This is a genomic window from Microbacterium sp. NPDC079356 (genome assembly GCF_049545465.1).
GTDB classification, from domain to species: Bacteria; Actinomycetota; Actinomycetes; order Actinomycetales; family Microbacteriaceae; genus Microbacterium; species Microbacterium gawkjiense.
In genome coordinates this window covers 337,012-393,802 of record NZ_JBMWDN010000003.1, presented here as the reverse complement: position 1 = coordinate 393,802, position 56,791 = coordinate 337,012, and the positions used below count along the sequence as shown (strand labels likewise).

Below are 56,791 nucleotides of genomic sequence, written 5' to 3'. Positions count from 1 at the left end.
ACACAGCCGTATGCGCAGTTCGTCCTGGCCATCTCGACCCTCATCGTCGTGCTGATCCTCGGGACGATCGACAGCGCCCGCATCACCCCGCTGCTGCTCGCCGGCTTCGGCGTCATCGTCCTGAGTACGGCGGCCATGACCGCCGTCTGGCTCGTCCAGCCGACCAAGCACACGGAGTGGCTGGCGGCCATCCCGCTCGTGCAGATCCTCGCGTGCCTTCCCCTGCGGGACGCCGGTGTGGAGGTCCTGCCCGCGGCGGGCCTGCTGGTGATCTTCCCGCTCGGCTGGCTCGCCTTCGCCTTCCCGCCCGCCACCGTCGTGGCCGGGGTGCTGCTGACCGCTCTCGGACCGCTCATCCAGATCATCCGTACCGGCGGATTCCGCGATGCCGCCGACGTCGTCTCGGTCGTCGCCCTGCCCATTATCGCGGGGCTCATCGCGGGAACCATCGCCCTCATTGCCCGGGACCTCGGGCGGATGCGGGCGCACACCGAGGCCGTGTCGGACGAACTCGATCACGCGCTGCGGCTGTCGGGCCGCGACACCGCCATGCTGCGCGCCACGCTCGACGCGACCGACAACGCCGTCGCCGTCTTCGGACCGGATGGACGCCCGATCCTGCTCAACGCCGTCGCCGCCGAAATCAGCGGCCGATCCGGGATAGATGAGATCGACCGGGACGGATTCCTCTCGGTCATCTGGCGCGCGGACAGCTCGATGCCCGCCGAGGCCACCTCGGCCGACTTCGTCGAGCGCGTGCGCTCGGGGGACTTCGCCGCGCCGCGCACGGTCGAGTTCGGCGGCGACCCGCGGCGCGTGCTGCAGGTCATCGTGCGTCCCGTCGTCGCCGGCGGCGAGGAGGTCGGGATCGTGATCGTCGGTCAGGACGTCACCGAGCTCGTGGGTGCCGTCGAAGTCCGCGATCGGTTCCTCAGCACCGTCGGTCACGAATTCCGCACGCCCCTCACGGTGATCCTCGGTCACACCGACATCGCCCTCATGAACGAGTCGGCCGAGACCGAACGGTGGGAAGCCGTCGAGCGGTCAGCGGAGCGCCTGCTGCGGCTCGTCGAGCGCCTCATCGCGGCCGGACAGTCGACACGCGACGTCGAAGCGCGCTCGGGAGCCTCCCACGTCGGTCCCGTCGTCAAACACGCGATCTCGGAGGTCGCGGCCCGCGCGCGGGACCGCCGCATCCACATCCAGATGGGCGCGATGCCCGACCGGGCCGCCCGCATCGCCGTCCGCGATCTCGCGTCGATCCTGGAGGAGCTCCTCCGCAACGCCGTCGAGTTCACCCCCGCGGGAGGCGGCGACGTCGTGGTCTCGGCCTACGAGGAGGGACGCGAGATCGTCGTCACCATCGCGGACCAGGGTGTCGGGATGACCGAGCAGGAGCGCACGCACGCCTTCGACCGGTTCTACCGGGCTCCGTACGCACACGATGCCGCCATTCCCGGCACCGGCATCGGGCTCTCCAACGCCGCGTCGCTCGCCGAGGCCTACGGGGCAACCGTGGCGCTCGAGTCGCACGCCCCGCGCGGCACGGTCGCCGTCCTGCGGCTCCCTTCCTGAGCACGCGGATCGCCCGCAACGACGAAGGCCGCCCGGTTTCCCGGACGGCCTTCGTCGTGTGAGGCGGGGGTCAGTCGTTGCCCCGCAGGATGGCGATGATGCGGAGGATCTCGACGTAGAGCCAGACGACCGTGACCATGATGCCGAAGGCGCCGATCCAGCCGAACTCGCGGGGAGCGCCGTTGCGGGCACCCTGCTGCACGAGGTCGAAGTCCTGGACGAGCGAGTACGACGCCATGAGGACGACCAGCAGGCCGATGATGAGGCCGAGCGGGATGCCGAAGACCTCCTGGCTGTAGAGGCCGAAGGTGCCCTGGGTGACGCCCGTCCACATGAGGACCAGGTTGACGAGGCCGAACACCAGGTAGCTGACCATCGCGATCATGAAGATCTTGTTGGCCTTCTTGCTGACACGGACCTTGCCGCTCGCGAAGAGGGCGAGGGTCACGCCGACCACCACGAGGGTCGCGATGGTCGCCTGCAGGACGACGCCCGGCCAGATGAACTCGAAGTACGCCGAGATTCCACCGACGAACAGACCCTCAGCCGCCGCGTACGCCCAGACCAGAGCCGGGCGGACCTTCTTGCGGGACGTGAAGCTGATGACGAGCGCGAGGACGAAGCCCACGAGCGCGCCGATGATCCAGGGCATGATCGTCAGGTCGGCCGGCTCCACCTGCGTAGGCATGAGCGACCCGCCGAGGGTCCAGAACCAGCCCACGAGTGCGGTCACGAGCAGGATGCCGAACAGGCCCGCCGTCTTGACGACGGTGTCCTCGACCGTCATCCGGCCGGTGTTGGCGGAGGATGCGGTGGGGGCCGCGTACATGCCCTCGAGCTGAGCGCTCGCGGCGAGGTCGGCGGCCTGGTGCGAGGCGGCCGAGTAGTTCGTCGGGGCGGCAGGGGGAGTCAGGCCGGGACGGCGCTGATCCTCCTGGAACACCGGATTGTTGAAGGCGAAATTGCCGGACGCTGCCATTGTGTGTCTCACTCCAAAAGTCGACTCACAGCGCTGTGCTGTCGATCCAGCGTATCGGACCGTGTTTCCGCGGGTGCGGGCCCCCGCTGTGAGAGGACTATGAGGCCCCTCTGGCCGCGCTCCTGCGGCGGGTCGCGTCACCCGAGCTGGGTAACCTGACCGCATGTCCGTGAACCGCCCGCTCGTCATCGGTCACCGCGGCGCGCCGGGGTACCTGCCCGAGCATTCGCGCACCTCCTATGACCTCGCTCTCGCCTCCGGGGTGGACGCCGTCGAACCGGACGTCGTCTTCACCGCGGACCGCATCGCCGTGGTCCGGCACGAGAACGAGATCGGGTCGACGACCGACGTGGCCGACCATCCCGAGTTCGCGTCCCGCCGGACGACGAAGGTCGTCGACGGCGCAGACCTGACCGGATGGTTCACCGAGGACTTCACGTGGGACGAGCTGGCCACGCTGCGGTGCCGGGAACGGCTGCCGCACCTTCGGCCGGGGAGCGCGGCGAGCGACCGCGGTCAGCCGATCCTGCGGCTGCGCGAGCTCCTCGACCTCGTGGCTGCCGCCCCGGCGGGAGCCGGCGTCGTGCTGGAGGTGAAGCACGCGACGTACTTCGGATCGATCGGGTACGACGTCGCGGGGCTGCTCGCCGACGAACTGCGCAGCGCCGGATGGGATGTCGGGGCGCGGCCGCTGGTGATCGAATCGTTCGAGCAGCGGATCCTGCAGGAGCTGCGGGGTCGCGGCATCCGTGCCCGCTACGTCTACCTGCTCGAGGCGGAGGGGTCCGCGTGGGACCTCCGGGCGGCGGACGGCGACGACGCGGTCACCTACGCCGACCAGCTCACCCCGGAGGGACTCGACCGGCTCGCAGGGGAGGTGGATGGGATCAGTCTCGACAAGCGGATCGTGCTCGAGCATCCGTCCGTCGTGGCGGACGCGCACGGTCGCGGGCTCGAGGTCTACGTGTGGACGTGCCGACCGGAGAACGCGTTCCTCGACCCGCTCTTCCGCGGACCCGGCGACGACGCGACGTTCGGCGACTGGGAGGGGGAGTGGCGCCGGATCGCGGAGACGGGCGTCGACGGCGTCTTCGTCGACCACCCCGACCTCGGCGTCGCCTTCTTCGCCCGCCCGGGACGCTCAGGTGACGCGCGGTAGAATGGATGCCGGTGCGCCGGCACCCCGTGTAACTACCTGATCCGTGGAGAGTCAAGGCGGCACGACGCCTCAGCTGCACGGAGGTCATGACACATGCCCCTCACCGACTCGACACCGGTGCGCGCCCCCGAACGCGACAGCCCCCTCCGGACGCTCGCTGCGTCCGTGGGTATCGGATACTTCGCCATCGCACTGATCGCGCGACTGCCGTACGCGATGATCGTCGTCGGCGTCCTCACGATGGTGGTCGACGCCCGGGGATCGCTCGCCGTCGGCGGGCTCACCTCGGCGATGGTCGGCCTCGGCACCATCGCGACCGGCCCCCTCATCGGTGCGGCCGCCGACCGCTGGGGTCAGCGACCGGTGCTGCTGCTCGCGACGCTCGTCCAGAGCGCCGTCCTGGTGACCCTCGTCGCCGTCGCCTACGGCGACACCCCGGACGGTGTGCTCCTGGCCGTCTCGGTGCTCGCCGGGGCGACCGCCCCGCAGGTCTCGCCGATGTCCCGCGCCCGACTGGTCGGTTCCATCGGCCGGATGCGGCTCGACCGCGTCGCCCGCGGCCGACTCCAGGAGTCGACGATGGGGTACGAGTCGGCCGTCGATGAGATCGTCTTCGTCTTCGGGCCGGTCCTCGTCGGCGTCGTCGCGATCGCGGCGAGCCCCGCCGCCCCGGTTCTCGCCGCCGCCGCCCTCACCGTCGTCTTCGTCACCGCGTTCGCGCTGCACCCGACCGCTCGCACCGCGGGCCACGCGGAGCAGGGTGCGGCGCGTGAGCCGGCGCGGGCCGTGCTGCGCCCCGGCATCCTCGTCGCCGCCGCCGGCACCTTCGCGACCGGACTGTTCTTCGGAGCGATGCTGACTTCGCTCACCGCCTTCGCGGACGAGGGCGGGTTCCCCGAGCAGACCGGCATCCTCTACGGGATCATGGGCATCGGCTCGGCGATCCTCGCGCTCGGGGTGGGCCTGTTGCCGCGACGCTTCGCGTTGCCGTGGCGCTGGATCGGCTTCACCGCCGTCCTGCTGATCGGTGCGGTTCTCGCCGCCGGGGCAACGGGGGCGATCTCGATGGGGTGGGCTCTCGCGCTCGCCGGCTGCGGCATCGGCCCGACGCTCGCGACGATCTACGCGCTCGCCGCCGCTCGTTCGCCGCGCGGACGCGAGGCGACGGTCATGGCCGTGCTCGGTTCGGCGGTCGTCGTCGGACAGGCCTTCGCGAGCATGGTGGTCGGCGCGCTGGCCGAGTCCGCCGGGGCCGCGGTGGCCCTGTGGGCACCCGTCGTCGCGGTCGCGCTGCTGCTGACCTTCGGCCTGCTCAATCTGCGTGTGCGTCCGCGCGTTCCCCAGGAGGACACCTCCGCCCCCTAGGGTGAGCGGTATGACTGATGCCGGCATCGTCGCCCAGGGGGTGCGACGATCCTTCGGGAACGTCCACGCCGTCCGCGACGTCACCTTCCAGGCGCCCGAGGGCGCGGTCACGGGCCTCGTGGGCCCGAACGGCGCGGGCAAGACGACGCTGCTGCTGATGCTCGCTTCGCTCCTGGCCCCCGACGCCGGCACCATCCGGATCGCCGGGATCGATCCCGTAACCGACCCCGCGGCGGCGCGCGCGAAGCTCGGGTGGATGCCGGACAGCCTGGGCGCGTGGCCCTCGCTCTCGGCCCGCGAGACGATCGCCGTCACCGGCCGGCTCTCCGGCCTCGACCGGACGGCCGCCGCGGCACGCGCCGCGGAACTCCTCACCACCGTCGGCCTCGAGTCTCTCGGGGATGCTCCGGCCCGGGTGCTCTCCCGCGGCCAGAAGCAGCGCCTCGGCCTCGCGCGCGCCCTCGTCCACGACCCGCGGGTGCTCCTGCTCGACGAGCCCGCCTCGGGTCTCGACCCGCAGGCGCGCATCGACCTGCGCCTGCTGCTGCGCTCGCTCGCGGCGGAGGGACGCACGGTGCTGGTCTCCAGCCACATCCTCTCCGAGCTCGAGGAGGTCGTCGACGACGCCGTCTTCATGACGCAGGGCGAGACCGTGAGCTCCGAGCGCGTCGCCGAGGCGGCCGGACGTGCACGGACGTGGCGGATCCGCCTCGCGGATCGGGATGCCGCGACCGCCGCCTTGCCGGTGGCCCAGGCCCTCGGGCTCGACGTCGCGACCCTCCCCGTCGACCGACGCGACCTGCTCGTGAGCTTCGCCGGCGACGTGGCCGCGGCGCAGGGACTCGCCGCGCTCGTCGCGGCCGGCCTGCCGGTCGCGGAGTTCTCCGCGGCCAGCGGCATGCTGGAACACACCTTCCTCGACCTCGAAGGAGGTGCGCGATGAACCTCTCGCGACTGTGGACCATCGCCCGCCTCGACCTGACCCAGCGCATCCGCACGGTGTCCTGGTACGTGCTGCTCGGTGTCTTCGCGCTCGTCCTCGTCGGGACGACCGCGCTCGCCTTCCTCTCCTTCTCGGGCCAGGAGGACTCCGGACCCGGCGTCTACTCGGTCGTCGTCTTCGTCACGCTGCTGCTGGTCGTGCTCGTCTCGCCGACCCTCAGCGGCAACTCCATCAACGGCGACCGGGATGCCGCGACCCTCGCCCCGTTGCAGGTCACCCAGGCGACGACCCGCGAGATCGTGCTCGGCAAGTTCCTCGCCGCGTGGCTGACGGGGCTCGCGTTCGCCGTGGTCGCCGTGCCGTTCCTCGTCATCGCCACCTTCGGCGGGGGCATCAACCCGCTCGCCGTCGTGGTCTCGGCCGTCGTGCTGGTCGTCGAAGCGGGTGTCGTCGCGGCGCTCGGGACGGCGTTCAGCGGCATCCTCGCCCGTCCGCTGTTCTCCGTCGCGACAACCTACCTCGTCGTGGCGGCCCTCACCGTCGGGACGGTCATCGCGTTCGGCTTGCTCGGGTCGAGCGTCCGCACCGAGCGCGTGGACCGGTACCAGTCGGCGCAGTACGACGAGACCGGCGCGCCCGTGTGCGCGGACGGCTCGTCGAACTGCCCGAACGATCCGGAGCAGTGGGTCTGCGGCGACTGGGAGAGCACCACCTCCGAGGTGCCGCGGTTCGACTACTTCTGGTGGATCCTGGCGGCGAACCCCTTCGTGATCCTCGCCGACGCGACACCGTCGAGCTTCAACGAGTACGGGAACCCCGACGACCTGTTCGGATGGACGAAGTACTCCGTCCGGCAGTCGCAGATCGCCCCCGAGCCGGTCAGCTCGTACAGCGACTGCGTCGTGCAGGACAGCGGCCCGACACCGGAGGAGATCATCGCGTCGACGGTGCCGAGTTGGTTCGTCGGCCTCGGCGTGCAGGTGATCGCGGCGGGCCTCCTGCTGTGGTGGGCGGGTGTGCGCACTCGCACGCCGGCGCGTCGTCTTCCGCCGGGGACCCGCATCGCGTGACGCCCGCCGGGTGAGGATCCTCTCATCTGCGCATCTTCCTCTTGGGGAACGGTCAGGGGATGCATAGCCTCCTATCAGCCTCGGCCGCGGCATCCGATCGGATCCCGCCCAAGCCAGCCGAGCGCTCTTCCCAGAAGGAAAGGCGGTCCCCCCCTTGCACCGACGCATCCTGGCGGTTGCGGGCGTCCTCGCGCTCTCACTGCCCACCACCGCGGCCCTCGCCGCGACACCGGACGACGACCCCACCGCGCGGTTCGACCGCAGCACGTCGACCGGCGCCCTCGACAGCGACATCTTGGCGGCCGCGATCGACCCCGATCGGCAGGTGTCGGTCGTCATCGAGATGGAGGGCGAGCCCGTCGCCGTCGTCGAGGCCGAGGAAGGCCGCTCGCTGAGCAAGACCGAGCGGACCGACGTGAAGAAGGACCTGAAGGCCGCGCAGGACGCCATCCGCGGCGACATCACCCAGCGCGGCGGCAAGATCCGCGCGCAGATGCAGTCCGCCTACAACGGCATCCAGGCCACCGTGCCCGCCGCCGAGCTCGACGACGTCGCCGCGCTCCCCGGTGTCGTCGCGGTCCACCCCGTGGTGACGCACGAACTCGACAACGCCGTCTCCGTGCCGTTCCTCGGTGTCCCCTCGGTCTGGCAGAGCACCGGGTACACCGGTGAGGACGTCAAGGTCGCGATCATCGACACCGGCATCGACTACACCCACGCCGGCTTCGGCGGCCCGGGCACGGTCGAGGCCTACGAGAAGGCGGCGGCCGCCTCGGATGCGCCCGCCGACCCGAAGCTCTTCGGGCCGAGCGCCCCGCGCGTCAAGGGCGGCATCGACCTCGTCGGTGACGACTACGACGCCGGCGGCACCGGCGACGCCCTGATCCCGAGGCCCGACAACAACCCCCTCGACTGCGAGGGCCACGGCTCCCACGTCGCCGGCACGACCGGCGGATCGGGCGTCACCACCGACGGCAAGACCTACACCGGTCCGTACGACGAGACGACGCCGTCCGTCGACTTCCGGGTCGGACCGGGTGTCGCGCCCGAGGTCGACCTGTACGCCGTCCGTGTGTTCGGCTGCGACGGCTCGACCGACGTCACCATCCAGGCCATCGACTGGGCCGTCGACAACGGCATGGACGTCATCAACATGTCGCTCGGCTCGTCCTTCGGCCGCGGCGACGACCCGAGCGCCGTCGCCGCCGCGAACGCGGCCGGCGCGGGCGTGGTCGTCGTGGCGTCGGCCGGCAACTCCGGACCGAGCCCGTACCTCACCGGTTCGCCGGGCAGCGGTGACGGCGTCATCGCGGTGTCGGCCGTCGACAGCACGGCATCCTTCCCCGGCGCCACCCTCACGGTCGGCGGCAAGAAGGTCCAGGCGATCAACGCGAACGGTGCCGCGCTCGACGACGTCGGGCAGCTGACGGTCGTGCGACTGACCGACGACCCCGCGACCGCCGCCAACGAGGCGCTCGGGTGCGCGGCATCCGACTACACCCGTGCCGGGATCACACAGGGCGGCGGCCAGATCGCCGTCGTCGAACGCGGCACGTGCGCCCGCGCGGCCAAGCCGATCTTCGGGCAGCAGGCCGGAGCCGAGGCGGTCGTCATGGTGAACTCCACGAACGACCTGCCCCCGTACGAGGGCGTCATCACGGAGAACCCCGACGACGGCACACCGTACGAGGTCACGATCCCGTTCTTCGGCGTCCGCTCGTCCGACGGTGCGGCCTTCACCTCGGGGGCGGTCGTGACCGTCCAGGCAGCGCAGATCGCGAACCCCGTGTTCCGCGATTACGCCTCGTTCAGCTCGTCCGGTCCGCGCAGCGGCGACAGCTCGATCAGCCCCGACGTCGCGGCGCCGGGCGTCTCGATCTCGTCGGTCGCCGTCGGCACGGGCGGCGACGCGTCGGTGCTCTCGGGCACCTCGATGGCCGCCCCGCACGTCGCCGGCGTCGCCGCGCTGACGGTGCAGGCGCACCCGACGTGGGACACCGAGCGGATCTCGGCGGCGATCGTCTCGACCGCCGACCCGGACGGCGTCGCGCGGATCAACCCGACCCGCGGCGGCGTCGGCCTCGTCGACACCGCGCAGGCGGTGCGGACGACGGTGACCGCCACGGGCGACAGCTTCCGCACGGACAGCGGTCGTGTGCGCGAGGCGGCGTTGAGCTTCGGCTTCGACGAGTCGAGTTCGACGCTCGGTGGGACGAAGAAGGTCACCGTCCGCAACGACGGCAAGAAGAGCGTGACCTTCACGGTCTCGACGCAGGCCTCGCCCCAGTCGGTGAAGGCCAAGGTCACGACGAGCACCAAGAAGGTGACGGTGAAGCCGGGTCGCACGGAGAGCGTCCGGGTGACGGTGTCCGCTCCGGCGTCCTCGGTGCCGGGCTCGCTGAGCGCGGACGACCAGTTCTCGTTCGCCGAGATCTCGGGTGATGTCGTGTTCACCGCGCCGGGGTCGACCCTGCGCGTGCCCTACCTGCTCGTCCCGCGGTCGAACAGCGACGTGACGGTGAAGGGCTCGCTCAGCTCGCGCGGCCGGGTGGCCGACGCCGACCACGTCCTCGACCTGCGCAACCGCAAGGGTGCGCTGGATGCGGCAGCGGACGTCTACACCTGGGGTCTGACGGACAAGAAGGATGCCCCGAAGGCGATCTCCGACACGGGTTATGACCTGCGCGCCGCGGGTGTGCAGTCGTTCGCGACCGCGAGCGGTGACCAGCTGGCCGTCTTCGCCGTGAACACGTACTCGCGGTGGTCGAACGCCGCGAGCAACGAGTTCGACGTCGTCATCGACACGAACCGTGACGGCACGCCCGACTGGGTCGTGTTCTCGTACGACTCCGGGGCCGTGCGCAGCGGTTCGGTCGACGGTGTCGCCGAGGTGTTCGTGCAGAACGTGAAGACGGGTGCGCTCACCCCGAGCGGATTCCTCGCGCAGGCGCCGACCGACAGCAGCACGATCCTGCTGCCGGTGAACCTCACCGACCTGAAGATCACCGGGCCGTTCGACTACACCGTGCAGTCGTTCAGCCTCACGACCGATGGCAGCGACGCGTTCGCGGCGACGGCGACGTACCACCCGGGCGATCCCGCGATCACCAACGGGCAGTACGAGGTCGTGCCGAAGGGCGGCCGGGCCTCGGTGACCGTCCGCACGGACGCCTCCGCCTACGCGGCGCAGAAGCCGCTCGGCGCGATGGTGGTCGTCGTCGACAACGAGTCGGGCGCGGACGAGGCGCTGCTCGTCCCGGTGAAGTAAGGCCGGATTCACGAGAGGGGCGGTGCGTCAGCGGACGCGCCGCCCCTTTCGGCATCCGTCGTCAGCGCTCGCAGAGGCGGGGCTCGTCACCCGACCCGAAGCGGTAGTCGAACGTGCGGCCGTCCGCCCGCACGACGACGCGATATCCGTCGACGATCGCCTGCGTGTAGGACATGCCGGGGGAGGGGCACCCGAGCGAGCCGTCCGAGAACTCGACCCGCTCCGCCGACACGAGGACGGGCTCGCCGCCCACTCCGCGCGCGGCGAGATCGGCGACGATCGCCTCCCACTTCGCCGGCGGGAGGTCGGCCGGCGACCCGGTCGGGCCGAGCGGGGCGGGGCTCGCCGTCCGGAACGGCGGTCGTGCGGAGGGGCTGGTGTCGCTCGTGTCGCCGGGGGAGGGCATCGAGGTTCCTTCCGTCGCGCAGGCGGCCAGGGTGAGCGCCGACAGCAGGATCGCTGCGGCGAGGGCGGCGCGTGGTGCGGGCATGATTCTCCTCCCGGCGAGGTTACGCCGGGATCCGGCCCGGAGACAGTGCCGGCCGCATAGCCTGAAGCCATGATCAGCGCTCCGGCACGTACCGCCCTCGAGGTCGCCGACTGGCGTCGTCGCGTCTTCGCCCTGTACGCGGAGGTGCGGGCGGCCGGCGATCCGCGACGTGCGCACGACCGGTGGCGGGCGGAGCGCGACGACCTGTTCGCGCGGCATCCCGCCAGCCCCCTCCTCCCCGAGGACCGCGACGGCTTCGCGGGGCTGCCCGTCGCGCCGTACGACCCGGCCTGGCGGTTCGAGGTCCCGCTGCGCGAGGCGGAACCCGGCGGATTCGAGTTCCCGACCGGCACCGACGGCGTCGTCCCGTTCGAACGCATCGCAGTCGTCGACCTGCCGGAGGTCGGCAGTCTCGACGTCTGGCGGTTGACGACCTACGGCGGCGGGGTCTTCATCCCGCTTCGTGACGGCCTCGCCAGCGTCGCCGGGGGGACGTACGGCGGCGGACGCTATCTGATCGACACGATCAAGGGTGCGGACCTCGGGACGGATGCCGCGGTCGGCACGATCGTGCTCGACCTGAACTTCGCCTACAACCCGTCGTGCGCGTACGACCCGGCCTGGGCGTGCCCGCTCGCGCAGCCGGGCAATGTGCTCGCCCGGGAGGTCCCGGTCGGCGAGCGGTACGCCGCGTCCTGAGCATCTCCGGGCGCCGGCTGTCTCGTGACGCTCGATCCGGGGCAACGTGCCCGTCACCGAGGTCGGATTCGGGGCCGCGCAGCTGGGGAACCTCCATCGCGCGACGACGGACGACGAATCGACCTCTGCGGTCCACGCCGCGCGTGCCGCCGGCATCACCTACTTCGACACGGCCCCGCATTACGGCCTGGGTCTGTCCGAACGTCGCTTGGGGCGGGCGCTGGCGGGGACCCCGCGCGAGGAGATCATCATCTCCACCAAGGTCGGTCGCCTGCTCGTCGACAGTCCCGACACCGCCGACCTTCAGGACGGCGAGGGATTCGTCGTTCCGGCATCCGTCCGCCGGGAGTGGGATTTCTCGGCGGACGGCGTGAAGCGGTCCATCGAGGACAGCCTGACCCGTCTGGGCACGGACCGGATCGACATCGTCTACCTCCACGATCCCGACGACCACGAGGAGCAGGCGACACGCGAGGCGCTGCCTGCCCTCCTCGATCTGCGCGCACAGGGTGTGATCCGTGCCGTCGGCGCCGGGATGAATCAGTCGGCGATGCCGGCTCGGTTCATCGAGGCGCACGACCTCGACGTCGTGATGCTCGCGGGTCGGCTGACGCTCCTGGACCAGACGGGATCGACGGATCTGATGCCGCTTGCGGCCCGACGAGGGGTGGCCGTCGTGGCCGCCGGGGTCTACAACTCGGGGCTGCTCAGCTCGACGGAGATCAGCCCCGACGCCCACTTCGACTACGCGCCGGCGTCGAGCGAAATGCTCGCCCGCGCTCGCCGGCTCGCCGCGATCTGCCGCTCGCACGGCGTCGACCTCCCGTCTGCCGCCGTGCAGTATTCCCTTCGGCATCCGGCGGTCGTCTCCGCGGTGATCGGGATGCGTACTGCGGCGCACGTCGAGAGCAGCATCGACCGGCGCACGACGGACATTCCCGATGAATTGTGGGTCGAACTCGACGCCGAAGGACTCGCTCCGGATCTGACGAAGGGGAACTGACAGAGGCTGTCCGGTCGAGGCCCAGGTCGGTCGACCTCGCGCTTCGATCGATCAGACCTCCGACGCGACGGCGGGAGTCGAACCCGCTGCACATCCGGTATGACCCGGTGCCCGGGACCACCCGGACCGTCGCGATGACCTCACGCTAACCCGAGGCTCCGACCTCGGGCCGGGTCATGACCCGGGATGACGTCCGGTGTCTCCGTGTGACGCGGTTCATCCTTTCGCGCCCTTGCCTTTGGCGTCGTCGTTCTTGCCGTTCTTGTCCTTGACCTTCGCGTTCTCCTGACCCTTGCCGACCTTCGGGTTCTTCCCGTGGACGGCGGCCTTGTCCGCGGCGCGTTCCTTCGCCTTCTCGTTCGCCCTGTCCTGCGCCCGCTGGCTCGGTTCGTCACCGGCGTCTTGAGTGTTCGCGGGAGCAACTCCCGATGCGGGCTGTGCGGGCGCGACCGGCCCGGTCGGGGTATCCGTCGTCGACGCCTGGTCGTCGGGCTGATCGACCGTGACGACGGCGGAGTCGCTGTCGTCGTCCGCGACGAGCTCGGCGGGGGCCGGTGTCGTCGGCTCGGTCAGCGTCTGCTCGGGCGCGGGCGCCTCACCCGGCGCGCCGCCGGCCCAGAGAGCGCCGACGAGGATGTGGACGGCGACGAAGGCGGTCGCCGCCCCGGTGAGGAGCCAGACGCGCATCCGCCGCGTGCGACGTGCCGGTCGCGAGGCGCGGCGGGTGCGGGGGACGTGATCCTGCAGGGCGGTCGGCGCGGACGCCGCGCCGACGACCGCGGGTGCCGCAGCCATCGCGTCGAACGCCTGCGTGTCCTCGTCGAGGGTGACGGTGGCGGGCCGCGCCGGGCGGACGACGTCGCGCGGGAGTGAGCGGGCGCGGCAGGCCACCTGCGCCGCGGTCGGCCTGTCGGCGGGCTCGCGCGCGATCATCGACGCGATCAGCTCCGACCATTCGGGGCCGAGCCACACCGGGATCTCGGGGGTCTCGACGAGGCGAGCCATGACACGACCGATCCCGGATGCCTCGGGGAAGGCCCGGTCGCCCGTGATCGTCTCGAGCAGCAGCAGACCGAGAGCGTAGACGTCGGCGGGGGGACCGGCGGGTTCGCCGCGGACCTGCTCGGGGGCGAGGTAGGCGGCCGTTCCGATGACCGTGCCGGGGCTCGTGTGTCGTGTGCTGTCGGCGAGGTAGGCGACACCGAAGTCGGCGAGCTTCGGCCAGAATCTGCGCCCCGGCGCCGTCGAGGCGGCGAGCAGCACGTTCGACGGCTTGACGTCGCGGTGGACGATGCCCGCACGGTGGACCGTGTCGAGACCCGACGCGAGTTCCGCGGCGATGCCGGCGGTCTCGGAGGCATCCAGGGGGCCGTCCTGCAGCGCGACGGCAAGCGACGTGCCCTCGACGAACTCCATCACGAGGTACTCGGGCTGACCCGGGACGACCTTCGCGTCGAAGAGCGTGACGAGTGACGGGTGGTTCAGGGACGCGAGCAGGGACATCTCGGTGCGCGCACGCGGCGGGATCGCGGGATGCTCCGCCTCGGTGCGCATGATCTTGATCGCAACGGTGCGACCCAGGACCACGTCTTCAGCGCGGTACACCCGCGCCATGCCGCCCTGACCGACGCAGCGCCCGAGGACGTAGCGCCCATCGAGCATCCCCGAGGTGATCGGTTCGGCGGGCAGTTCGGTCACGGCCACTCCTGCGGGTGTTCCGGGCTGCGGCGGGCCCGTCGGTACGTCGCCTGCGGCGCGACATCCCGACGGTATGACCTCTACGGATTCAGGTCTGGCGGCTTGACTCCGGGCTCGATCAGTGCATGCACCGCACGCCGACGGCTACGACGCCGCCGCCGTGGACGCAAGGGGGCCGCGGGGGTGGCGTGTGCGCGGCTACGGTTCCAGCATGGCCCCTTCGCTTCCTCGACGCACCGCGGCGCAGGTCGCGCTCGGCGTGCGTCGGGCCGGAGGCGACGTGTTCACGCCGCGACGACTGATCCTCGCGCTGAAGACCGCCGTCGCTGCTGCGGTGGCGTGGTTCTTCGCGCCCCTCGTCCCGTTCGCCGACGCGGACTACTCCTACTACGCGCCCCTCGGTGTGCTCGTCAGCATGTACCCGACCGTGGCGGACTCCGCCCGCGCGGGCGTCCAGTCGCTCGTCGGCCTGGCCTGCGGCATCGCGGTCGGGTTCGGAGGCCTCGCGATCGTCGCCTCGGGCGCTCCGGGGATCGTCGCCGTCGGTGCGGTGGTGCTGGTCGGCGTGGCGGTTGGCGGCATCCGTGCCCTCGGTGTCGGCCGGGACTGGGTGGCGCTGGCCGGGCTCTTCGTCCTCCTGCTCAGCAAGAACGATCCCGACGGCTTCTCGTCCTCGTACCTCGCCACGATGGCCTTCGGGGTGCTCGTGGGGGTCGTCGCGAACTACGTGCTCGTGCCGCCGCTGTACCTGCAGTCGGCGCGCGACCGGTTGTCCGAGCTGCGCGCCGCCGTCGCCACCGCGCTCGACCGTGCGGCGGACTCCGTGGCCCAGGGGCGGCCCGACGCCGGGGTGCTGCGCGAGGACGGCGAGGCGCTCGCCGAACTGTCGATCGCGGTGTCCGCCGACGTCGACGAGGCGTCCCGGTCCGAGCGCGCCAACATCCGCGCCCGCGGTGTCGGCGGTGTGCACGACGAGAACGCGCAGCGGTGGTGGGGTCTCGAGCGCGCGACGTATCTCGCCCGCGACCTGCTCGACGTCCTGGCGCAGCACGAACGGCTCGACGAGCGGCACGGTGATCCGCAGGCGCTCGCCACGGCGATGAGGTCCGTCGCGGACCTGCTCGCGACGCCGCCGGGGGACGCCGAGACGGGGGCGCGGACGGATGCCGCGTGGCGCGACATCGACACCTACGGCGCGTCGCTGCCCGCCCCCGACGAGGCCACCGACACGCACGACCAACCGGGGCTCTGGCTGGCGGCGACGCTGGGACGGATGACCGACATCTCGAGACGGGTCTCGGACGCCCTGCCCTGACCCAGGTTGCGACGCACGGGAGACTCATATGAGAGTGGGGGGATGACGACGGTGGACGTGGATGCGGCGGCGCGCGAAGCGGCGAGGCAGCGCGCGCTCGAGCAGCTCGACATCCTCGATCACCCGACGGACGAGCGTGTCGACCGCGTCACACGGCTCGCCCGCGAGATCTTCGGTGTGCCGATGGTGAGCGTCACGCTGCTGGACGACGACCGGCAGTGGCGACTCTCCGAGCAGGGGTTCGATGGGGAACGCGAGGCCCCGCGCGAGGGCTCCTTCTGCGGCGCGACGGTCGAGCGGGGATCGATGCTCGTCGTCGAGGACGCGGCATCCGACGGGCAGTTCCGAAGCAATCCCTTCGTCGTCGGCGATCCGCACCTGCGCTTCTACGCGGGCCAGCCCCTCGAGGCGCCGGGCGGCGAACACATCGGCACCCTCTGCATCCTGGACACGAAACCCCGGACGCTCACGGAACCCCAGCGCGAGCTCCTGCGCGAGATGGCGCTCTGGGTGCAGTCGGAGATCGCGCGGGAGCACGAGTTCGACCGTGCCGGCGAAGTGCAGCGCGCGCTCCTGCCGAAGCGTGCGCCCGAGGTGGCCGGCTTCACTCTCGCCGCCGACGCGATCGCCTCCGGCTCCGTCATGGGCGATCTCTACGACTGGTACCTGCACGAGGGACGGCTGCGGCTGACCCTCGCCGACGTGATGGGCAAGGGGATCGGCGCCGGACTCATCGCCGCAGGTGTGCGCGCCTCGCTGCGCACCGCCCGTGATCGTCCGTTGATCGCCGCCGTCGAAGACCTCGATCGCCAGGTCTCGGACGACCTCGCCGATCTGCACATGTTCGTCACCGCCGTCGTCGCCGACGTCGATGGCGCGACGGGCGACGTCGAGCTCGTCGACGCCGGGCACTCCCTCTCGTTCGTGGTCCGGGCCGATGACACGTGGCATCCCGTGCGTTCGACCGGTCTGCCGCTCGGGATGGGGATCGAGGATGCCCGCACGTCCGCGCGCCTGCGGTTGGAGCCGGGCGACGCCCTGCTGTGCTGCAGCGACGGCGTCCTCGACATCCTCGACGTCGACGACCCCTTCGGTCAGGTGCTGCGCGCACTCCGCCAGTGGGGTCCGGCGGGTGCGGTCGCCGAGGGTATCGCGCTCGCACGCGAGCGGAAGGCCCCCGACGACGTCACCCTCATGGTCGTCCGGCGGGACGCATGAGCGGGCGTTTCCTCGCCATCCGCGTGCTGGCACTGCTGTCGGTGCTCCTGGGGCTCAACTACGTGCTCTGGCGATGGCTCGCGTCGGTCAACTGGGACGCCTGGTGGATCGCCGTGCCGCTGGTGGTCGCGGAGACGTACAGCCTCGTCGACACGATCCTGTTCGCGGCGACGATGTGGCGGGCGAAGGAGCGTCCCCGTCCCACGTCGCCACCGCAGGGGACGGTCGACGTCTTCATCACGACCTATAACGAGCCGATCGAGATGGTGATGGCGACAGCCCTCGCAGCGAAGCGCATCACCTACCCGCACCACACCTGGATCCTCGACGACGGCGCGCGAGACGATCTGGCGCAGGCAGCCCGCGAGGCCGGCATCGGCTATCTCACCCGGTCGGCCGACTGGGCGGACAAACCGCGCCACGCCAAAGCCGGCAATCTGAACAACGCCCTCCTGCAGACCGACGGCGAGTTCCTGTTGATCCTGGATGCCGACCAGGTGCCCGACCCGCTCATCCTCGAGAACACGCTCGGCTACTTCGCCGACGACCCGCAGGTCGCGCTCGTGCAGACGCCGCAGTGGTTCGTCAACGTCGCCGAGGCGGACCCCCTCGGGAGTCAGGCGCCGCTGTTCTACGGTCCGATCCAGCAGGGCAAGGACGGCTGGAACGCAGCCTTCTTCTGCGGGTCCAACGCGATCCTCCGTCGCGACGCGCTCATGCAGCTCGGCATCGTCGGGTACGTGCGCGACCTCGAGGACTCGGTCGTCACTGCGCTGAAGGCGTCCCAGCGGATGCTGCGACGCGCGGCATCCGATCGCTCCCTGACGCCGGAGATCACCGCTGAGGTCCGGCGGCTCGGCGAGGCGGTGCAGCGGGCCCGGGCGGAGCTGGCCCTCGGCGGTCCGATCGCGGAGGTGACCGCAGCCGTCCACGCGGAGGTGCAGGCAGCATCGCGGCGCCTCGTCGACGCCGACATGGCGGCCATCCGCGCGGACGTCGCCGAACTCGCGGCGCTCGCGGTTCAGCGCGATGCCGAGCTCGACGCGTTCGTCGTGGACGAGAGCGCCCTCGAGTCGCTGTCGGTGCGGGAGATGTCGCCCCTTGCCACGATCGCCGCCGTCGACGCCCTCGTCGAAGCCGTGCGCGTCGATCGCCCCGGCGAGGCGCAGCCCATCCAACCCCTCGCGACCATCTCGGTGACCGAGGACATGGCCACGGCGATGCAGCTGCACGCGCTCGGCTGGAAGAGCGTCTACCACCACGAGATCCTCGCCCACGGTCTCGCCCCTGAAGACCTGCGCACGATGCTGAAGCAGCGGCTGCGGTGGGCGCAGGGCACCATGCAGGTCCTGCTGCGCGACAACCCACTGCGCAAGAAGGGTCTCTCGGTCGGGCAGCGGCTCATGTATTTCGGCACGATGTGGAGCTACCTCAGCGGGTTCGCCGCGGTCATCTACCTCGCCGCCCCGATCATCTACCTGCTCCTCGGCGTCCTGCCGGTGACCGCGTGGTCCGTCGACTTCTTCGCCCGGTTCCTGCCGTACTTCATCGTCAACCAGATCCTCTTCGTGGTCGTCGCCAAGGGGATCAAGACGTGGCGCGGTCAGCAGTACTCGCTCGCGTTGTTCCCCGTGTGGATCGCCGCGTGCGTCACGGCGTTCGCGAATGTGGTGCTCGGGAAGTCCCTCGATTTCGTCGTGACGCGCAAGGACGGTCGCGCGGCCGGCGGACCGCCCTGGCGCGAGATCTGGCCGCAACTGACGGCGATGGTCCTGCTCGCCATCGCGACCATCGTGGGGATCGGCCGCGTCATCGCGGGCACCGCCGACGGTACCGGCACCCTCGTCAACACCGTCTGGGTCGGATACGACCTCGTCGTCCTCAGCGTGCTCATCCAAGCCGCTCGGTATCAGGGGTTCCAGCCGCCCGTCGCTGCGGCGGAACCCACCGCATCCATCGAACAGAAGGAGCCTCCGTGGACATCACCGTGACACCCGCCGACGGGTACGCCGTCGTCGCGGTCGAGGGACGACTCACCGCGCCCGGTGTGGCCCGCTTCCGGGCCGCCGTCGACGACGCGATCGCGGCCCGCTCGGCGCGGGTCGTCGTCGACCTCTCCCGCACGGAGTTCATCGACTCCTCCGGCATCGGGGCCCTGATCGGTGGCCTGAAGGCGGCTCGGCTCGCCGACGGCGACCTCCGGATCGCGGACGTCCCCGAAGCCGTGGCCCGCGTCCTGACACTGACGAACCTCGACCGGGTCCTTCGGGCATACCCGAAGGCGGAAGCCGCGTTCGATGGGCAGTGATCCGGTCGTCCGAGAGGTCACCGGCCCGGCCGAGCTGGCGCTGGTCGATGCGGTCCACGACGCCCTGGACCAGATCTGGCGGGACGCCCCCGGTGTCACGGACGAGGACCGGATGCTGTTCGCCCTCGCCGTGAGCGAGGTCGCGACGAACGTCGTCGAACATGCCGCGGGTGACGAGCGTCCGACCGTGTCGATCCGGCTGTCGGCCGACGACACCGAGCTGGTCGCCGTCATGTCCGACGACGCCGATCCCGCCCTGATCCGGCTCGATCAGGTGACCATGCCCGGCGCGGATGCCGAATCGGGACGGGGCCTGGCGCTCGCGCTCGCCGCCCTCGACGAACTGCGTCACGAGACCGACGACGGCAACGTCTGGATCCTGCGCAGGGAGCGACGCCCGTCGGCGTGAGCCGCGGCTCGATGTCGGTGGGCGAACGTAGACTCGTGGGGACATGAGCGACTCCATCAAGCCCGTGATCGTCGGCGCCGGAGCGTCCCGCCCCGCCGGCGATTCCCGCCCCGACGAGGACCTGCTGGCAGGGCTCAACCCGCCGCAGCGCGAGGCCGTCATCCACCGCGGTCCGGCGCTGCTGATCATCGCCGGCGCCGGCTCGGGTAAGACGAGCGTTTTGACTCGGCGCATCGCGTCGCTGCTGCGCACGCGCGAGGCGTACCCCAGCCAGATCCTCGCCATCACCTTCACGAACAAGGCTGCGGGCGAGATGCGCGAGCGCGTGCGGCAGCTCGTCGGCGAGAGCGCCCAGGGCATGTGGATCTCGACGTTCCACTCCGCCTGCGTGCGCATCCTGCGCCGCGAGGCCGACCAGTTCGGCTTCACGAAGAGCTTCACGATCTACGACGCGGGCGACTCCCGCGCCCTCATCAAGCGCCTCGTGAAAGAGCACGAGGGCGACTCGTTCGGCTTCACCCCCGCGGCCGTCCAGGGCCGCATCTCCAAGCTCAAGAACGAGTTGGCGGATGCCGAGTCCTACGCGCGCCAGGCGAACATGAGCGACCCCGCCGAGCGCGTCTTCGTCGACATCTTCGCCGACTACCAGCGGTCGCTGCAGAAGGCGAACGCGTTCGACTTCGACGACCTGATCGCGCAGACCGTCTACCTGTTCCGCGCGTTCCCGCACGTCGCCGACGTCTACCGCAAGAGGTTCCGGCACATCCTCGTCGACGAGTACCAGGACACCAACCACGCCCAGTACGCGCTCATCCACGAGCTGACCCGGCCCGTCGTCGGCAAGGCCGGTGACGCCTTCTCCAGCGGCGGCATGATGATCTTCGAGCCCGACGAGGCCCCTGAGGTCGAGGGAGCGTCGCTCACCGTCGTCGGTGACTCCGACCAGTCGATCTACGCCTTCCGCGGGGCGGACATCCGCAACATCAGCGAGTTCGAGCGCGACTTCCCCGGCGCGAAGGTCGTGCTCCTCGAGCAGAACTACCGCTCGACGCAGAACATCCTGTCGGCCGCCAACGCCGTCATCGGCCACAACTTCGACCGCAAGGACAAGAAGCTGTGGACCGACGTCGGCGACGGCGACCCGATCATCGGCTTCACCGGCTACTCGCAGCACGACGAGGCGCAGTTCGTGGCCGACGAGATCGAAGCGCTGCACCGCAAGGGCGTCGATTACGCGCAGATGGCGGTGTTCTACCGCACCAACTCGCAGTCCCGTGCGCTCGAGGAGATCTTCATCCGCTCGGCCGTCCCGTACAAGATCATGGGCGGCACGAAGTTCTACGAGCGCGCCGAAATAAAGGACGCGCTGGCCTACCTCGTCTCGGTCGCGAACCCCGCCGACGAGATGGCGGTGCGCCGCATCCTCAACAAGCCCCGCCGCGGCATCGGCGACGTCACCGAGACCGCGATCGCCCGCTATGCGGCATCCGAGGGGATCACTTTCCGCGACGCGCTCGCGAACTCCTCCGCACTCGGCGTCGGCGCGAAGGTGCAGAAGGCGATCGCCGACCTCGACGCGGTCCTCGCCGAGGCATCCGAAATCATGCTGCCGAGCTCGGGCGAGATCGCGCCGTCGACGTCGGTGACCGAGGGGCTCCACGTCCTGCTGAACAAGTCCGGCTACTACGACGCCCTGCGCATGTCGAAGGACCCGCAGGACGAGGCCCGCGTCGAGAACCTCGACGAGCTCGTCGCGGTCACGCGCGAGTTCGCCCGCAACAACCCCGACGGCACGCTGCTCGACTTCCTCACCGAGGTGACGCTGGTGTCGGATGCCGACGACCTCGACGACGCCAGTGGTTCGGTCTCGCTCATGACGATGCACACCGCGAAGGGCCTCGAGTTCGACGCCGTGTTCGTCACCGGTGTCGAGGAGGACCTCATCCCGCACCGCATCTCGGCGGGGGAGCCCGGCGGACCGCAGGAGGAGCGGCGTTTGTTCTACGTCGCCCTCACCCGCGCCCGCAAGCGTCTGCACCTCTCGTTGGCGATGACCCGCGCGCAGTTCGGCGAGGTGTCTGCGGCGATGCCGAGCCGCTTCCTGCAGGAGATCCCGCACGAGCTCATCGACTGGCGGCAATCGCCGGGCGACGTGAACTCGCGCGGCGGGACGCAGTCACGGGCGCTCAACGGGCGGTCGGGCGGATCCCGCTTCGGCGGCTCCAACCGCTACGGCGACGACCTCGTGCCGCTGCCGCCCCGTGAGAAGTCCGACGCGCTCGCGAAGTTCGCCAATCGCATCCCGGCGAAGATCCGCGACAATGGCGACATGGAGCTGGCGGCGGGCGACCGCATCCGTCACGACGATTTCGGCGAGGGCAAGGTCGACATGGTCACCGGCGAAGGCGCGAAGCGCGTCGCGCACGTGCGCTTCGACACCGCGGGTCCGAAGAAGCTGCTGATCAAGGTCGCGCCCATCACCAAGCTGTGAGGAACGTCCGGCCACCCGCATCCCGCGTACCCTGAAGCAATGGCCCTGTTCTCCCGCCGCCCGAAGAAGGACTCCGACCCGAAGGGCGAGGTCCCCGTCGACGCGCAGGCCGACGTCGACGAGGTGCAGCAGGACGTCAACGCCGCCGTCGCGGCCGAACAGGCCGATGACGCGGATGCCGAGCCGGTGCCCCACGTGCCGATCTCGGTCTCGACCTACGGCAAGCCCGTCCCGCGCCCGGCCCCCGAGCCGGAGCGTCTGCCGAAGACCCCCGAGACCGCGCCCGCCCCGAGCGAGAGCCGTCCCGGGATGCCCGACAACACCCTGCTCAGCACGGTGCTGCAGGAAGTCCCCGAAGAGGTCGACAACGCCGCGATCCTCGCCGTCATGCGCCAGGCGCTGCAGGGCACCCTGTACCTGCGCATCCTCGGCGACGCTCGCGCCCAGGCCGCTGCCGGTGAGCCGCTGCGCCTCGCGATCTCGATCGTGAACGACAAGAAGTTCCTGCTCGCCTACACGGGGGCGGCCGCGCTGCAGGCGGGGCTCGGTGACCAGGCCCAGAGCACGTCGATCCTGGCTCAGCCTTCTCAGCGTGTGCTCCGCAACGTCATCGACGCCGGGTACGACGGCATCGTCTTCGACCACGCCGGCCCCGGCCGCCGCATCGTCCTGCCGACGGGCCTCATCCAGCGCAGCCTCGACCAGGCCGACCCCGAGTTCACGATCAAGAATCTCCTCGCCGGCCCGCGTACCGACGAGACCGCCCGCGCCGTCGTCGACGCGCTCGTCGCGCGCGGCGCCTGGATCGCGGCAGGCCCGCGAGCCGACGGTCAGGGGATGGGCGTCGCGGAGGCCCGCTCGGCCGAGGGCGGCCGCTACCTGCAGGTCTTCTCGCACCCGCTCGAGGTGCTGACCCTGCGTCGCGAGGACCAGCCCATGCCGCTCACGGCCGCCCAGCTGGGCGCCGCGCTCAAGAGCGAATCGGGCCTCGACGGATTCCTCATCGACCCCGCCGGCCCGTGGATCCGCATCGAGCGCGCCGAGCTGGACGCGCTCATCACGATCGCCGACGCGGCGGAAGCCGTCGACGCCGCTGCCGACACCGACGGCGACAAGGCCTGAGCAAGCCCCTGTCCCGACCCCGAGTCCGCCCCTAGGGTGGGGCGCATGGCGTCGGAGCGGATCACCCTGCAGTTGCCCGGAGGCAGGGAGCTCTCGCTCTCGAGCCCCAACCGGGTCGTCTTCCCCGAGGCGGGGATCACGAAGCACGAACTCGCCGAGTACCTCCTCACCGTCGAGGTCCCGTTCCTGCGCGCGAACGGGCACCGCCCGGTGTCGCTCGAACGGTTCCCCGACACGGTCGACGGCGACAGCTTCTTCTCGAAGAACCCGCCGAAGGGGACTCCGGACTACGTCGACCAGGTGATGTGCACCTACAACAGCGGACGCCGGCACCCGCAGGTGGTACTCGGAGAGATCGCCGCGGCCGTCTGGGCCGTGCAGATGAACACCGTCGTCTTCCACCCGTGGGCCTCCCTCGCGTCCGACACCGACAAACCGGTCGAACTGCGCATCGATCTCGACCCGCAACCCGGGACGGATTTCGCGGATGCCGCCGCCGTCGCACCCGTGCTGCGCGAGGTGCTGCGCGAGGCCGGGCTCGAGCCCTGGCTGAAGACGAGCGGCAATCGCGGACTCCACGTCTTCTGTCCCATCGAGCCGACGCACGAGTTCCTCGACGTCCGCCACGCCGTGATCGCCGCCGGTCGCGAGCTGGAACGGCGGATGCCGGACCGGGTCACGACGAACTGGTGGAAGGAGGAGCGCGGCGAGCGCATCTTCGTCGACTTCAACCAGGCCAACCGCGACCGCACGATGGCCGGCGCCTACAGTCCGCGCGCGCTGCCGGGCGCGACGGTCGCGACCCCGATCACGTGGGATGAGCTCGCCGACGGCGTCGACCCGACCGCGTTCACCGTGCGGACCGTGCCCGAGAGGCTGGCGGACAGCGGGGACCCCTGGGAGGGGTTGCAGGACTCGCCCGGACGCATCGACACGCTGCTCGAGTGGTGGCAGCGCGATCTCGAGGCGGGCCTGGGCGAGCTGCCGTTCCCGCCGGAGTTCCCCAAGATGCCGGGCGAGCCGCCGCGGGTGCAGCCGTCGCGCGCGAAGAAGGACTGACGCTCAGTCGGCGGTCCGGGGCGTGCCCGCCGTGACCGTGTCGGCCTTCTCCTCGATGGGTTGTTTGCGTCGTGCCCACCGGGCGGGCGTGTTCGGCCCGTCCCACACCTGGATGATGCCCCACACGGCCGCCGTGAGCGGCACGGCGAGGATCGCGCCGACGATGCCGCCGAGCACGGTGCCGATCGTCAGGGCGATGAGCACCGCGAAGGCGTGCAGCTTCATGGACCGTCCCATGAGGAAGGGCTGCAGGAAGTTGCCTTCGAGCTGGTTCACCGCCACGACGATCACGACGACCCAGATCGCTGCGATGAGGCCGTTCGTCACGAGGGCGACCAGCGCCGCCAGGATCCCGGCGACCGTCGCTCCCACGATGGGAATGAACGCGAGGACGAACACGAGTGCGCCGAGCGGGAGGGCGAGCGGGATCTGCAGGACCAGGAGACCGATCGTGATGCCGACCGCGTCCACCGCCGCAACGGCCGCCGTTCCCCGGAGGTAGGCGCCGAAGGTCTGCACGGCCTTGTGGCCGACTCGTACGGCGCGCTCGTAGTCCGATCCGCGGAAGGGGCGGATGAGGAACTCCCAGAGCTGCGGGCCGTCCTTCAGGAAGAAGAACAGCGTCACGATCATCAGGACGAGCCCGGTGAGGAAGTTGGCGACCGCGCTGACGCCGGCGAGAGCACCGGAGCCGAACTGCGCGCTCGTGAGGAAGTCGGTGGCCGTGCCGACCCATTCGTCAATCTGCTTCTGGTCGATGTCGAACGGCAGCGTCTCGGCCCAGGCGAGGACGCTCTGGAATCCGTCCTGCGCTTTGCTCGACAATTCATCGAACTGGTGGCGGACGGCATCGACCACGAGCCAGCCGATTCCTCCGAGCACGACGACGAACGCGAGCAGCGTCAGGATGGTCGCGAACACCGAGGGGATGCCGTGCCGTCGCAGCCACCCCATGAGGGGCGCGGCTGCCGAGGCGATGATCAGTGCCAGGAGCACCGGGATGACCACGACGGTGAGCTGCAGCATCCCGAGGATGAGCGCCGTCGCGATCACGCCGACGATGATCACCTGCAGCGACCGGGTCGCGAGGGTGCCGAAGCCGTCGGACCACATGCTGCCGGGCTTGCCGGCTGAGGTCACCAGCAATGGCTTGTTCTCATCGGGTCGCACCGTGCGGGAGGAGGAGAAGAACAGGCCCATGCAGCGACCCTATCGACCGGCTGTCTCCGGTGAGGGCCCTTGACTCAGCTGAGGACGTCGGCCAGGTCGTACGCGGTCACGGTCTCGAGCTGATCGAACGTGCACGACCGGGCGTCGCGATCGGGTCGCCAGCGCTGGAACTGCACGGTGTGTCGGAAGCGGTCTCCCTCGAGCTGGTCGTAGGCCACTTCGAGCACCCGTTCGGGGCGCAGCCGCACGAAGGAGGTGTCCTTGGATGCCGCGAAGCGCGACCGGTCGGACTGGCCGGTGACCGCGTCACCGTCCTCGTCGCGGACGACCAGCGGTGCGAGCTCGTCGATCAGTTCGAGCCGGCGGGCGTTGCTCCACGCCGCCACGCCACCCACCTGATGCAGGTGCCCGTCGCCGTCATAGAGCCCGACGAGCAGCGAGCCCACTCCCTGACCGCTCTTGTGGATGCGGTAGCCCACCGCGACGACGTCGGCCGTGCGCGCGTGCTTGATCTTGAACATCGTGCGTTTGCCCGGCGTGTAGGGGAGGGCGAGCGGTTTTGCGACGACGCCGTCGAGTCCGGCGCCCTCGAACTCCGCGAGCCACCGCTCGGCGACGGTCGGGTCGTCCGTCGTGCGGGTGAGGTGGATCGGATGCGGCACCTCGCCCAGCAGGTCCTCGAGCTGCATCCGCCGCTCGGCGAACGGCTCCTCGCGCAGGTCGCGCTCGCCGCGGGCGAGCAGGTCGAACGCGACGAACATGGCGGGGGTGGTCTCGCTCAGCATCGCGACCCGCGAGGCAGCGGGGTGGATGCGCTGCGACAGCTGCTCCCACTGCAGCCGCTGCGCGCCCGGCTCGCCGTCGGCGACGACGATCTCGCCGTCGAGCAGGCACGGCTCGGGCACGAGACGGGAGATCGCGTCGACGAGCTCGGGGAAGTAGCGGGTGAGCGGCTTCGAGCCGCGCGACCCGATCTCGACCTCGGACCCGTCCCAGCCGATGAGGGCGCGGAAGCCGTCCCATTTCGGTTCGTACAGCAGGCCGCCGGCGGTCTTTCCCGGATCGGGGATGCCGGGGACGGACTTCGCGAGCATCGGCGCGGGGATCTCGTACATGCGGCCCATCCTGCCCGCCCGGCCTCCGTGCCGGAACGGGGTTGCGGCAACGGGTCAGGCGAACGCGCTCACGCCGGTGATGTCCCGACCGAGCAGCAGCGCCTGCACCGACTCGGTGCCCTCGTACGTGTGGATCGCCTCGATGTCGGCCATGTGCTGCATGACCCCGTTCTCGAGCAGGATGCCGTTGCCGCCCAGCAGGTCGCGTGCCGTCGCGGCGACCCGCCGTGCGGCACGCGTGTTGTGGAACTTCGCGAGCGACGCCTGCGTGGGGCGCAGCCCGCCGGCGGTTTCGAGGTCGGCGAGGCGCCGGCAGTAGAGCTGCATCGCGGTGAGGTCCTCGAGCATGTGCGCGAGACGCTCCTGCACCATCTGGAACCGGGCGAGGGGCTTGCCGAACTGCACCCGCTGCTGCGCGTACTGCAGCGCCGTCTCGTAGCAGGCCGTCGCGTGGCCGAGCGCCGACCACGCCACGCCGGACCGCGTCGCGTACAGCACGGTCGAGGCATCCTTGAACGTCGTCGTGCCGGGGAGGACGGCGTCCGCGGGCACGCGCACGTCGTCGAACGCGATGTGAGCCTGATGGATGCCGCGCAGCGACGCCTTGCCCGCGATGACGGTGCCGGTGTAGCCGGGCCGGTCCTGCTCCACGAGGAAGCAGCGCACATTGCCGTGGTGCTCGTCGCCCTCGGCGTCGACCCGCGCCCACACGAAGGTGATGCCGCCCGAGGCGCCGTTGCCGATCCACTTCTTCGCGCCGCGGATGACCCACTCGTCGCCGTCGCGGCGGGCGACGGTCTCGAGCGACACCGAGTCGGAGCCGTGGTCGGGTTCGGTCAGGGCGAAGGCGGCGGGCACCTCGAAGCGGGCGATGGGAGTCAGCCACCGCTCCTGCTGCTCGTCGCTGCCGAAGAGGGCGAGGGTGCGCAGCGCCAGCCCGCCCTGGACGGCGAGGACGGTGCCGAGCGACCCGTCGCCGCGCGAGATCTCCATGTTGACGAGCCCCGCGGCGAGGGCCGAGAACCGGGTGAGCCGCGGGTGGTCGATCCCGTCGTTCAGCAGGTCGAGCTCGCCGAAGCGCCGGGCGATGTCGAGCGGGTACTCGGCGGTGTCCCACGCGTCGCGCATCCGGTCGCCGACCTCGTCGACGAAGGCCCGCGTCCGCTGCCACACGTCCCGGTCGGCGGCCGGGATGTCGGCGAAGACGGCGTAGTAGTCGGTGTCGAGGGGGCCGAGCACGTCGTAACGGCCCGAGGCGCCGCCGGGCAGGGGAGTGGTCATCGCGCCAGGATACGCCGGGTTGGCATCCAGTTCCACCGAGGGTGGAACGGCGTATCAGGCTCTCCGTGTCACCGGAGGGAGCCGAGCCGACGTGCGACCTCGGCGGGCGGCATCCGTCGGGGGAACGTCGCGACGACGAAGTCGTCCGCCGCCGGCGGCTCGGGGGCGGGGTGCACACCGAAGCGGCGGAGCAGCTCGTCGTAGGCGGACTCCAGGACGGCGGCGGGTACCCGCTTCGATCCGCGCAGCAGTCGACGCAGCACATGGTTGTGCACGGCGGTCACCGCCGCGGCGAAGGCCACGGCGTCGACGGGGTCGAGCCCGGGGACCGAGCGTCGCAGGTAGTCGTCGAACAGGCGCTCGTAACGGAAGACGGTCACGATCTCGCGGTCGCGGAGCGACGGTACCTGACGGACGACGGCGTAGCGGCGCCGGGCGACCTCGGGGTCGGCGGCGAAGTGGCGGTACACCTGCACCGATGCCTCGCACACCGCCGCCCACGGGTTCTCGTGGGTCTCGGCGAGATACGTGCGGAGCATCTCAAGCAGGACCTCGTGGTCGGCGAAGACGACGTCGTCCTTGCCGCCGAACTGCCGGAAGAACGTCGATCGCGAGACGCCCGCCGACTGCGCGATCTGCTCGACGGAGGTCTGCTCGTAGCCGTGCTCGGCGAACAGCGCGAGCGCGGCGGCCACCACTGTGCTGCCCGTGGGACGGAGGTCGTCGGCCATGGAGGGAAGCCTAGTCCGGCGGTCGTCTGTCAAGGCCTGTGCCGTCGGCGACGCGACCCCGTTGACTCGGCCCATGTCCTCCCTGTGGAAGCAGCGCCCCTCCGAGTCCCCCGGCATCCCCTTCACCCCCGGCAGTCGCCACGAGGTGGTCGTCGTCGGGGCGGGACTCACGGGGCTCGCGACCGCGTACGAGCTCGCGCGGTCCGGCGTCGACGTCGCCCTCGTCGAGCGCGGCGGCGTCGGCGAACTCGCGTCGGGATCGAACACCGGCAAGGTGTCGATGCTGCAGGGGACGACGCTCTCGTCGCTGCGGTCGGGGCACCCGGCATCCCTCGTCCGGGCCTACGCCGAAGCGAACCGCGACGGCTTCGCGTGGATGACGGACACCGCCGACCGTCTCGGTGTGCCGCTCACCTCACGCACCGCCTACACCTACGCCCAGGGCGACGAGGGCCGGCGCTCGGTCGTGAAGGAGTACGACGCCGCGCGCGAGGCGGGCCTCGCGGTGCGCCTCGTCGACGACGCCGAGCTCCGCGAGGCGGCCGTGCCGATGGTGGCCGCGGTCGCGCTCGACGACCAGCGCGCCGTCGATCCGATGCAGCTGCTCGCGGCGCTCGCCGATGCGTTCGTCGCCGCGGGCGGGACCCTCCATCTCGGCGTCCACGTGCGCGGGGTGAAGGTCTTCCCCGAGCCGCGGGTGGAGACCGACCTGGGGCCGCTTTTCGCCTCGCAGGTCGTGGTGGCCACCGGCATCCCGATCCTCGACCGCGGCCTCTACTGGGCGAAGGTGAGCGGCATGCGGTCGGCCTGCGTCTCGTTCACCCTCACCGCTCCGCTGCCCGACGGCATGTACCTCTCCGCCGACGAGCCGACCCGTTCGGTGCGCACGATCCTCCCGGGCGACGGACCCTCCGACGTCGCGCAGATCGTGGTCGGCGGAGCCGGCCACCCCGTCGGACGCACCGCGTCGGAGCGCGCGATGCTCGATGAGCTGTCGCACTGGGCGCAGCAGACGCTGCCGGTGGGGGAGGAGACCCACCGGTGGTCGGCGCAGGACTACGTCTCGCACAACCGCATCCCGTTCATCGGCGCGATGCCGCGCTCGCTCGGCCGCGTCCGTTTCGCGACCGGCTATGCCAAGTGGGGGCTGACGAACGCGCCCGCGGCGGCGCTGCGCATCGTCAGCGAGCTGCGTGGCGAGAGCTGGCGTGACCGGCCGCGGTGGATGACGCAGATCGGCACGCGTCTGACGATGCCCGCCGACATCGCACAGGGCGCGGTCGAGAACGCGAAGGTCGGGCTCGCGGCGGCGAAGGGATGGGCCGCCGCCGAGGCCGAGGCCGTCCCGGTGCCGCAGCCGGCCGAGGGGGAGGGCGTGGTCGCGCAGCGCGGCGGCCGTCCCGTCGGGATCTCGACGACCGGGGGCGAGACCCGCGCGGTGAGCGCCGTGTGCCCGCATCTCGGCGGGGTTCTCGAGTGGAACGACCTCGAGTGCACGTGGGACTGTCCGTTGCACGCGTCGCGGTTCACGGCATCCGGGGAACGCATCGAAGGCCCCGCATCGCGAGGCCTGCGACGCGTGGACTGACTCAGCCGGCCGCGGCGATCACCCCGGTGATGATGAGGGTGACGAGGGTGGTCCACAGCACGATCGCGAGGCCCTGCCAGAAGAGCACGGTGCGCGTCGGCACACCGGTGCCCTTGAGGGCGGCCGCGGTGAACTGGGTGGGCAGGATGAGCGGGCCGAGCAGGCTCACCCCGGGTGTGCCGTAGCGGTGGTACGCCTTCTGGAACTTCTCGGAGCGCGCCGACACGGGCTTCTCGGCCGCTCCGGCACGGGTGGTGACGGCGGTGCGCACGCGGGCGGTGGCGAGCACGACGATGGCGACGCAGAGGAAGTTGCCCGCGGCGCCGGCGAGCGCGGCGACGACGGGGTGGATGCCGCCGATGATGCCGATCGCCGCTGCGCCCTCGCCCTCGATGAAGGGGACGGCGCCCGCCAGGGCCACGATGAGCGGCTGCACGAGGTCGGGCACCTGCGCGACGAGGTCCTGGAAACCGGCGACGAGGTCGGAGACGGGGTTCGACATGATGTCCTCTCGGATGCGGCGACCGGATCTCGTATCGCCGTGATCCCATCCCACCGAGGATGCGGTGGCGGCGGCAGTGCCGCGGCGTCACCTCTCGCCGGGAGGTCCGATGACCCGAGGGGTGACATTCGTCATGGTCGTACTGTGGCGGTGTGACCAGCCCCGACCCGACCCCGACGCGCACCGCCGTCTCCCTCGCCCGCGGGGTCACCGCGACCGGGTGGTACATCGCGTCCTCGATGGTGACCTTCCTCATCGGTGCGCTGCTGGTGTGGGGTGTCATCGTCCTCGTCGCGCGCGGCGGCTGGCGCGACCCCGTCACGCTCGTGGGGTTCCTCGGCTTGTCGACCGTCGTCGTCGTGACGACGATCGTGCTGCTCGCCCGCTACCGCCGCGACGGCGACCTCGATGACACCGACCGTCCGTCCGGCGGTCGGCGTTTCCTGTCGCTGCCCGTCGTCGCCGGGGTGCTCGCATCAGTCGGCGTCGGCCTCGTGTCGGCCTCGGCGCTGCTGGGGGCGGCGCTCGTCGGCACCGTCCTCTGCCTTGTCAGGTGGGCCCCCGGCATCCGCTGGCGCGGTGTCGTGCTGCTCGAGGTCGCCCTCGCCGTCCTGTGGGTCGTCGAACTCAGTCGGGCGTCGGGGGGCAGCGACGCCTTCCTGCCCGCGTTCTTCGCGCTCAGCCTGCCCGCGATGCAGGCGCTCTCGCTCTGGTCGTGGGACGTCGTCCTCGAACTCGACCGCGCGCGGCGGACCGAGGCACGGCTCGCCGCGGTGCAGGAACGCCTGCGTCTGGCGGGCGAACTGCACGACCTGCAGGGGCACCACCTGCAGGTGATCGCGCTGCAGCTCGAACTCGCCGAGCGCATGATCGGACGCGACCCGGATGCCGCCGCGCACCGGATCGCGCTCGCGCGCGCGTCCGTCGACGAGGCGCGCGAGGGCACCCGGTCGCTCGCCGGTCGCTTCCGCGGGGTGCCGCTGCCCGACGAGCTCGCCAACGCGGCGGACCTGCTGCGTGCGGCCGGTCTGGAGGTCACCCTCGACGTCGCCGCGGATGCGGCATCCGCTCCCGCCGACCTGCTGGGGCCGGTCGTCCGCGAGTGCACGACCAACGTACTCAAGCACGGCGGCGGCCGGTGGGCGCGGCTCGGTCTCGAGCGCGCGGGACAGTACTGGCGGCTGACCGCCGCGAACGATCCCGGGCCCGGCTCGACCATCGGCGCGGGCGCCGGGCTCGAGGGCATTGCCCACCGGGTCGGCGTCGCCGGGGGCGACGCCGTCACCCGCCGTGAGGACGACCGATTCGAGCTCATCGTGACCGTCCCCGCCGACGGAGGCCCCGCATGATCCGCGTGCTCATCGCCGACGACGAGGACATGATCCGCACGGCGCTCGCCGCCCTGCTCGCCCTCGAGGACGACCTCGAGGTGGTCGCGGAGTGCGCCGACGGCGAGAGCGCCGTCGCCCGCGCGCTCGAGCTGCGGCCCGATGTGTGCCTGCTCGATCTCGAGATGCCCGGCATCGACGGCGTCGAGGCGGCCGCCCGCATCCGTCAGCGCATCCCGGCTCGGTGCGTCGTCGTCACCCGCCACGCGCGTCCGGGGGTGCTGCGCCGTGCGCTCGGCGCGGGGGTCGACGGCTTCGTGCCGAAGTCCCGGCCCGCAGGCGACGTCGCCGCCGTCATCCGCGAGGTCGCCGCCGGCCGCCGGTACGTCGACCCCGAGATCGCCGCCGACGCCCTCAGCGACGAACGCTCCCCGCTCACCGACCGCGAGCTCGACGTGCTGCGCGCCGGCGCCCGCGGCGAGACGATCGCCGACATCGCGGCATCCCTCCACCTCTCCGCCGGTACCGTCCGCAACCACGTGTCGTCGATCCTCGGCAAGCTCGGCCTCGCGACCCGCCAGCAGGCGGCGATCACGGCGCGCGAACGCGGCTGGATCTGACGGATGCCGCACGAAGAGCTCCTCGCGGGCGGCAACGCGAGCGGGGCCGTCATCCGCATCGGCGACACGGTGCGCAAGCCGTGGACGGCGTCGACGCCGACCGTCATCGCCTACGTGCAGGCGCTGCGAGCGGCGGGTGTCGACGCGCCCGAACAGCGCGGGCGGGACGATGCCGGGCGACAGATCCTGGAGTACGTCCCCGGTGAGCTCGCGATCGGGCGCGGGCCGATGTCGGCGGGCGAGCTGCGGCGCGTGGGCGCGATGGTGCGGGCCATCCACGACGCGAGCGCCGCGTACGCGGTACCCGCCGACGCCGTCTGGGAGACCGCGATCCCGGCGCCCGGCGCCGAGCTCGTGTGCCACAACGACCTCGCCCCGTGGAACCTCGTCGTCGGCGAAGACCGGTGGGTCTTCATCGACTGGGATGCGGCCGCCCCCAGTACACGGCTGTGGGACCTCGCCTATGCCGCGCAGGCGTTCACGCTCAACGACACCTCGGTCGTCGCCGCGAAGGCGGCGCGCGGACTCGCCGCCTTCGTCGAGGGCTACGGCGCCGAGGCTCGGCTCCGCCGCGAACTGCCCGAGGCGATGGCGCAGCGGACCGCCGCGATGCACGACCTGCTCCGGACATCGCACGAGGCCGGCGCCGAGCCGTGGTCGTCGATGTTCGTGGACGGGCACGGTGCGCACTGGCGGAACGTGACGGCCTACGTCGAGCAGCACCGGCGGGTCTGGCGCGCCGCACTCGAGCGCTGAACGCACCCCCGCCGAACGAGGGTGCTCCCGCGCGGGGCACTCAGGCGCGGGTAGTAGGCTTTTCGACCGGGCGATCTCTCGACATCGAGATAATTCCGCGCCCGTCACCCCCACCGTCGCCCAGCGAAGGATTGCAGTGGACCTTTACGAGTACCAGGCACGAGACCTGTTCGAGAAGTACGAGGTGCCGGTGCTCGCCGGCATCATCGCCGACACCCCTGAGGAGGCGAAGGCGGCTGCCGAGAAGATCGGCGGTGTCGTCGTCGTCAAGGCTCAGGTCAAGACCGGAGGTCGAGGCAAGGCCGGCGGCGTCAAGGTCGCCAAGACCCCCGACGAGGCCTACGCGGCAGCCGAGGCCATCCTCGGCCTCGACATCAAGGGCCACGTCGTCCAGCGCGTGATGGTCGCCCAGGGCGCCGACATCGCCGAGGAGTTCTACTTCTCGGTGCTGCTCGACCGCTCGAACCGCTCCTACCTGAGCCTCTGCTCGGTCGAGGGCGGCATGGAGATCGAGGAGCTCGCCGTCGAGCGCCCCGAGGCGCTCGCGCGCATCGAGGTCGACCCGCTGCAGGGCATCGACAAGGCCAAGGCCGTCGAGATCGCGAAGGCCGCGAACTTCCCCGAGGACCTCGTCGAGAAGGTCTCGGACGTGTTCGTGAAGCTCTACGACGTCTACAAGGGCGAGGGCGCGACGCTCGTCGAGGTCAACCCGCTCGTCCGCACCGGCGCCGGCGACATCGTCGCCCTCGACGGCAAGGTGTCGCTCGACGACAACGCCAGCGAGGTGCGCCACCCCGAGCACGAAGAGCTCGAGGACAAGGGCGCCGCCGACCCGCTCGAGGCGAAGGCGAAGGCATCCGGCCTCAACTACGTCAAGCTCGACGGTCAGGTCGGCATCATCGGCAACGGCGCGGGCCTGGTCATGTCGACCCTCGACGTCGTCGCTTACGCCGGCGAGAATCACGGCGGCGTCAAGCCCGCCAACTTCCTCGACATCGGTGGCGGCGCGAACGCGCAGGTCATGGCCTCGGGTCTCGACGTCATCCTCGGTGACGAGCAGGTCAAGAGCGTCTTCGTCAACGTCTTCGGCGGCATCACGTCATGCGTCGCCGTCGCCGAGGGCATCGTGAAGGCCCTCGAGATCCTGGGCGACGCGGCCACCAAGCCGCTCGTCGTCCGCCTCGACGGCAACCAGGTCGAGGAGGGTCGCGCGATCCTCGCAGAGGCCAACCACCCGCTTGTCACGCTCGCCTCGGGTATGGACGAGGGCGCCGCCAAGGCCGCCGAGCTGGCGAACGCCTGAGACGCGCCGAGACTACCGAGACACAGGGACAACAGACATGTCTATCTACCTCAACAAGGACTCCAAGGTCATCGTCCAGGGCATCACCGGCGGTGAGGGCACCAAGCACACCGCCCTCATGCTGAAGGCCGGGACGAACGTCGTCGGCGGCGTCAACGCCCGCAAGGCCGGCACGACCGTCACCCACGAGAAGCCGCACGAGGGCGAGGTCGACCTCCCCGTCTTCGGCTCGGTCGCCGAGGCCATCGAGAAGACCGGCGCCGACGTCTCCATCGCGTTCGTGCCGCCCGCCTTCACGAAGGACGCCATGATCGAGGCGATCGACGCCGAGATCCCGCTGCTCGTCGTCATCACCGAGGGTGTGCCCGTCGGCGACACCGCCGAGGCGTGGGCCTACGCGAAGAGCAAGGGCAACAAGACCCGCATCATCGGTCCGAACTGCCCCGGCATCATCACGCCCGGCGAGGCGCTCGTCGGCATCACGCCCGCGAACATCACCGGCAAGGGCCCCATCGGCCTCGTGTCGAAGTCGGGGACCCTGACCTACCAGATGATGTTCGAGCTCCGTGACCTCGGCTTCTCGACGGCCATCGGCATCGGCGGCGACCCGGTCATCGGCACGACGCACATCGACGCCCTCGAGGCGTTCGAGGCCGACCCCGAGACCAAGGCCATCGTCATGATCGGCGAGATCGGCGGCGACGCCGAGGAGCGCGCGGCCGACTACATCAAGGCGCACGTGACCAAGCCCGTCGTGGGTTACGTCGCCGGCTTCACCGCTCCCGAGGGCAAGACCATGGGCCACGCCGGCGCCATCGTCTCGGGCTCGGCGGGCACCGCGCAGGCCAAGAAGGAGGCCCTCGAGGCCGCCGGCGTCAAGGTCGGGAAGACCCCGTCCGAGACCGCCGACCTGATGCGCGCCATCATCGAGGCGCTCTAAGCCACACGAACGAAGGGGCGGATGCTGCGGCATCCGCCCCTTCGTCGTTCCCGGAACGCCCGTGAACGACCTCGACGTGGGGCGGTCAGACCCCGAAGGCGGCTTCGATGGGGCCGCGGGCGAAGTACAGGACGAAGCCGGCCGCGACGATCCAGAGCAGCCAGTGGACCTGCTTCGCCTTGCCCGAGAACGTGTTGAGCACGACCCAGCTGATGAAGCCGGCGCCGATGCCGTTGGCGATCGAGTAGGTGAGCGGCATGACCGTGGCGGTCAGGAACACGGGCAGCAGGACGTTGAAGTCCGACAGGTCGATGTTCTTGATCTGCGTGAGCATGAGCGCGCCGACGAGAACGAGCGCGGCCGCGGCGACGAAGCCGGGCACGAGGCCCGTCACAGGCGTGATGAACATCGCGAGCAGGAACAGCACGCCGGTGACGACGTTGGCGAGACCGGTGCGGGCTCCCTCGCCGATGCCCGAGCCGGACTCGACGAAGACGGTCGCGGAGGACGACGAGGTGCCACCGCCGACGACGGCGCCGACACCCTCGACGATGAGCGCCGACTTGATGCGCGGGAAGTTGCCGCGCTCGTCGGCGAGTCCCGCCTCGCGCGCGAGGCCGGTCATCGTGCCCATGGCGTCGAAGAAGTTCGTGAAGACGAGGGTGAACACGAACATGACGAGCGCGAGCACACCCACCCGTCCGAGGTCGAACCCGAAGTCGACGGCGCCCACGAGGCTGAGGTTCGGGGCCGCGAAGATGCCGTTCGAGAGCCCGAAGTCGGCGATCGGCGTGAAGATGTTCACGATCGCGGCGAGGATCGTCCCCGCGACGAGGGCGATGAGGATCGCGCCCTTCACCCGCAGGGCCATGAGGATGCCGCCGATGAGCAGCGTCGCGATGAACAGGAGCGTGGCGGGCGAGGTGATCGAGCCGCCGACGCCGAGCTCCAGCGGGGTGCCCTCTGCGGGGTTCACGAACCCGGCGTTGACGAACCCGATGAAGGCGATGAACAGGCCGATGCCGACCGTGATGGCGAGCTTCAGCTGAACGGGCACGGCGTCGAAGATCAGCTTGCGCAGGCCGGTCGCGGCGAGCAGCACGATGATGAGACCGTTGATGACGACGAGCGCCATCGCCTCGCCCCACGAGACCTGTCCGACGACCGAGAACGCGACGAAGGCGTTGATGCCGAGACCCGCCGCGAACGCGAACGGCAGGCGCGTGACGAGGCCGAACAGGATCGTCATGACGCCGGCGGTGAGGGCGGTCGCCGTGGCGACGGCCGCCGGCGCGAGGGTGATGCCCTCGACGTCGGGCGTCGACAGGATGGCCGGGTTCAGGATGACGATGTAGGCCATCGTCACGAAGGTGACGACGCCGCCGCGGATCTCGGTGCCGACGGTGGAGCCGCGGCGGCTGATCTCGAAGTAGCGGTCGAGGAACGACGCGGATGCCGGGGCTGCGGCCCCGCGGGACGAGCGGGATGTGGTGCTGTTCACCCTCCGAGGGTAGTGCGTCCTGGCGGGCCCCGCGGGGCGGGCGTATCCTCACCGCATGCACCGCATCTTCGGCACGCCGTTCGCTGCGGTCTACCCGCTCTACCTCGCGAAGATGGAGCGCAAGGGGCGTACCAAGGCCGAGCTCGATGCGGTCGTGAGGTGGCTCACCGGCTTCGACGACGCCGCACTCGCCCGGCAGATCGAGAGTGAGGCCACGTTCGAGCAGTTCTTCGCCGCCGCCGAGCTGAATCCCGCCGTGACGCGGATCACCGGGGTCGTCTGCGGGGTGCGCGTCGAGGAGATCGAGGACCCGTTGATGCGCCGCATCCGCTACCTCGACAAGCTCGTCGACGAACTCGCCCGGGGCAAGGCGCTCGAAAAGGTCCTGCGCGTCTGATGCGTCGGTCCGCGCCGGAGCGGGAGCCCGGCGGGAGGCCTGCGCGCGGGTAGGGTCGGTCTGTTGTGAATCGCCTGCTCGTCTCCCTCCTCGCCGCCGTCGACGCCCTCCTGGCCGTCGCGGTCGGTGTCGGTGTCGTGCTCGCGCCCGTGACCCTCGTCTGGATCTTCGGGATCGGCGGCGACGCGGACTGGGCGGCGTTGTGGCCCGCGGCCGCGACGATCTGGCAGCTCGGCCACTTCGCGCCGGTCGCCGTCTCCCTGCCCGCCGAGCTCGTCGTCTCGGGCGGTCTGCCGTCGGGCGGTGCGCAGTTCACCCTGTCGCTCGCCCCCACCGCCCTCGCGGCGTTCACCGCGATCTCGGCGTGGCGCTCCGGCGCACGCGCGGCGCGGGCGGGCGCGTGGGTGACGGGCGTGGCCGGCGGCACCATCGCGGTCGCCGTCGTGTCCACCCTCATCGCCCTGTCCGGTCGCGCCTCGATCGCTGCGGTCGACCTGCTGCCCGCCGTCGCCGGCCCGACGCTCGTGTTTGCCGTTCCCGCACTCGTCAGCGCCGTCATCCGCGCCTGGAACGACGGCGACGACGGCATCATCGACGCGCTCTCCGAGCGGCTCCCCGACGACGTGCAGGAAGCAGTGGATGCCGGTGCCCGCGGCGTCGCGATCTGCGTCGCCGGGATCGTGGCGGTCGGTGCCGTCGTCCTCGCCATCCTGTTCTTCGCCCGCGGCGGCGAGGTCATCGCATTGACGCAGGCCGCGCAGGCCGATCTCCTCGGCGTCGTCGTCCTCGCCCTCGGCAGCATCCTCTACCTGCCCACCCTCGTGATGTGGTTCGCCGGCTTCGCGGTCGGCCCCGGCTTCGCCGTCGGCACCGGGACGGCCGTCTCCCCGGCGGGGACGAGCCTGGGTGTCGTCCCCGGCATCCCTGTCTTCGGCGTCATCCCCGACTCGACGTCGGGGTGGCTGCTGCTGCTCGGACTCGTGGTGGTCGGCTTCGGCGCGCTGGCCGGCGCCGCGACGCGCAGCGCCCTGCTGGTGGGACCGGGGGCGGATGCCGAGCCGCTCCGCCCGCGCCTGGTCGCCCTCGCCATTCTCGTCCTCGGCACCGGGGCCGTGGTCGCCGTCCTCGCGTGGGCGGCGCAGGGGTCGCTCGGCCCGGGCCGCCTCATCCACGTCGGGCCCGAGCCCTGGCTCGTCGCCCTCGTGGCGGCCGCCGAGGTGGCCGTCGGTGCCGCCGTCGTCCTCCTCTCACCGCGCGGTGAGGACGCCGAGCAGCCTCTTGTGCGCGAGACGCCGGCGACGACCCCGACCGCCGAGTCCCGTCCGGCACCGGCCGCCGCGGTCTCGCCCGATGAGTTCCCCACCACCCCGCTAGACTGAGCCGGTGCTCACGGTCGCCGTCCTCATCTCGGGCACGGGATCCAATCTGCGTGCCCTTCTCGACGCCGCGAGCGAGCCCGACTTCCCCGCGCGCATCATCGTGGTGGGGGCGGACCGGCAGGCCGACGGCTTCGCCCATGCGGAGGCGTACGGCATCCCGACCTTCATGGTCCCGTTCCAGGAGTTCGACAGCCGTGAGGCCTGGGGCGAGGAGCTCCTGGCGCACCTGGACGTCTGGGAGCCCGACCTCGTCGTCCTGAGCGGGCTCATGCGCCTGCTGCCCGCCGCCGTCGTGGCGGCGTGGGCGCCGCGCCTGATCAACACGCACCCGGCCTATCTGCCAGAGTTCCCCGGCGCTCACGGTGTGCGGGATGCGCTCGCCGCCGGTGTCACCGAGACCGGCGCGAGCGTCATCGTCGTCGACGACGGCGTCGACACCGGGCCGATCCTGGCGCAGGAGCGCGTGCCGGTGCTCCCCGACGACACCGAGCACACCCTTCACGAGCGCATCAAGCCGGTCGAGCGCCGGCTGCTCATCGACGTCGTGCGTCGCATCGCGACGGGCGAGCTCGACCTCACTTCCTGAACCGCACCCGAACGCCCCCGACCCGAGGAGTTCCCGCATGGCCGGACCGCAGATCGATCCCTCCCTCTACCGCGACCGCGACGTCGTGCCGGTGCGCCGGGCGCTCGTGTCGGTGAGCGACAAAACAGGGCTCCTCGAGCTCGCGCAGGCGCTCGCCGCCGCGGACGTCGAGATCGTCTCGACCGGCGGATCCGCCGCACTGCTGCGCGAGAACGGCATCTCCGTGAAGGACGTGTCCGAGATCACCGGCTTCCCCGAGTCGCTCGGCGGACGCGTGAAGACGCTGCACCCGAGCGTGCACGCAGGCCTCCTCGCCGACCTGCGGCTGGAGGATCACGAGACCCAGCTGGGCGAACTCGGCATCCTCCCCTTCGAGCTCGTCGTCGTGAACCTGTACCCGTTCGTCGAGACCGTCGCCTCCGGGGCGGAGGGCGACGCGGTCGTCGAGCAGATCGACATCGGCGGACCGGCCATGGTGCGCGCATCGGCCAAGAACTTCGCCAACGTCGCGATCGCGGTCTCGCCGGAGTCCTACCCGGCGATCATCGACGCGCTCGGGCAGGGCGGGACGACCCTCGCGCAGCGGCGGGAGCTCGCCGCCCGCGCCTTCGCGCACACCGCCGCCTACGACCGCGCCGTCGCGACCTGGTTCGCGGAGGAGACCCTCGAGGGCGAGGGCGACCTGCCGCAGCACCTCACGATCAAGGCCGAGCGTCTCGCGACGCTGCGTTACGGCGAGAACTCGCACCAGCGCGCGGCGATCTACACCCGCGTCGGCGGGCACGGCATCGCGCAGGCGACGCAGCTGCAGGGCAAGGAGATGTCGTACAACAACTACGTCGACGCCGATGCCGCGCTCCGCGCCGCGTTCGACCTGATCAAGCCGACCGTCGCCATCATCAAGCACGCGAACCCGTGCGGCATCGCGATCGGCGCCCCGCAGGCGCTCGACCCGATCGCATCGGCGCACCTGCGCGCGCACGAGTGCGACCCCGTGTCGGCGTTCGGCGGCGTCATCGCCGCCAACCGCACCGTGACGCTCAAGATGGCGGAGAACCTGCGCGACATCTTCACCGAGGTCATCGTCGCCCCCGACTTCGAGCCCGAGGCGCTCGAGGTCTTCAAGCTGAAGAAGAACCTGCGTGTCCTGCAGCTGCCCGCCGACTGGCGCCAGGAGCCCATGGACGTGCGTCTGGTCTCGGGTGGCCTCCTCCTGCAGGACGCCGACCGGTTCCCGAACGAGATCGAGTCGCTCGTGGACAGCTGGCAGCTCGTCTCGGGTGAGCGGCCCGCAGACGACCAGCTCGAGAACCTGTCGTTCGCGTGGAAGAGCTGCCGTGCCGTGAAGTCGAACGCCATCGTGCTGGCCAAGAACTCCGCTACGGTCGGCATCGGCATGGGGCAGGTCAATCGCGTCGACTCCTGCCGTCTCGCGGTGGAGCGCGCGGGCGACCGCGCAGCCGGCTCGGTCGCCGCGTCCGACGCGTTCTTCCCGTTCGCCGACGGTCCCCAGGTGCTCCTGGACGCCGGGATCACGACGATCATCCAGCCGGGCGGGTCCGTGCGCGACCAGGAGGTCATCGACGCCGCTCAGGCCGCGGGCGTGACGATGTACTTCACCGGGGAGCGTCACTTCTTCCACTGAACAGGTGGCGGCGGATACTAGCGGGTCGGAGCCGGGGGAGTTCTCCCCATCGAAATCGGTCCCGTCGTTCGCCTAATGTCGTCGCGGGAGGTTCCGCCATGGGAATGATGCTGCCGAACGAGCTCATCTGGGTGATGGAGAAGCTCGGCTTCGACTGGCCTGACATCGATGAGGACGAACTCCGCCGCGGCGGCCAGATCATCGAGGTGTTCCGCACGGAACTCGAGGGCAAGCTGCAGGCGATGGACCGCAAGGTCAACACCGAGCTCGCCGTGGCGCTGCGCGGCCAGGCGGGCCCGGCGTACGTCGGGGCCTGGAACGCGAACCGCGCCCAGAACCTGCAGAAGCTGCTCGACATCCTCGGGCCCGTGCCGACCGGGGTGGACATCGCCGCCGGTGCCGTCACCGCGCTCAAGATCAAGGTCATCGCCGACGTCACCTCGACGATGATCGCGCTCGTCGCGATGCTGACGAACCCGATCACCGCCGCCGGGGCCGGCCCGATGCTCATCATCAAGAAGAAGCTGCTCAACGCTGCCGTCGACATGGCTGTCGAGCAGGTGCTGAACCAGGTCCTCCCCATGGTCATCGAACCGCTCGCGAACGAGCTGCCCGGTGTCATCATGGCCGCCCTCGACTCGCCCATCGTCGAGGCTGTCGCGGGCGACCCCGACGAGTTCTACGCCGACCTGCAGGCTCTCGAGCAGGCGCAGGGCGAGATGGAACAGCACGCCGCCGACGTCGAAACCCTCACGGAGAGGCTCATGTCCGACCTCGCCGGCCTGAACATCGGGGGCGATTGACCGTGCGGGACGCCGTGGTCACCGACGACGATCTGAGCGCCGCCATCGTCGCTCTGCTGGGCTGGGGGACGTCATCGCACCCTCGCTCTCGCGCGCAGGAGACCCCGGGCGGGGTCTCGCCCCTCGAGGATCGCGCCCAGGCGGCAGTGACCGAGTGTCTCGCCATCGCTCCCGATTGGACCCGCGACGACCTCCCCACGGCGGGTCGCCGAGCGCGGGCGCAGATGGTGGCGCGGCATCCGGAACTCTCGTCGGGCGCCCTGGATGCGCTGGCCTGGGCCTACACGTACAACTGGCGATGAAAGGGAGTGAGGTGAGTCATGAGGATCGGTAGCGAGGTCGTTCGACCCATGATGAATTCGCTCGAGGGGATGCCTGTCCACGTCCGTCAACTCGCGCAGATGTTCCGCAAGCACGGGCAGAAGCAGAATCAGAGCACGAACCGGGTGACGGACCTCGACGCGACAGACGTGCCCCAGCCCCTCCGCGACGGCTGGAAGAAGGACTCCTGGCACACGCCGGACCGCGTCGTCGGATCGGGGAAGCCGAATCGGCCCTACCCGGCGGAATACCTCGACGCCGACTACATCCAGCAGCACCTGCAGCGGTTCGAAGGTGGCGCGACTCGGTTCTACCGCAGCGAGAGCCTGGACCGTTACGGGCCCGGCAATCAGGGCACGACGTTCGTGTTTCCGACCTCCGAGATCGACAACATCATCCAGCAGGCCGACGGTGACCCGAAGAAGCTCGGCGTCATGCTCGGCTTGGGGGAGAACTTCTTCGTCGATGCCAACGGCAACGCCGTCGACATCACGCGGGCCGACTTCAGCTACGAGGAGATCGTCAACGGGAACCTCCGGATGCCGCGGGGTAACGAAGCCGGCGCGAACGAGGCGTGGATCCCCGGCGGCTATCTGCCCGAAGGGATCCCCGAGGCCGTGCTGAACACGCATCCCGATGCCGGTCGCGGTGACCCGTCGGCCGGCGGGACGTGGGGCTCGTACACGCCCTTCCGACTGTGACCCTCGGCGACGCGGGCGCGGTCCGATACCCGGAGCGATTCGAGATCCACCGGCTCGAGGCCCTCGGCGAGAACCCGTATCTGACCGACGACGATGCCCGCCGCCGGTACGAGGACGGCAAGGGACTGAGCGTGGTCGCGGCGTCGACCCCGCCGACGTGGTTCCTCGATGTGTCTGTACGCCGCCACCGGTTCTCGGTCACGTTCTACGCACCGACGAAGACGCCGATCCGCCGGGTCGGGTGGGAGGAGACCGACGGGCGCCTGCTGCGTCGGAGTGCGGTCGATCTGTTCTATCCCGAGGGCGATCCGGGGCGGCGCGTACCGTACTCCCAGCTGCTGCGAGTCGAGCACCGCTGGTACGCGGACGGCGTCGTCCACATCGAGCGCTCCTCTCCGATCGATGAGGACCTCGTCACCGAGATCAGCGCGCCGCAGGAACTGCGGTGGCTCGACGTCCCGGCCTTCGGCGACTGGGGGCCGGTCACCGCGGCATCCGCTCCGCCCGAGTTCGCCCGGTTCGACCTGGATGCGATCGACGCGGCCGAGGCGTACGCGCGTGCGGAGATCGCCGCCGGCGGTTCCGCCTCCGAGCAAGGCGGCTGGATTCTGCCGGCATCCGATACCACCGTCCTCGACGCGGTCACAGCGCTCACCCGTTTCGAGCCGGTGCCCTCGGCGGTGCCGGTGATCGAGCGGGACGCGGCCAGGATCGTGCCGGTGATGCTGCAGGGCACCGCGCCGCGCGCATCCGGGCGGGATGCCGCGGAGGAGCGTCGACGCGTCGACGATCGTGCAGCGGGGCTCGCCGGCGCCTTCGAGTACGCCGCCGGGCGACCGATCGATCTGCCGCTCGACGGACGCGGCGACGGACCGGTGGCCGCCTACGCGGCGGCGCTGCGTGCGGCGGACGTCCGCGACGCACGATGGTGGGTCCTGAACGAGACCGGCGTCGTCCTCGTCCGCTCCGGAGATCCGGAGGCAGGCGATCTGGCGCTCGCGGTGCACCTCGTGCCGGCGCGCTGGGTGTCGGGGCGCAGTGCGACGACGTCCGGACGTGCGCCCGCCGACCTGCAATGGTCGAGGGCGGACATTGAGCCATGGACGGCCTGAAAGCAAGACCTGGGTGGCCGGCGATCGTCGTGGCTACCCTGACCGGGGAGGGGCATCATGGGCATCGGTGAGGTCATCAGACCGTTGAAGAACTCGCTGGACGGCGTTCCCGTCCATGTGCGTCAACTCGCGGACATGTTCCGTAAGCACAGTCAGCGCCAGGACCTGAACCGCTCGCAGGTCACTGCGCTCGACAACGTGAGCGGTGCGTGGCGCACCGACACGCACTGGACGCCGGACGCCGTCGTGAGCTGGAAGGGCGACGCGCCCGACCCCGGCGACTACCTCGATGCCGACTACATCTCCCAGCACCTGGCGCGTTTCGACGACGGCGCCAGCAGGATCTACTTCTCCGACACGCTGCACACGTACGGCCCCGGGCAACGGGACGGCTCGACCTTCGTCTTCCCGACGTCCGAGCTCGACGAGATCATCCGCAACGCCGACGGCGACGTGAACATCATCGCCGATCAGCTCGGCATGGAGCGCAGCTGGTTCTTCGACGACAACGGCAATCCGCTGCCCCTCGAAGTGCGCCATTTCGACCCCTCTGAGTTGACGAACCTCCGGATGCCGTCCGGCAACGAGGCGGGCGCGAACGAGCACTGGATCCCCGGCGGGTATCTGCCCACCGGCATCCCTGAAGCGGTCATCGACATCCCCTCCTCGGCGGCGGGCGTGGGGCGCAACCTCGACGGCGACTACAATCCGGGCTTGTGGCCGGGCAGGGCGCAGAGGTTGGACCTGAACTCATGACTCAGCCCGACGCCACCGTGTCGGGAGAGCCCTGGCTCACGGGTCACGTGATCGACGCGGCCGACGTCCGCTCGGACGACGGCGAGGGCGCCCTCGTCAGAGGCGGCCGCATCGTGGAAGAGATCGAAGCGCGGCTCCTCGATGCCCGCGGCGACGAGCCTGACGGCGAGCTGATCCCGGGGACGCCGCTCCTCCGCCGCGGCGACGTGTCGATCGTGCCGCTCTCGTGGGAGCCCCCGGCGAGCGACGAGATTCGCGCGGCCGTGCGCGAGCGCGCCAGCGAACTGTGGCGGAGCATCCGCAGCGCTTGCGAGTACCGTCACGGCGCCGCCCTGGCCGTGGAGCCGGGCGACGCGCCCTCCAACGCGTATGTGCGGGCGTTGGAGCGCCACGGGGTCCGCCGCGCCGACTGGTGGGGCTCCGGCGACAGGGCGATCGTCCTCGTCGTGCACGGCGAGCCGCTCCCGGCGCCCGCGTCGGCCAGTGCCGTCCACATCGTCCCCCTCGGATGGCTGTCGACGACCCGGCCGACGCGCAGGATCCCGCCCGTGGACCTGACGTGGTCGCCGGCGACGGGCGCTCGTGGGGGCGACCGATGACAGCCGCGACCCGGCAATCGACGATCCTCTCCGAGGAGGCGCGGCGCGCGCTGGTGAGCGCGTACGCAGCGCCGGCAGGAGCGATAGAGGCGACGCATGACGGTCTGATCGAGGGGGCTGTGCCCGTGTTGGTCCGTGGCGAGGCGCGGATCGTGCCGCTGGCGGAGTGGCATTCCGCGGGAACACCTGCGGACGCCGAGGAACTCTGGCATTCGTTGAGCGCAGCGTGCCTGTATCGCGCGGGCAACTGGTCGCTGCTGGACCTCGACGCCGAGCGCGACGACGCGATCGGCGATTACACGGCGGCGCTGCGCGCTGTCGGTGCCACTCGGGTCCGGTATTGGATCTATCCGGACGGGGTCGGCGTGGCGCTCGTGCGAGCCGGGGACGGGTCCCCGGAGGCGACGCTATCCCTCGCCCTGCACCTCGTTCCCGACGGGCGGGTGTTCCACCGGTCGCCCGGCCCGAGCCAGGACGTCCCCGACCTTCGGTGGTCGTGGGGAGACGTCGACGCGCTCAGCGCCGATGACCGAGGACTTAGTCTGTGAGAACGCTGATGAGAGGGCTGAACCGATGAGTGCGATCGCGACGGATGTGACCGTGCGTATCTATGGTGCGAGCGAGCTGGGAGTGCTCGCGCAGACGGCTCCGGGACCCGCGCACCCGCGGGTCGAGTACGTCGGCGGTGAGGTCTTCGTCGGGCTCGATCACCGTGATCGGGGCTCCGCCGTCACTCAGGGGGAGACGGAGGGGGCGGATGCCGGGTTCCGGGACGCCCTGCGCGCTGCGGTCTCGCTCGTCGGTGAGCTCCCCTCCGCGGTGGAGAGGGCGGTGGTCATCGAGGACGAGGCGCTCGCCGCTGCGGTGCTGCTCGAGCCGTCGCGGGTGGCGGGGCTCGAGCTCTCCGGCGACCCGGTGGTGTTCCCGTACGCCCGTGATCGAGTGGTCATCGTGGGTGCGGAGGATCAGGCCGCCATCGCGCGGACGCTGGACGTCGCGGAGGAGCTGTTCGACGCGGACCGGCCCCTGGTGAGCGCGCACCCGATGGTGCGGGCCGACGAGGGGTGGGCGCCGTTCCCGTGGCGGGAGCGAGTGCCGGAGCTGGCGATGCGGTTCGAGCGCGTGCTGCGGTTGTTCTCGGTGCGCGCGTACGACGTGCAGACCGTCGCCCTCCAGCGCCCCGACGTGCACATCGCGCCCGCGAAGATCCGGGTGCTGGAGTCGGGGGTGACCACGACGTTCGCGACGTGGCCGCAGGGCACCGCGACGCTTCTGCCGGTGGTCGACAATGTCATCATCGCCGACCCGTCGGGGACCCTCAGCGTCGCGACGCTGACCCAGTTCCTCGACGCCGCCGGTGACGCGGTCGTGCGCACCGGGCTCTCACCCGCGCGCTACTTCGTGCCCGGCGATCAGCCCGCAGCACCGACGGCATGATCTGGGAGATCGATCAGCCGGAGGACCGGCCGGACGGCGTCGACGCGATGGGTCGGCCCGACCCCGCGTACGCGGCCGCCCTGGGCCTCGTCCGTGCACCGTTCGGTCGTCGATCCCTCGCCTTCCTCCTCGACATCCTCATCTGGGCCCTCCTGCAGCTGCCGCTGTGGCTCGGGGCCGTCCCGCTGCTGCTGAAGCTCGCGACCGGGGCGATCTCGCCCTATGGACTCGTCAACCACCCCGGCTTCGTGCTGGCCGTCGTGATGGCGAGTATCACCGTGGCGCTCTCGCTCGCCTTCCTCATCGTGCAGTGGGTCCTGCAGGCGCGGCGCGGACTGACGATCGGCAAGGGGTTCACGGGGCTCCGGAGCATCAACGTCCGCACGCTCGAGAAGCCCGGCGCCGGAGCCGTCCTGCTCCGTGCGCTCATCGTCGGCCTCGCCGGCGTCATCCCGGTCATCGGCACCGCGGTCATCCTCGCTTCACCCACCTTCGACCCGCAGGAGCGGGGCCGCGGGCTGCACGACCGTGCCGCGCGGATGTGGTTGGTCGACATCCGCCGCGGCCTCAACCCGTATGACGAGAAGCGGATGCGGATCGCCCGGAAGACCGTCAAGGCGGAGCCTGTCCCCGAACGCCCGGAGCGCCCGTCGCTCGCCACTCCCACCCGGCCCGGCGCGCGTCCGGACTACCGTCCCGGCAACCGCATCAGCGCGGGGGTCCTCGGCGTGAACCGCGGACCCGACGGCCGCCCTGCGGCGACGGAGGATGCCGCGGCGTCGGCCGCTCCGGGGGTCATCGACGCCGCCCCCGGCCTCGCGACCCCCCGCGTCGCGCCCGCGCCGACGCCGGCACCGGCCCGCGAAGCCGCGCCCGCATCCGCACCCGAGCTCGTGCCCGCACCGGCCCGCGAAGCCGCGCCCGCGCCCGCGCCCGCACCCGAGCCCGCGCCCGAGCCCGCGCCGTCGCCCCGGTGGGGCCTGCGCTTCGACACGGGGGAGACGGTCGCCGTCACCGGGCCGCTCCTGATCGGTCGCGATCCCGACGCGGCGAGTGCACCGGGTGCCGAGCCGCACCGCCTGCTCGACGAGAGCCGTTCCCTCTCGAAGACCCACGCGATTCTGACGCCCACCGCCCACGGGCTCGAGGTCGTCGATCGCGGGTCCACCAACGGCAGCGCGGTCGTCCGTGCGGGCGTCGAGACAGCGGCCGTCGCCGGGGTGGCACTCGCCGCGGCCGTCGGCGACACCGTCCGCCTCGGAGACCGCCTCGCCGAGGTCGTCGCACTGTGATCGTCCCGCCCGCACCCGTCCGCCCGACGCGTCCCCACCCCCTCGGAGAAGAGCAATGCGGCTGAAGCTCACCCTGCACCGGCACGACAACGACCCCGTCGACATCGTCGTGACAGCCGACTCCACCGCGACCGTCGGCGACGTTGCGCGGTACATCGCAGCATCCGATCCCGCCCGGTCGACCACTTTCGCCGAGGACGACGTCCTCACCCTGTCGGTCGCGCCGCCGACCGCGTCCCGCGCCGTCGAACTGCCCCACGACCTGCCGATCGGCGAAGCGCCCCTCGGGTCGGGGTTCGCGGCATCCATCGTCAACTACGGCGCCGGATACATCCGCGCCGGACGCGGCGAGACCGTGGGCATCCTGCGGGCCACCGCCGGGCCGCTCGCCGGACAGGAGTTCGCCCTGTCGGCAGGTCACGTGACCATCGGGCGCGACCCGAGCAACGACGTCGTGCTCACCGACCCCATGGTCTCGAAGCGCCACGCGCGACTCGAGGTCGGTGCGCACGCCGAGGTCGTCGACCTGAACTCCGCCAACGGCGTCCTCGTCGACGGCGTCGAAGTGCAGCGTGTGCGCGTCGAGGACGGTCGGCCCTTCGTCATCGGCGCGACGACGCTCGTCGTCTACCTCACGAACGCGTGGGACGGTGCCGCCGCCGACGACCCGATCATCGAGCGTGGCGGCGGGCTGCTGTTCAATCGCAGTCCGCGCGTCGAGGTCCGTTACCCGGGCACGCGCTTCAAGCCGCCGCGCCTGCCCACCGAGAAGATCGGCAAGATCTTCCCCTGGCCGATCATGGTCGCCCCGATCCTCATGGGTGCTGCGCTGTTCGCGCTCAACGGCAATCCCCGCTCGCTCCTGCTGATCGTCATGACACCGCTCATGGCGTTCGGAAACCTCATCAACCAGTCGGTCCAGAGTCGCAAGATCGAGGACCACGAGCGACTGCTCTTCGAGCGGCAGTTCGAGCAACTGGAGGAGGACTTCTTCCGCGGCAAGCCCGAGGAGGAGGCGGCTCGCAACGCCGAGGCGCCGGCGGTCGCCGACGTCTTCGAAGAGGCGATGCGGCTCGGTCCGCTGCTGTGGACCCGACGTCCCGAGCACTGGAACTTCCTCGCCCTGCGACTCGGGACCTGTTCGCTCCCCGCGCGCAACGGGATCGACGACGCCGAGACGCCCGACGGGCTGCCCGAGTACATCGACCGCGTCGATCGGTTGCGGCTGCGCTACGAGATGGTCGACGACGTCCCCGTCTTCGAGACGTTCCCCACCTCCGGTTCGATCGGCATCGCCGGTCCGCGCGCGCTCGTGGCCGATGCGATGCGCGGCGTGGCCGTGCAGGTGTTCGGCCTGCACGCGCCCAACGACGTCGTGACCGTCGCCTTCTCGGACTCGTCCTGGACGCCCGAGCTCGAGTGGCTCAAGTGGCTTCCGCACACGACCGCCGAGCGCAGCCCGTTCCGCTCGGCGCCGCTGGCCGATTCCGCGCCGAGTGCCGCGGGCCTGCTCAACTCGCTCGAGGAGTACGTCCGTCGCGCCTCGGCCGGTGGCCGCGAGGGTGAGCCCCGTGGCCCGTTCAAGGACGACTGGAATCCCCTCCTCTACGGGACGGATGTCGCTCGTGCCGCCGAGGACCGCGTCCGCACACCCCCGATCTCGGTGGTCGTCTTCGTCACCGGCGATGCGCCGGTCGACCGCGGGCGCCTCACCGACGTCCTCGAGCGGGGCGCCGACCACGGTGTCCACGCCGTGTTCATCTCCGAGACGGTCGAGTCGCTGCCCGCTGTCTGCCGCAGCTTCATCGAGCTGCGGAACGACCTCGCCGATGCGCGGGTCGGTCTCGTCCGCAACGGCGAGGCCTTCGAGCACGTCGCCGTCGAGGGGGTCTCGAACGCCTACATGGAGATGTTCGCGCGACGCCTGTCGCCGGTGGTGGATGCCAGCACGGTCGTGCACGACGCGTCCGACATCCCCAACTCGGTCAACTTCCTGCAGCTCATCGACCCCGCGATCGCCGAGAACCCGCACGCGGCGATCGAGCGCTGGCAGCAGAACAACACGATCGTCGACCGCACGCCGACGCCGCGGCCCCGTCTGAAGAAGGCCGGCACGCTCCGCGCGATCATCGGGCAAGGGCCGAGTGACGCGATGGCGCTGGACCTGCGGACGCAGGGACCGCACGCGCTCGTGGGTGGCACGACCGGTTCGGGCAAGTCCGAGTTCCTGCAGGCGTGGGTGCTCGGCATGGCCGCCGCGCACAGCCCCGACCGCGTGACCTTCCTCTTCGTCGACTACAAGGGCGGCTCGGCCTTCGCCGACTGCGTCGACCTGCCGCACTGCGTCGGCCTCGTCACCGACCTCAACCCGCACCTCGTCCGTCGGGCGCTGACGAGCCTGCGCGCAGAGCTGCAGCACCGCGAGCACCTGCTGAACCGCAAGAAGGCCAAGGACCTCCTCGAACTCGAGAAGCGCCAGGACCCGGAGTGCCCGCCGTCGCTCGTGCTCGTGATCGACGAGTTCGCCGCCCTGGCCTCGGAGATGCCCGAGTTCGTGGACGGCGTCGTCGACATCGCCCAGCGCGGCCGCTCCCTCGGCATCCACCTCATCATGGCGACCCAGCGCCCCGCCGGCGTCATCAAGGACAACCTCCGCGCGAACACGAACCTGCGCATCGCCCTCCGCATGGCGGATGAGGCGGACTCGCGCGACGTGGTGGACGACGATGTCGCGGCGAGCTTCCCCGCATCGGTCCCGGGGCGCGCGATCGCCAAGACCGGCCCCGGCCGCCTCGTGCCGTTCCAGTCCGCCTACACCGGCGGCTGGACGAGTCTGGAGGACACCGCGGTCGCCGAGGTGCGCGTCGCCGAGCTGCGTTTCGGTGCGGCCGCCGAGTGGGAGCCCGACCGCCCCGCCGAGTCGGACTCGCACGAGGAGGACCTCGGACCGAACGATCAGAGGCGCATCGTGTCGAACCTCGTGACCGCGTGCGAGGTCGCGGGTCTGCCGCGCCCCCGCCGTCCCTGGCTCGACGACCTGTCCGCTCTCGTCGACCTCGCGAACCTTGCGAACGAGGGCGACACCCGCATCCCCATCGCCCTCATGGACGTGCCCGAGAAGCAGCAGCAGGAGCCGGCGTTCTTCGTCCCCGACCGCGACGGATCGCTCGTCGTGTACGGCACGTCCGGGTCGGGCAAGTCGACCGTCCTCAAGACCATCGGCACGGCGGCGGGCATGCGGCCGGACCGCGGCCGGGTCAACGTTTACTGCCTCGACTTCGCGACCGGCGCGCTCGGCGCGCTGTCGGCCCTCCCGCACGTCGGGTCGGTCGTCGACGGCTCTGACGTCGAGCGCATCCAGCGCCTGCTGCGCACCCTCGACGGCGAGATGGACCGCCGCGCGTCGGCGTTCTCGGCGGCCAGCGCCGCGACGCTGCAGGAGTACCGCGAGATCGCGGACCCCAACCTCCCGCGCATCATCCTGCTGATCGACAACTTCCCCGAGTTCAAGAAGGACTGGGAGGTGGCGCCCGGTCGCGGCCCGTTCTACCGCACCTTCATGCGGATCCTCGGCGAGGGGCGCACGCTCGGGGTGCACACGGTCCTCACGGCCGACCGCGGCAACGCGGTCCCGAGCGCCGTCGCCTCGAACATCTCGCGCAAGGTCGTCCTGCGGATGGGCGACCCGTCGCAGTACATGCTGCTCGGCACTCCGCGCGACGTGCTCGACGAGCAGTCCGTCCCCGGCCGCGCCGTCATCGACGGTCACGAGGCGCAGATCGCCGTCCTCGGCGGGACCTCCAACGCCGTCGAGCAGACGAAGGCGCTCGGGGTCCTCGGCGACAAGCTCCGCGCGGAGGGCGTGCGCGATCTCCCCGAGATCGGCGCCCTTCCGACGGCGGTGCCGGCCACGGACATGCCGGCCCGGGTCGACGGGATGCCGGTGTTCGGCGTCGCCGACGACACCCTCTCGGCACACGGGTTCGAGCCGATCGGTTCGTTCGTGATCTCAGGGCCGCCGGCATCGGGTCGCACCAACGCCCTCAAGTCGCTCGTCATCGCGATGGAACGCTTCGACCCGGGCGTGCAGCTCTACCACTTCGGCAGCCGGCGAGCCGAGCTCAAGGACTTCCGTCCGTGGGTGAAGAGCGCCACCCGTCCCGACGACGAGAAGGAGTTGGCCACGGAGCTGGCCGAGCTCATCACGCGGGATGTCTCGGACGGCCGCATCCTCATCGTGATCGAGGACATGCCGCACCTGTCGGACGGCCCCGCCGACCGCCCGATGCGCACCCTGCTGCAGGCGATGAACGACAGTGAGCACATGCTGATCGGCGACGCCGAGATCTCGCGGGCGAGCGGCAGCATCGGTGTGCTGGGGGAGTGGAAGGCGGGCCGTCAGGGCATCGTCCTCAAGCCCGACACGTACGACGGCGAGGCGATCTTCAAGACGCCGTTCGGTCGGGTCAAGCGGTCGGACTTCCCCGTCGGTCGAGGCATCTTCGTGCAGGCGGGTCGCTCGGTCACCGTGCAGATGCCGCTCGTCGCCGATGTGGCACCCCCGCCGCAGCCGACGGTCGCGCCCCCGACGACACGGGCGGCCGCCCGCGAAGCGGTGACGGCGGATGCCGCGGGTACGACGCTCGGTGCCTGACCCCCGATGAGCCGGGGACTTCTCCCCATGTACCTCACGGCCGATCTTGCCTACTCTCGCTGGGGAGGTGATGCGCTGTGGGCATGATGCTGCCGAACGAACTGATCTGGGTGATGGAGAAGCTCGGATTCGAATGGCCCGACGTCGACGAGGACGAACTGCGACGCGGTGCGCAGATCGTTTCGCACTTCCGGGACGACCTCGAGGACTCCCTGCAGGCCATCGACCGGAAGGTGAACGGCGACCTGGCCGCGGCGATGCGAGGCCAGGCGGGACCCGCGTTCGTCTCGGCGTGGAACACCAACCGGTCGCAGAATCTGCAGAAGCTCGTCGACCTGCTGGGGCCCGTCCCGCCCGGGATGGACATCGCTGCCGGCGTCGTGCTGGGGCTCAAGATCAAGGTCATCGCCGATGTCACGACGACGATGATCGCGCTGGTCGGCATGCTCACGAACCCCGTCACCGCGGTCGGCGCCGGCCCTATGCTCATCATCAAGAAGAAGCTTCTGAACGCCGCCGTCGACGTCGCGATCGAGCAGGCGCTGAACCAGATCCTGCCGACGGTCATCGAGCCGCTCGCCGATGAATTGCCCGCTGTTGTCATGGCGGCGCTGAACGCTCCCGTCGTCGAGGCCGTGGCCGGCAACCCGGACGAGTTCTACGCCGACCTGCAGGCGCTCGAGCAGTCCGAGGAGGAGCTCGATCTGCGCGCTGCCGACATCGAATCGTTGATGGACCGGCTCATGGCCGACCTCGCCGGACTGAACATCACGGGGGACTGACACATGGCTCGAGTCGGAGACGAACTCATCAAGCCGATGCTGCGGGCGCTGGACGACATCCCGGTCCACGGTCGGCAGCTCGGCGAGATGGTGCGAGGCTTGCGCGGCAAGCAGCGACGCAACCGCGACGGCGTCGAAGACATCGACACGTTCGATGTCACCTTGCGTCCGTTCAAGCGGAACAAGAAGCACGACCCGGTCGAGTACGACCGTCAGTACAACGAGCAGATGGATGCCCTGCAGCAGATGCCGCTGTCCGACTGGCTCCGCAACCGTACGGAGTACGTGCAGAACGGCCGGACACCCGACTCGCTCCGGGCGCAGGAGAACGCTCGCGCGGCTGCGCTCAAGGCAAAGATCTTGGAGCTTCGTGAGCAGGGCCAGAGCCGATCCGAAGCTGCGGAGAATGCGTCATCATGGCTTGCGACGCAAGCTGCCACTCACAGGCTGGACGGCATCGCGGGGGGCAACGTCACTGACATCTCCGGTGTCGGCGACGCTCGCATCAACTCGTCGCTGGGGTCTCAATGGCGGTCTCGCGTGGGTGACATCGACGCCGCCGTCGTCCGGTTCATCCAATCTCATCCGGGGGCGGACCTCTCCGATGTCTACATGAATGTCACCTTCAGATAGGTTGAAAACCATGGTCCAGATCGAAGATTTCGTCGCGCACTCGCCGGTCTCGCAGGAAGTCATAGCCGCGTATCGCGACCGAGTTCCCTCGGAGATCGTCGAGATCTGGGAGCAGTACGGCTACGGCACGTTCGGTGAGGGGTTCATCCGCGTGATCAACCCTTCAGTGTTCGAGGCTGAGCTCGGTGATCGGATCGGGAAAACTCAGGGCGACGGCATCGCGATCCCCGTCATGGTGACCGCCCTGGGCGATCTCATCACCTGGGAGCCGAGCGTCGATTCACTCGTTGCGATTCTCTTCCGGAAGTTCGAAACGGTGGGTCTGGGTTCGCCCAAGACCTTCCTCGGCCTAACTCGCCTCGACGGGGCGGAGCACCTGGAAGAAGAATTCGCGTGGGACCCCTACCCGGAGGCAGTCGCCCGTCATGGGGCCGTGGAGTTCGACGAGTCATTCATCTTCGTCCCGCTGCCGTCGTTGGGCGGACCTGGCACGGTCGACACCCTGCAGAAGCGCCCCACCATCTCGGCCATTCAAGTAATGGTCGATCTGCAGGGTCCCGTCGGCCACTGAAGTCGACCGCCCCGGGTCGAGGCTGTCCGCTGGCTCGAGTCGGCGACCAAACCACCATCGTCATCGTCGATAGGTTGTGGGGATGATCGAGTTCGCTGACTTCGTCGAGCATGCACCTGTCGAACCCGAGGTCGTGGCTGCCTATCGCGATCGGGTTCCCGCGGAGCTGGTCGAGGTCTGGGAGCAGTACGGCTACGGCACGTTCGGGCAAGGTTTCATCCGCGTCATCAATCCCGCGGTCTATGAGGCTGAACTCGACGACCGAATCGGCAAGACCCAGGGTGACGGTGTGGCGATCCCCGTCATGGTCACCGGGCTGGGAGATCTCATCACCTGGGAGCCCAGTCTGGGTGGACTTGTGGGTCTCATCTTCCGCGAGAACAGAGGCGTCGGCCTGGGGGATGTCGATTCATTCCTTCTTCTCACCGAGGCGTTGGGCGCGGACCATTTGGCCTCGGAGTTCAACTGGGGCGTCTTCCCCGAAGCGGTTGCGGCGCAGGGCGCGCCCGACTTCGATGAGTCGTTCATCTTCGTTCCGCTGCCGTCGTTGGGTGGGTCGGGCACGGTCGACACCCTGCAGAAGCGTCAGACGCTGTCGGCTATTCAGGTCATGGTCGACCTGCAGGGGCCCATCGGTCACTGATCGGCCGCACCTGGGTTGGTCCCTAGGTTGGAGACCATGGTTCAGATCGCAGATTTCGTCCCGCATGCTCCGGTGGAGCCGGAGGTGGTCGCTGCGTACCGTGACCGGGTTCCCGCGGAGATCGTCGAGATCTGGGAGGAGTACGGTTACGGCACTTTCGGGGAAGGCTTCATCCGCGTCATCAACCCCGGCGTGTACGAGGCGGAGCTCGGCGACCGCATCGGTAAGACACAGGGCGACGGGATAGCGATCCCGGTCATGGTGACCGGGCTGGGAGATCTCATCACGTGGGAGCCGAGTCTCAACGGGCTCGTCGTACTCATGTTCAGGAGCAACCGCGGTACGGGCATGGGCAAAGCCGCTACTTTCCTCGGTCTGTTGAAGCTGGACGGCTCGGATTACTTGTCGGAGAAGTTCGGGTGGGATGTCTTCCCTGAGGCGGTCCAGGAGCAGGGGGCGCCCGCATTCGACGAGTCGTTCATCTTTGTTCCCCTTCCTTCCTTGGGTGGACCTGGCACGGTCGACACCCTGCAGAAGCGTCAGACGCTGTCGGCTATCCAGGTCATGGTCGACCTGCAGGGGCCCATCGGTCACTGATCCACGCGGCCGTTCGTGCTGGGCGAAATATAGGCCCTGGAAGGTGGGTAGTTCTCCCCATATGTGGCTCGGATGTCCTTCGCTAGCATCGGTGACGCGGGGGGATGGACAAGGTCCCCGCACCACGACGACACGCTGGGAGGCGGGTTCATGGCTCACGATTTTGGTGCAACATACAGCGAGATGGAGAGCGCGGCGCAGCGCCTGCGCGATGGTCGTCAGACCGTCACCGACACGCTGAAGGAGCTCCAGGGCATCATCGACGACCTGGTGCAGGACGGCTTCAAGACCGAGAACGCGTCCGAGGCATACTCGACCGCGTACTCGGAGCTCACGACGTCGCTCGACGACGCCGCCGAGGCCGTCAACGACATGGCGCAGGCGCTCGACCGCATGGCGGACCGCATCCGCGACACGGACGCCGAGCTCGCCGGCGGTTGATCCCTCCAGACGCTCACGGGCCGCGATGCGATCTCATGATCCGCATCGCGGCCCGTCGCCTGTGTTCACGATGATTAGGATCAGGATGACGAACGGAGTGTCGCGACGATGACCACCTCGCAGACCTACTGGTACAACCTCTCCACCCAGTCCGTTGTGCGCGACGACGAGCGCCCGTCGGAGGACTGCCTGGGCCCGTTCGCCAGCGCAGCCGAGGCGGAGGACTCGCCCGCCGTGCTGCTCGAGTACGCGAAGAGCTGGCTCGAAAGCGAAGAGAGCGAGCCGTACCGGCAGATGGCCGAGGAGCTCGGCGACGACACCGACCGCATCTGATCAGCGGATGCGAGCTTCCCGCCGCACCGCGGTCGCTGCTGTCGCGGTCGCCGTCCTGGCGTTGAGCGCGTGCGCGCCGGCGCTCCCGCCGTCCGTCGTCCCC

Annotated in this window: 53 protein-coding genes (2 of these 53 running past the window's edge); 44 read left to right on the top strand and 9 right to left on the bottom strand. The window is 70.5% G+C overall.

Annotated elements, in window-relative coordinates:
* Nucleotides 1-1,575: the 3' portion of a sensor histidine kinase gene (locus ACPEH0_RS10415; RefSeq protein ID WP_366213972.1), read on the top strand. It extends 18 nt beyond the left edge of the window; only the last 1,575 of its 1,593 coding nucleotides appear in the window; its start codon lies off the left edge, out of view; its stop codon occupies nucleotides 1,573-1,575.
* Nucleotides 1,576-1,645: 70 nt separating this feature from the next.
* On the opposite strand, the gene ACPEH0_RS10410 is transcribed toward ACPEH0_RS10415, so the two are convergent.
* On the bottom strand, nucleotides 1,646-2,554 hold the full coding sequence (locus ACPEH0_RS10410) for a Bax inhibitor-1/YccA family protein (RefSeq protein ID WP_064001235.1): 909 nt from the start codon (nucleotides 2,552-2,554) through the stop codon (nucleotides 1,646-1,648).
* 163 nt (nucleotides 2,555-2,717) lie between these two features.
* Between ACPEH0_RS10410 and ACPEH0_RS10405 the strand changes: the two genes are divergently transcribed.
* The 5 genes from ACPEH0_RS10405 to ACPEH0_RS10385 all read left to right on the top strand — a co-directional run bounded on the left by ACPEH0_RS10405 (nucleotide 2,718) and on the right by ACPEH0_RS10385 (nucleotide 10,359).
* Nucleotides 2,718-3,713 carry a glycerophosphodiester phosphodiesterase family protein gene (locus ACPEH0_RS10405; protein ID WP_366213973.1) on the top strand — a complete coding sequence of 332 codons (996 nt, stop codon included), beginning with the start codon at nucleotides 2,718-2,720 and terminating at the stop codon, nucleotides 3,711-3,713.
* A 93-nt stretch (nucleotides 3,714-3,806) separates the two neighbouring features.
* Nucleotides 3,807-5,078 carry an MFS transporter gene (locus ACPEH0_RS10400; protein WP_217531553.1) on the top strand — a complete coding sequence of 424 codons (1,272 nt, stop codon included), beginning with the start codon at nucleotides 3,807-3,809 and terminating at the stop codon, nucleotides 5,076-5,078.
* Between the two features lie 10 nt (nucleotides 5,079-5,088).
* Nucleotides 5,089-6,021, top strand: coding sequence for an ABC transporter ATP-binding protein (locus ACPEH0_RS10395; protein ID WP_366213974.1), 933 nt, complete (start codon nucleotides 5,089-5,091; stop codon nucleotides 6,019-6,021).
* Complete coding sequence (locus ACPEH0_RS10390; RefSeq protein ID WP_311284424.1) at nucleotides 6,018-7,091, top strand: ABC transporter permease; 1,074 nt, start codon at nucleotides 6,018-6,020, stop codon at nucleotides 7,089-7,091. Before ACPEH0_RS10395 ends, ACPEH0_RS10390 begins: the two co-directional genes overlap by 4 nt.
* A gap of 154 nt (nucleotides 7,092-7,245) precedes the next feature.
* Complete coding sequence (locus ACPEH0_RS10385) at nucleotides 7,246-10,359, top strand: S8 family peptidase (protein ID WP_366213975.1); 3,114 nt, start codon at nucleotides 7,246-7,248, stop codon at nucleotides 10,357-10,359.
* A 61-nt stretch (nucleotides 10,360-10,420) separates the two neighbouring features.
* On the opposite strand, the gene ACPEH0_RS10380 is transcribed toward ACPEH0_RS10385, so the two are convergent.
* Nucleotides 10,421-10,849 (bottom strand): hypothetical protein, encoded by a 429-nt coding sequence (locus tag ACPEH0_RS10380; protein ID WP_366213976.1) that lies wholly within the window; start codon nucleotides 10,847-10,849, stop codon nucleotides 10,421-10,423.
* A 69-nt stretch (nucleotides 10,850-10,918) separates the two neighbouring features.
* On the opposite strand from ACPEH0_RS10380, the gene ACPEH0_RS10375 reads away from it, so the two are divergent.
* Both ACPEH0_RS10375 and ACPEH0_RS10370 read left to right on the top strand, forming a co-directional pair.
* On the top strand, nucleotides 10,919-11,548 hold the full coding sequence (locus ACPEH0_RS10375) for a DUF1684 domain-containing protein (protein WP_366213977.1): 630 nt from the start codon (nucleotides 10,919-10,921) through the stop codon (nucleotides 11,546-11,548).
* Nucleotides 11,549-11,594: 46 nt separating this feature from the next.
* The gene (locus ACPEH0_RS10370; protein ID WP_311284420.1) at nucleotides 11,595-12,551 is read left to right on the top strand and encodes an aldo/keto reductase; all 957 of its coding nucleotides are present in this window, start codon (nucleotides 11,595-11,597) and stop codon (nucleotides 12,549-12,551) included.
* A gap of 216 nt (nucleotides 12,552-12,767) precedes the next feature.
* On the opposite strand, the gene ACPEH0_RS10365 is transcribed toward ACPEH0_RS10370, so the two are convergent.
* Nucleotides 12,768-14,249, bottom strand: coding sequence for a serine/threonine-protein kinase (locus ACPEH0_RS10365; RefSeq protein ID WP_366213978.1), 1,482 nt, complete (start codon nucleotides 14,247-14,249; stop codon nucleotides 12,768-12,770).
* A 211-nt stretch (nucleotides 14,250-14,460) separates the two neighbouring features.
* On the opposite strand from ACPEH0_RS10365, the gene ACPEH0_RS10360 reads away from it, so the two are divergent.
* The 8 genes from ACPEH0_RS10360 to ligD are packed head-to-tail and all read left to right on the top strand — an operon-like array spanning nucleotide 14,461 to nucleotide 24,171.
* Nucleotides 14,461-15,564 carry an FUSC family protein gene (locus tag ACPEH0_RS10360; RefSeq protein ID WP_311284413.1) on the top strand — a complete coding sequence of 368 codons (1,104 nt, stop codon included), beginning with the start codon at nucleotides 14,461-14,463 and terminating at the stop codon, nucleotides 15,562-15,564.
* 42 nt (nucleotides 15,565-15,606) lie between these two features.
* Nucleotides 15,607-16,782: a PP2C family protein-serine/threonine phosphatase gene (locus ACPEH0_RS10355; RefSeq protein WP_366213979.1), complete on the top strand. Its 1,176-nt coding sequence runs from the start codon at nucleotides 15,607-15,609 to the stop codon at nucleotides 16,780-16,782.
* The gene (locus tag ACPEH0_RS10350; protein ID WP_366213980.1) at nucleotides 16,779-18,773 is read left to right on the top strand and encodes a glycosyltransferase family 2 protein; all 1,995 of its coding nucleotides are present in this window, start codon (nucleotides 16,779-16,781) and stop codon (nucleotides 18,771-18,773) included. The genes ACPEH0_RS10355 and ACPEH0_RS10350 overlap by 4 nt, the downstream gene beginning before the upstream one ends.
* Nucleotides 18,758-19,090: an STAS domain-containing protein gene (locus tag ACPEH0_RS10345; protein ID WP_217531566.1), complete on the top strand. Its 333-nt coding sequence runs from the start codon at nucleotides 18,758-18,760 to the stop codon at nucleotides 19,088-19,090. Before ACPEH0_RS10350 ends, ACPEH0_RS10345 begins: the two co-directional genes overlap by 16 nt.
* On the top strand, nucleotides 19,080-19,499 hold the full coding sequence (locus ACPEH0_RS10340; protein WP_253034967.1) for an ATP-binding protein: 420 nt from the start codon (nucleotides 19,080-19,082) through the stop codon (nucleotides 19,497-19,499). Before ACPEH0_RS10345 ends, ACPEH0_RS10340 begins: the two co-directional genes overlap by 11 nt.
* A gap of 43 nt (nucleotides 19,500-19,542) precedes the next feature.
* Entirely contained in the window at nucleotides 19,543-21,990 is a 2,448-nt protein-coding gene (locus tag ACPEH0_RS10335; protein ID WP_366213982.1) for an ATP-dependent helicase, read from the top strand.
* Nucleotides 21,991-22,029: 39 nt separating this feature from the next.
* Complete coding sequence (locus ACPEH0_RS10330; protein WP_366213983.1) at nucleotides 22,030-23,112, top strand: SseB family protein; 1,083 nt, start codon at nucleotides 22,030-22,032, stop codon at nucleotides 23,110-23,112.
* Nucleotides 23,113-23,157: 45 nt separating this feature from the next.
* A complete protein-coding gene (ligD, locus tag ACPEH0_RS10325) occupies nucleotides 23,158-24,171 on the top strand; it encodes a non-homologous end-joining DNA ligase (RefSeq protein WP_366213984.1) in 1,014 nt (337 codons plus the stop codon).
* Between the two features lie 3 nt (nucleotides 24,172-24,174).
* Here ligD and ACPEH0_RS10320 read toward each other — a convergent pair whose 3' ends face one another.
* From ACPEH0_RS10320 to ACPEH0_RS10305, 4 genes are all read right to left on the bottom strand, one after another.
* Nucleotides 24,175-25,371 carry an AI-2E family transporter gene (locus tag ACPEH0_RS10320; RefSeq protein WP_366213985.1) on the bottom strand — a complete coding sequence of 399 codons (1,197 nt, stop codon included), beginning with the start codon at nucleotides 25,369-25,371 and terminating at the stop codon, nucleotides 24,175-24,177.
* Nucleotides 25,372-25,415: 44 nt separating this feature from the next.
* Complete coding sequence (locus ACPEH0_RS10315) at nucleotides 25,416-26,456, bottom strand: ATP-dependent DNA ligase (protein WP_366213986.1); 1,041 nt, start codon at nucleotides 26,454-26,456, stop codon at nucleotides 25,416-25,418.
* Between the two features lie 54 nt (nucleotides 26,457-26,510).
* Nucleotides 26,511-27,737 carry an acyl-CoA dehydrogenase family protein gene (locus tag ACPEH0_RS10310; protein ID WP_366213988.1) on the bottom strand — a complete coding sequence of 409 codons (1,227 nt, stop codon included), beginning with the start codon at nucleotides 27,735-27,737 and terminating at the stop codon, nucleotides 26,511-26,513.
* Between the two features lie 68 nt (nucleotides 27,738-27,805).
* A complete protein-coding gene (locus tag ACPEH0_RS10305) occupies nucleotides 27,806-28,468 on the bottom strand; it encodes a TetR/AcrR family transcriptional regulator (protein WP_366213989.1) in 663 nt (220 codons plus the stop codon).
* 73 nt (nucleotides 28,469-28,541) lie between these two features.
* Between ACPEH0_RS10305 and ACPEH0_RS10300 the strand changes: the two genes are divergently transcribed.
* Entirely contained in the window at nucleotides 28,542-30,056 is a 1,515-nt protein-coding gene (locus ACPEH0_RS10300; protein ID WP_366213990.1) for an FAD-dependent oxidoreductase, read from the top strand.
* Nucleotide 30,057: 1 nt separating this feature from the next.
* On the opposite strand, the gene ACPEH0_RS10295 is transcribed toward ACPEH0_RS10300, so the two are convergent.
* Nucleotides 30,058-30,558 (bottom strand): small multidrug efflux protein, encoded by a 501-nt coding sequence (locus tag ACPEH0_RS10295; protein ID WP_311863164.1) that lies wholly within the window; start codon nucleotides 30,556-30,558, stop codon nucleotides 30,058-30,060.
* Between the two features lie 152 nt (nucleotides 30,559-30,710).
* On the opposite strand from ACPEH0_RS10295, the gene ACPEH0_RS10290 reads away from it, so the two are divergent.
* From ACPEH0_RS10290 to sucD, 5 genes are all read left to right on the top strand, one after another.
* A complete protein-coding gene (locus ACPEH0_RS10290) occupies nucleotides 30,711-31,907 on the top strand; it encodes a sensor histidine kinase (protein WP_366213991.1) in 1,197 nt (398 codons plus the stop codon).
* A complete protein-coding gene (locus ACPEH0_RS10285) occupies nucleotides 31,904-32,506 on the top strand; it encodes a response regulator transcription factor (RefSeq protein ID WP_217531577.1) in 603 nt (200 codons plus the stop codon). The genes ACPEH0_RS10290 and ACPEH0_RS10285 overlap by 4 nt, the downstream gene beginning before the upstream one ends.
* A gap of 3 nt (nucleotides 32,507-32,509) precedes the next feature.
* Nucleotides 32,510-33,262, top strand: a complete 753-nt coding sequence (locus tag ACPEH0_RS10280; protein ID WP_366213993.1) for a phosphotransferase — start codon at nucleotides 32,510-32,512, stop codon at nucleotides 33,260-33,262.
* 136 nt (nucleotides 33,263-33,398) lie between these two features.
* Entirely contained in the window at nucleotides 33,399-34,565 is a 1,167-nt protein-coding gene (gene sucC / locus ACPEH0_RS10275; RefSeq protein WP_366213994.1) for an ADP-forming succinate--CoA ligase subunit beta, read from the top strand.
* Nucleotides 34,566-34,602: 37 nt separating this feature from the next.
* Entirely contained in the window at nucleotides 34,603-35,505 is a 903-nt protein-coding gene (gene sucD, locus ACPEH0_RS10270) for a succinate--CoA ligase subunit alpha (protein ID WP_064001264.1), read from the top strand.
* An 85-nt stretch (nucleotides 35,506-35,590) separates the two neighbouring features.
* Here sucD and ACPEH0_RS10265 read toward each other — a convergent pair whose 3' ends face one another.
* The gene (locus ACPEH0_RS10265; protein ID WP_366213995.1) at nucleotides 35,591-37,006 is read right to left on the bottom strand and encodes an NCS2 family permease; all 1,416 of its coding nucleotides are present in this window, start codon (nucleotides 37,004-37,006) and stop codon (nucleotides 35,591-35,593) included.
* 55 nt (nucleotides 37,007-37,061) lie between these two features.
* Between ACPEH0_RS10265 and ACPEH0_RS10260 the strand changes: the two genes are divergently transcribed.
* The 22 genes from ACPEH0_RS10260 to ACPEH0_RS10155 form a co-directional block, all read left to right on the top strand.
* Entirely contained in the window at nucleotides 37,062-37,403 is a 342-nt protein-coding gene (locus ACPEH0_RS10260) for a DUF2200 domain-containing protein (RefSeq protein ID WP_366213996.1), read from the top strand.
* Between the two features lie 65 nt (nucleotides 37,404-37,468).
* Complete coding sequence (locus ACPEH0_RS10255) at nucleotides 37,469-38,782, top strand: DUF6350 family protein (RefSeq protein ID WP_366213997.1); 1,314 nt, start codon at nucleotides 37,469-37,471, stop codon at nucleotides 38,780-38,782.
* Nucleotides 38,783-38,786: 4 nt separating this feature from the next.
* Nucleotides 38,787-39,368, top strand: coding sequence for a phosphoribosylglycinamide formyltransferase (gene purN, locus ACPEH0_RS10250; RefSeq protein WP_064001268.1), 582 nt, complete (start codon nucleotides 38,787-38,789; stop codon nucleotides 39,366-39,368).
* A 37-nt stretch (nucleotides 39,369-39,405) separates the two neighbouring features.
* On the top strand, nucleotides 39,406-41,013 hold the full coding sequence (gene purH, locus ACPEH0_RS10245; protein WP_366213998.1) for a bifunctional phosphoribosylaminoimidazolecarboxamide formyltransferase/IMP cyclohydrolase: 1,608 nt from the start codon (nucleotides 39,406-39,408) through the stop codon (nucleotides 41,011-41,013).
* 98 nt (nucleotides 41,014-41,111) lie between these two features.
* Entirely contained in the window at nucleotides 41,112-41,816 is a 705-nt protein-coding gene (locus tag ACPEH0_RS10240; protein ID WP_366213999.1) for a hypothetical protein, read from the top strand.
* A gap of 2 nt (nucleotides 41,817-41,818) precedes the next feature.
* Complete coding sequence (locus tag ACPEH0_RS10235) at nucleotides 41,819-42,118, top strand: hypothetical protein (protein WP_359918243.1); 300 nt, start codon at nucleotides 41,819-41,821, stop codon at nucleotides 42,116-42,118.
* Between the two features lie 69 nt (nucleotides 42,119-42,187).
* Nucleotides 42,188-42,838, top strand: coding sequence for a hypothetical protein (locus ACPEH0_RS10230; RefSeq protein ID WP_253034953.1), 651 nt, complete (start codon nucleotides 42,188-42,190; stop codon nucleotides 42,836-42,838).
* The gene (locus tag ACPEH0_RS10225) at nucleotides 42,835-43,950 is read left to right on the top strand and encodes a hypothetical protein (RefSeq protein WP_217531585.1); all 1,116 of its coding nucleotides are present in this window, start codon (nucleotides 42,835-42,837) and stop codon (nucleotides 43,948-43,950) included. Before ACPEH0_RS10230 ends, ACPEH0_RS10225 begins: the two co-directional genes overlap by 4 nt.
* 135 nt (nucleotides 43,951-44,085) lie before the next feature.
* The gene (locus ACPEH0_RS10220) at nucleotides 44,086-44,706 is read left to right on the top strand and encodes a hypothetical protein (RefSeq protein WP_366214000.1); all 621 of its coding nucleotides are present in this window, start codon (nucleotides 44,086-44,088) and stop codon (nucleotides 44,704-44,706) included.
* Entirely contained in the window at nucleotides 44,703-45,305 is a 603-nt protein-coding gene (locus ACPEH0_RS10215; protein ID WP_366214001.1) for a hypothetical protein, read from the top strand. The genes ACPEH0_RS10220 and ACPEH0_RS10215 overlap by 4 nt, the downstream gene beginning before the upstream one ends.
* Entirely contained in the window at nucleotides 45,302-45,853 is a 552-nt protein-coding gene (locus ACPEH0_RS10210) for a hypothetical protein (protein ID WP_366214002.1), read from the top strand. The genes ACPEH0_RS10215 and ACPEH0_RS10210 overlap by 4 nt, the downstream gene beginning before the upstream one ends.
* 25 nt (nucleotides 45,854-45,878) lie before the next feature.
* Entirely contained in the window at nucleotides 45,879-46,742 is an 864-nt protein-coding gene (locus ACPEH0_RS10205) for a hypothetical protein (protein WP_217531589.1), read from the top strand.
* Nucleotides 46,739-48,034 (top strand): RDD family protein, encoded by a 1,296-nt coding sequence (locus ACPEH0_RS10200; RefSeq protein ID WP_217531590.1) that lies wholly within the window; start codon nucleotides 46,739-46,741, stop codon nucleotides 48,032-48,034. The genes ACPEH0_RS10205 and ACPEH0_RS10200 overlap by 4 nt, the downstream gene beginning before the upstream one ends.
* A 55-nt stretch (nucleotides 48,035-48,089) precedes the next feature.
* Entirely contained in the window at nucleotides 48,090-52,688 is a 4,599-nt protein-coding gene (locus ACPEH0_RS10195; protein WP_366214003.1) for an FtsK/SpoIIIE domain-containing protein, read from the top strand.
* An 83-nt stretch (nucleotides 52,689-52,771) separates the two neighbouring features.
* Nucleotides 52,772-53,470, top strand: a complete 699-nt coding sequence (locus tag ACPEH0_RS10190; protein WP_064002398.1) for a WXG100 family type VII secretion target — start codon at nucleotides 52,772-52,774, stop codon at nucleotides 53,468-53,470.
* Between the two features lie 3 nt (nucleotides 53,471-53,473).
* Nucleotides 53,474-54,103, top strand: a complete 630-nt coding sequence (locus ACPEH0_RS10185) for a polymorphic toxin type 15 domain-containing protein (RefSeq protein WP_217531593.1) — start codon at nucleotides 53,474-53,476, stop codon at nucleotides 54,101-54,103.
* Between the two features lie 10 nt (nucleotides 54,104-54,113).
* Nucleotides 54,114-54,674, top strand: coding sequence for a GAD-like domain-containing protein (locus ACPEH0_RS10180; protein ID WP_217531594.1), 561 nt, complete (start codon nucleotides 54,114-54,116; stop codon nucleotides 54,672-54,674).
* A gap of 82 nt (nucleotides 54,675-54,756) precedes the next feature.
* Nucleotides 54,757-55,317, top strand: coding sequence for a GAD-like domain-containing protein (locus ACPEH0_RS10175; protein ID WP_217531595.1), 561 nt, complete (start codon nucleotides 54,757-54,759; stop codon nucleotides 55,315-55,317).
* Nucleotides 55,318-55,353: 36 nt separating this feature from the next.
* Nucleotides 55,354-55,914 carry a GAD-like domain-containing protein gene (locus ACPEH0_RS10170; RefSeq protein WP_366214004.1) on the top strand — a complete coding sequence of 187 codons (561 nt, stop codon included), beginning with the start codon at nucleotides 55,354-55,356 and terminating at the stop codon, nucleotides 55,912-55,914.
* Between the two features lie 150 nt (nucleotides 55,915-56,064).
* Nucleotides 56,065-56,355: a WXG100 family type VII secretion target gene (locus ACPEH0_RS10165; RefSeq protein ID WP_231370862.1), complete on the top strand. Its 291-nt coding sequence runs from the start codon at nucleotides 56,065-56,067 to the stop codon at nucleotides 56,353-56,355.
* Nucleotides 56,356-56,463: 108 nt separating this feature from the next.
* Complete coding sequence (locus tag ACPEH0_RS10160) at nucleotides 56,464-56,688, top strand: hypothetical protein (RefSeq protein WP_064001283.1); 225 nt, start codon at nucleotides 56,464-56,466, stop codon at nucleotides 56,686-56,688.
* A 7-nt stretch (nucleotides 56,689-56,695) separates the two neighbouring features.
* Nucleotides 56,696-56,791 carry the beginning of an ABC transporter substrate-binding protein gene (locus ACPEH0_RS10155; RefSeq protein ID WP_366214005.1) on the top strand. 1,584 nt of this gene lie beyond the right edge of the window, so 96 of the gene's 1,680 nt are visible here — the first part of the coding sequence; it begins with the start codon at nucleotides 56,696-56,698; its stop codon lies beyond the right edge, outside the window.

Bases quoted from the DNA above. Each gene is read 5' to 3' on its own strand.
- ACPEH0_RS10180 (WP_217531594.1), top strand. From the start codon at position 54,114: ATGGTCCAGATCGAAGATTTCGTCGCGCACTCGCCGGTCTCGCAGGAA.
- ACPEH0_RS10335 (WP_366213982.1), top strand. From the start codon at position 19,543: ATGAGCGACTCCATCAAGCCCGTGATCGTCGGCGCCGGAGCGTCCCGC.
- ACPEH0_RS10260 (WP_366213996.1), top strand. From the start codon at position 37,062: ATGCACCGCATCTTCGGCACGCCGTTCGCTGCGGTCTACCCGCTCTAC.
- ACPEH0_RS10375 (WP_366213977.1), top strand. From the start codon at position 10,919: ATGATCAGCGCTCCGGCACGTACCGCCCTCGAGGTCGCCGACTGGCGT.
- ACPEH0_RS10300 (WP_366213990.1), top strand. From the start codon at position 28,542: ATGTCCTCCCTGTGGAAGCAGCGCCCCTCCGAGTCCCCCGGCATCCCC.
- ACPEH0_RS10350 (WP_366213980.1), top strand. From the start codon at position 16,779: ATGAGCGGGCGTTTCCTCGCCATCCGCGTGCTGGCACTGCTGTCGGTG.
- ACPEH0_RS10195 (WP_366214003.1), top strand. From the start codon at position 48,090: ATGCGGCTGAAGCTCACCCTGCACCGGCACGACAACGACCCCGTCGAC.
- sucD (WP_064001264.1), top strand. From the start codon at position 34,603: ATGTCTATCTACCTCAACAAGGACTCCAAGGTCATCGTCCAGGGCATC.
- ACPEH0_RS10185 (WP_217531593.1), top strand. From the start codon at position 53,474: ATGGCTCGAGTCGGAGACGAACTCATCAAGCCGATGCTGCGGGCGCTG.
- ACPEH0_RS10230 (WP_253034953.1), top strand. From the start codon at position 42,188: ATGCCTGTCCACGTCCGTCAACTCGCGCAGATGTTCCGCAAGCACGGG.
- ACPEH0_RS10285 (WP_217531577.1), top strand. From the start codon at position 31,904: ATGATCCGCGTGCTCATCGCCGACGACGAGGACATGATCCGCACGGCG.
- ACPEH0_RS10380 (WP_366213976.1), bottom strand. From the start codon at position 10,849: ATGCCCGCACCACGCGCCGCCCTCGCCGCAGCGATCCTGCTGTCGGCG.
- ACPEH0_RS10210 (WP_366214002.1), top strand. From the start codon at position 45,302: ATGACAGCCGCGACCCGGCAATCGACGATCCTCTCCGAGGAGGCGCGG.
- ACPEH0_RS10240 (WP_366213999.1), top strand. From the start codon at position 41,112: ATGGGAATGATGCTGCCGAACGAGCTCATCTGGGTGATGGAGAAGCTC.
- ACPEH0_RS10190 (WP_064002398.1), top strand. From the start codon at position 52,772: ATGATGCTGCCGAACGAACTGATCTGGGTGATGGAGAAGCTCGGATTC.
- ACPEH0_RS10330 (WP_366213983.1), top strand. From the start codon at position 22,030: ATGGCCCTGTTCTCCCGCCGCCCGAAGAAGGACTCCGACCCGAAGGGC.
- ligD (WP_366213984.1), top strand. From the start codon at position 23,158: ATGGCGTCGGAGCGGATCACCCTGCAGTTGCCCGGAGGCAGGGAGCTC.
- ACPEH0_RS10305 (WP_366213989.1), bottom strand. From the start codon at position 28,468: ATGGCCGACGACCTCCGTCCCACGGGCAGCACAGTGGTGGCCGCCGCG.
- ACPEH0_RS10340 (WP_253034967.1), top strand. From the start codon at position 19,080: ATGGGCAGTGATCCGGTCGTCCGAGAGGTCACCGGCCCGGCCGAGCTG.
- ACPEH0_RS10310 (WP_366213988.1), bottom strand. From the start codon at position 27,737: ATGACCACTCCCCTGCCCGGCGGCGCCTCGGGCCGTTACGACGTGCTC.
- ACPEH0_RS10360 (WP_311284413.1), top strand. From the start codon at position 14,461: ATGGCCCCTTCGCTTCCTCGACGCACCGCGGCGCAGGTCGCGCTCGGC.
- ACPEH0_RS10205 (WP_217531589.1), top strand. From the start codon at position 45,879: ATGAGTGCGATCGCGACGGATGTGACCGTGCGTATCTATGGTGCGAGC.
- ACPEH0_RS10280 (WP_366213993.1), top strand. From the start codon at position 32,510: ATGCCGCACGAAGAGCTCCTCGCGGGCGGCAACGCGAGCGGGGCCGTC.
- ACPEH0_RS10170 (WP_366214004.1), top strand. From the start codon at position 55,354: ATGGTTCAGATCGCAGATTTCGTCCCGCATGCTCCGGTGGAGCCGGAG.
- ACPEH0_RS10400 (WP_217531553.1), top strand. From the start codon at position 3,807: ATGCCCCTCACCGACTCGACACCGGTGCGCGCCCCCGAACGCGACAGC.
- ACPEH0_RS10390 (WP_311284424.1), top strand. From the start codon at position 6,018: ATGAACCTCTCGCGACTGTGGACCATCGCCCGCCTCGACCTGACCCAG.
- purH (WP_366213998.1), top strand. From the start codon at position 39,406: ATGGCCGGACCGCAGATCGATCCCTCCCTCTACCGCGACCGCGACGTC.
- ACPEH0_RS10410 (WP_064001235.1), bottom strand. From the start codon at position 2,554: ATGGCAGCGTCCGGCAATTTCGCCTTCAACAATCCGGTGTTCCAGGAG.
- ACPEH0_RS10315 (WP_366213986.1), bottom strand. From the start codon at position 26,456: ATGTACGAGATCCCCGCGCCGATGCTCGCGAAGTCCGTCCCCGGCATC.
- ACPEH0_RS10165 (WP_231370862.1), top strand. From the start codon at position 56,065: ATGGCTCACGATTTTGGTGCAACATACAGCGAGATGGAGAGCGCGGCG.
- ACPEH0_RS10215 (WP_366214001.1), top strand. From the start codon at position 44,703: ATGACTCAGCCCGACGCCACCGTGTCGGGAGAGCCCTGGCTCACGGGT.
- ACPEH0_RS10355 (WP_366213979.1), top strand. From the start codon at position 15,607: ATGACGACGGTGGACGTGGATGCGGCGGCGCGCGAAGCGGCGAGGCAG.
- ACPEH0_RS10220 (WP_366214000.1), top strand. From the start codon at position 44,086: ATGTTCCGTAAGCACAGTCAGCGCCAGGACCTGAACCGCTCGCAGGTC.
- ACPEH0_RS10160 (WP_064001283.1), top strand. From the start codon at position 56,464: ATGACCACCTCGCAGACCTACTGGTACAACCTCTCCACCCAGTCCGTT.
- ACPEH0_RS10200 (WP_217531590.1), top strand. From the start codon at position 46,739: ATGATCTGGGAGATCGATCAGCCGGAGGACCGGCCGGACGGCGTCGAC.
- ACPEH0_RS10320 (WP_366213985.1), bottom strand. From the start codon at position 25,371: ATGGGCCTGTTCTTCTCCTCCTCCCGCACGGTGCGACCCGATGAGAAC.
- ACPEH0_RS10405 (WP_366213973.1), top strand. From the start codon at position 2,718: ATGTCCGTGAACCGCCCGCTCGTCATCGGTCACCGCGGCGCGCCGGGG.
- ACPEH0_RS10295 (WP_311863164.1), bottom strand. From the start codon at position 30,558: ATGTCGAACCCCGTCTCCGACCTCGTCGCCGGTTTCCAGGACCTCGTC.
- ACPEH0_RS10395 (WP_366213974.1), top strand. From the start codon at position 5,089: ATGACTGATGCCGGCATCGTCGCCCAGGGGGTGCGACGATCCTTCGGG.
- ACPEH0_RS10175 (WP_217531595.1), top strand. From the start codon at position 54,757: ATGATCGAGTTCGCTGACTTCGTCGAGCATGCACCTGTCGAACCCGAG.